The sequence below is a fragment of the Microcoleus sp. S36b_A4 genome, assembly GCF_036700645.1.
In the GTDB taxonomy this organism is placed as follows: Bacteria; Cyanobacteriota; Cyanobacteriia; order Cyanobacteriales; family Microcoleaceae; genus Microcoleus.
In genome coordinates this window covers 1-55,168 of sequence record NZ_JAUBPI010000043.1, presented here as the reverse complement: position 1 = coordinate 55,168, position 55,168 = coordinate 1, and the positions used below count along the sequence as shown (strand labels likewise).

The window sequence follows — 55,168 nt, the reverse complement described above, 5'->3', positions numbered from 1 at the left end:
ATGTCGCTCATGTTTCTGGGTCAAAAAAGCTTTATGATGTGATATTACCACGAACTGTTACTATTTTGGAGATGTCTCATGTACATTTATTGGTTAACGTTAAGCCGACTGATTCTGCTAGCTTTGTTATGCAGAGGGTCAAAGGCAGGGCATCGAGTTACTTGAGAAAAGAGTTTCCTGAATTGTTGAAATTGCCTACATTGTGGACTCCCAGTTATTTTGTCGGTAGCGTTGGCAACGTTTCAACTGAAACTGTGAGAAAATATATCGAAGGACAGCGGAATAAATAATATGGAACACTCGTAGCCTGAAGGCTACAACTGCGTTTCATCCCCGGCTTAAAAGACCGGGTTATCACGCGACGCGCTATAGGAAAAACTACCTCTTGACGACAGGAAATCAGCTTTTCCCGGTTAACGTTTCTCTGCTTCGCCAATGAGGGTAAAAGCGGCCCAATCTACAGGATTAGGATGTTTGACCAATGTCACCAGCATGGCCTTCCGCAGCGCTTGGGCAATATCAGGGGTTAGCTGCATCTGTCGATAAAATTCCGCCATCAACTCGGCTGTTGATTCGTCAGATACTGACCACAGAGAAACTACAACACTCGGAACGCCTGCTGCAATAAACGAGCGTGATAAACCAATGATGCCATCACCTGTAATACGACCGCGACCCGTATTGCAAGCACTCAAAACGACGAGTTCGGCATTCAACCTCAAATTGAAAATTTCGCTAGCAGTGAGTAAACCACTGTCACCCTTGCTTGGCGCAAGTGCGATGACTCCAGGTACCCCCAATTCCTCTACGTCATCCAGGATGCCGTGAGTTGCTAAATGCACGATGCGCGATCGCTCTATTTGCTGTAAAACTGCTACTTTTGTCGCTTTGTCGCCTGTAAGCGGTTCAGCATTTAAAAGCTGAGCGATCGCGATCGCTTCGGCTTCAGAGTGTGGGAGTGATGACAGTTGTTGAGGAGGTTGGTTCGTCGTAAAGGCAACACTTGGCATGGTAGGATTCCCAACGACTAGCGCACCTTTTCCTGAAGCAAGCTGTTGCTGTTTCTTGGTTAAAGACAGCACTTGAATTGAAGGCGCTGTTAAAATAGTATGTTGTTCTATCAAGTAATTTCCCGAAGTATCTTGCAACGCGGCAAAGGGAACTAAGAACAAAGATTCATGAGGAATAAAAGTAATTCGCGACGCTGGATCTTGAGGTAGAAGGTCAGCAATTGGTTCTATCAGTAGTTGATAAAGCTCTTGCAATGACGAATCTAAAAATCGTTGCTCAATAATAGGTAGGGTTCGGGTTGGATTTGTAGCTGGTTTGGAGCGCTGCTTGTTTCGCAGGCAACTGGGAATGAAGCAACGACCTTCAGTAATCAAGGCTTTTAATGAAGTTTTTTCCTCAACCAAACCTTTCAAACTGATGCGACGAAAGTCAATTTTTCCGGTCGGCTGTATCACCCAGATATAAAGTTCTGAATCTTGCAGCTTTCTTTGACCATCAGCTTCTACATCTTCTTTGATAAGCGAGTAAGAAACTAAAGTCGAATTGTGTTCTTTAGCAATTTGTTTGATTTCCTGGATGTCGAGCGGTTTTATTTGATTTTCCGATGACTTTAGGGTAGCCTGTGCTGACTGGGAAGAAAAACGGCTGGTCAATAATCTAACAAAAGCTTGCGCCCGTCCACGCTCTGCTATTTCTAGCGCTTCGTTATGCTGATTTTGATGGGCAAGCACTTCTTGTAACATACTATAACTTGTTTCTTGGGTTTCAAAAATTGAAATTAAATGGAGGTCGTTATTTTTTAAATTTGACCGCAGAGATTCCCAAATTTCAATGGTTGAAAATAAAGCTTTGATAGCTTCTGCTGGTTGCTTTGCTTTGTATAAAGCGTCACCTAAATTGCTGAGTACTCGACCTTGGGCGTGGCGATCGCTCAGTTCTCTGGCAATGGCTAAACTCTGTTGGTAAGACTCAATCGCTTGAGGATAATTTTTGACAGCATAGTAAGCAATTCCTAAATTTTCTAAAGCGCGACCTTGAACGAAACGATCGCGCAGTTCTAAGGCGATCGCTAAACTTTGTTTCTGCTCATCAATTGCTTGGGCATAATTAGTCAGGGAATAGTGTACTAATCCTAAATTACTCAAAGCAAGGGCTTCGCCTCGGCGATCGCGCTGCTGTTTAGCGATCGCTAAACTTTGCTCTTGATATTCTACTGCCCTTGTATACTCTTTTTGGGCATAGTAAACTAATCCCAAATTTCTTAGGATACTCGCTTCTAAATCAAGGGATTTTAGGGAGTGCGCTACTTCCAAACTTTGCTCGTAGTATTCAATTGCTTTTTTATAATTGCCAATCGCGCCGTAAGCAGCTCCCAAACCAATAAAAGCTTGTCCCTTTCCCAATAAATCGGCCCTGGATTCAGCTTGTGCTAAGCGCTGCTGCTGATAAGAAATTGCTTTTTCATAATCTCCGATTGCGTAGTAAGTTGCGCCTAGATTGTTGAGCGCATAGCCTTCCCTAGCGTCATCGCGGGAGAGTCTCGCCAGCTCTAAATTCTGCTGGTAGCAGGCGATCGCTTTGCTGTAGTCTTTCGGCGCAGTTTGGAGGGTCACTCCTGCCTGCTGCTCCAATAATTGTTCCTCAGTTAAGCACTGAATGGCACTCGGTGTCAGGCTTACTAAGCCATTGTTTAGAGGTGCGAGTTCAGGGAGCTGAATGGCAGATGGTGCTGGTGATTTTGGTGGCACCGGGGAAGCTATGACCCCTGGTGGTTCTGGTGGCAGCGATGGTGCTGCTGCTGGTGCTGCTGGTGACGGTAGGGGAGATACGATCGCTGGTGGTTCTGGTGACGGCGGGACGATGAGCGGTGGTGGTTCTGGTGGCTGCGGGACAGGTGATGGTGCTGGCACCGGGGAAGGTATGACCGCTGGTGGTTCTGGTGGCAGCGCGGGAGCCACCTCCACCGGAAAATTTGGTGGATTGCTAAGGAAGCTGATCTCACCTGCCTTGATTCCGCTAGTGTTGATGTTGCCCGTACTGATTTTGCCTTCTGAATAAAGGGTGACGCTGCCTCCGTTTCCAAGGAAGCTAGAGGTTGTAATTCCACCGGCGGCGATCGCGTTTGTCCCATATAGGAAAATTGACCCACCGTTACCGATTATCGAGGAAGCGTTCAAGGTGCTGGCGCTCGTATTGATGCTTCCCCCCGTGCTGTAGAGGGTAATATTGCCGGCATTGCCCATTAAAGTTGAAGTATCCAGGTGTTCTGCTGCGATGTCCCCGGACGCTACCAGCGCCAGATCTCCGCCATTTGAAGTAATGGATGCTGCTTGAATGCTGTTTGCAGCGCCTAAAAAAACTGAACCTGCGATCGCGATATTGCCAACTTGAATGCTGGCAGGTGAAGAACTGGCGGGTGCTAGAGTGCTGTTTGCAGTGAGGCCAGTGGGTACGTTGCCAGCCGTAAACACCAACTGCGGTCGATCGCTAGATGCGGAACTGATAGCGAGATCACCGGATGCGATCGTGCCTTTTGCTTGCACTTCCAGAGAACCGCCTGCGTAATTACCAAAAAAGACGTTTCCGCCTGAGACGATCGTAGAACCGCCTGAACTTGCGAAGTTGCCGGGGCTACCTTGAAGCGTGCCAATTGAGAAATCGCTGCCAGCTTTGAAGAGGGCATCACCGGATACAGTACCGTTACTGGTAAGTGTGATGCGGCCGCCAGCACTCAGTAAGCTTTGGGAGTGATTGCGCGTCTGGATGTCTATTTGGCGATCGCCCTGCACGGTTAGGTTTCCACCCACATCAGTAACAAAAGAGTTAGCCACGCTGTCGCGAATGCGGACAGCTTCCCCCGCTTGCAATTTCAAGTCACCTGCTGTCTGTAATTGCCTGTTTACTAGGGTTAGGTTACGCGCGGCTGACACAGTAGCCGTTTGAGCAGACACTGCTAAATTTTGGTTCGCACCTGTTGCCTGAGTGTCGGCAATTGCCACATCGCCCGCTTCTACCCGCAAGTCTGAATTCGTTAGCTGTACGCTGCCGTCGCTGTTAACTGTAACGCCTGTAGCGTTGCTGCTACCTCCTGTCAGCAGTTGGGACAGGGTGAGGGGATTCAACGGCACAGAAGGAGAACCTAGATTAGAAGAGGGGGAAATTTCTAAACTCAGCAGATGCCCTGCTTGAGAAATGCGGACTAAGTTTTCTCCGGGCACCGATGCGATCGCAATTTGTCCAGACGGTGCTGACAAAGTACCGGGGCTGAAAACTGTTCCGCCTATTAAAGCTAGGGTTTGCCCGTTAGGTACGCTCAGTTGACCGAAATTTGCGATCGCCCCTGGCTGAGCTGTACCAAAATTTAAAGTGCTTGGCGTTCCTATCAGCATAGCGTATTCATTAACGCCAACTGCCTGAAACCAATTGTTGCCAAATCCGATTCCGGTTGCTGTCGTTGCCAAGAATGAACCAGGCACGTTCAGTTGAGCGTTGGAACCAAAAACAATCCCCGCTGGATTCATCAAAAATAAGTTAGAATTACCGCCTATTACTTGAATTAAACCGTTAATATAAGAAGCATCGCCACCCACAACTCGCCCTAAAATATTGCGGATGTTCGGATCAGAAATAAAATTAACAATTTGACCGTCTTTGAGTCCAAACTGCTGAAAGCTATGAAAGAGATTAGTGCCGTCTTTTGAGAGCTGTCCCCCGTTGATGTTAAATTGATTGCCGGAGGCATTAACAGCAGTTCCGGTGCCATCGGGAGACGGAGTAATTTGCTGTCCTGTAGCAGCAGGTGAGAACAGTAAAAAGCCTAAAGATACCACCCAAGTATAAGTCAACAGTTGCTGTTGATATCTTTGAGTTATTCTTGTTATCATCATTAGACTTCTCCCTAAAATCTTTTTTTGCTGGGCGCGCTTAAATTATAATAAAACTTTTTTCTCAAAAAACATGAGTGGAGTTTAAGCTAAGCACGTTAAAAAGTGCGATCGTAGCTCAACTGGCGAACGTTTATAGAACCCATTTGAGATTTAAGCTGCTGCAAGCCTTATCCGCATCAGTCTCATAACAATAGTCCGGAGAGTTTTTAGTTTATAGTCTGAAACCCTTGATTTTTCCTTGGTAGTTCGATTGCCGAATCGTTTTGAAAGCCATATTTTACGTTTTTATCAAAAACTGTCCAAAGTCTTGTAATAAAACAAAGATTAACCTTGGCACTCGCATCAACCAGAGTTCTCTCAAAATTACTGACGAGGATTTTGCACGTCTCTATCCAAGCATTTGCCCGTTCTCTTCCCCTACCTTGTCACAACCAAAAAAAACAAGCATTTGAAGATGATCCACTCTTCGTCTGTGAGAATGGTAGAGTATGGCATCACTGCTGGATACGAATTTTGCAGTCACTTTACTTCAATACAGTAAAAAATGTCAAATGGGTTCTATAAAAGCGATCGCCCTTCCCACTCCCCCATCTCCTAAAGTCGGTGAAGCGTAGCTATCCCGTAGGGAATCCCCCTGTTATCAAAAATCAAAATAAGTAGACAGACAAAAAAATAGTCCGCCTACTTAATCGCTAACTACAAATCACTCCCACTCGATCGTTCCCGGTGGCTTAGAAGTAATATCGTAAACCACCCGGTTCACCCCCTTAACCTCATTCACAATCCGGTTCGAGATCAGTTCCAACAAATCATAAGGAACCCGCGCCCAGTCAGCCGTCATCCCGTCTTCACTCTTAATAAATCGCAGAACGATCGGGTAAGCATAAGTGCGCTGATCGCCCATCACGCCTACACTGCGAATCGGCAGCAAAACTGCAAAAGCTTGCCAAAGTTCACCGTACAATCCGTGCCGGTTAATTTCTTGGCGAACAATGAAGTCAGCATCCCGCAAAATATTGAGTCTCTCTGCGGTAACTTCTCCTATAATCCGAATCGCCAATCCCGGGCCGGGGAAAGGTTGTCGGTTCACGATTTCTTCGGGAAGCCCGATCGACCGGCCGACTTTTCGCACCTCATCCTTAAACAGTTTTCGCAGCGGTTCAATCAGCTTAAATCGCAAATCTTTCGGCAAACCGCCGACGTTGTGGTGGCTTTTAATTTTAACAGCAACTCGTTCGCCGCTTTTCGGGTCTGCATTAGTGTCAGCCGACTCAATCACATCAGGATAAAGAGTACCTTGTGCGAGGTAGTCAAAGGGGCCTAGACGCTTCGATTCTTCTTCAAATACGTTGATAAATTCGTGACCGATCCGCTTGCGTTTTACTTCAGGATCGGTAATCCCTTCAAGTTGAGCTAAAAAGCGTTCGCGAGCATTAACATATTCAACGTCAATGTGGAATTGCTCTTTAAATAATTTTACCAACCGTTCTGGTTCATACTTCCGCATAAACCCTTGGTCGATAAACATACAGGTAAGTTGGTCGCCGATCGCCTTGTGCAGCAAGAAAGCCAAAGTAGAAGAATCTACACCGCCGGATAGAGCCAGCAAAACTCGTTTGTCTCCCACTTGCGCGCGAATTTCGCGAATCGATTCCTCCACAAAAGTAGCGGTCGTCCAAGTCGGTTCGCACTCGCAAATGTGGTAAACAAAATTGCGAATTAAAGCTATTCCCCCGATCGAGTGAACTACTTCTGGGTGAAACTGAACCCCGTACAAATTTTTCTCGTGGTGAGCAACAGCAGCACACGGAGTATTGTCCGTGTGAGCGAGGATCTCAAAACCCGTCGGCAGTTGAGTACACGAGTCTCCGTGGCTCATCCACATCGTGCTGCCCTCTTCGACATTTGTCAGCAAATCCGTAGGATCGTCAATAAATAGCGATGCCTTGCCGTATTCCGCTAATTTCGATCGCTCAACCGTGCCTCCGAGCTGCTTTACCATCAACTGCATCCCGTAACACACTCCCAACACCGGTATTCCCAAATTCCAAATTTCTGGGTCGCAGTGGGGTGCTTTTTCATCGTATACAGAACTTGGGCCTCCTGAAAGAATAATTCCTTTAGGATTGATAGCTTTTAACTGTTCTGCCGTAGTGCGGTAAGAAATAACTTCTGAATATACTTGAGTTTCGCGAATTCTACGAGCAATCAGTTCGGAATATTGCGAACCGAAGTCGAGAATCACGATAATCTGGCGCTCTATCTGCTGCAGAAAAGAGTTTGTGAGAACGGATTCAGTTTCTATTTGAGTAGTCACGGTTATTGCGTAATTGCTAAGTGCTAATTGGGTCGAAAGTAGCGGAGATATCTATCGCGGTCTCAGTGCAAGACTAAGGAAGGCGAGCAACCATTTGTCGCTAGGAATAAATCTTATTTATACTAGATTGCAGTCAGCGATGTTAGTCGATTAATCGGGCACAGGGCAAGCATAGATTTACTTCATCCTTACCCTAATTAATTGAATTCTTGCTTCAGAAATTGCTTCCAGAAGCAACCTAGTATAATTAAGGTCTAGGGACAGAGAATTATTACTTGTTAAATATTATCCCTGACCGATGTTTTAAACAGAATTCAGGGATATTCACACTACATTAACAAATTTGGGTCAAAAATGTATCTCCTATGTCACTTTTAACAATAATTTTGCGATCGCGCCCGAACATCACCGAGCCCACGGGGATGTGCAAGTTAGTGTGAGTAAAAATGCAATCCGATGAGCGCAAGTCTATTTGTCCGGCGATGTCGCCGTAAATTCGATCGACCCAATTGCTCCCAAACTCGGCGTCTAAAGCCCGCAGTTGCCCAAGAGCCTCTTCGGCTGTCGCTGCAGCAAAAATTGCGGAACACGCATCGGCAGGCATTCCAGCTTTAGCACAGTAAGCTGTGAGAATTTCCCTGCGCCCGTCAGCCAAGTGGTGGTGAGTGTGAAAAATCCCCGCCGCCAATTTCATCAGTTTCCCGTGATAGCCAAACAGCAAAATTGACTGCACGCCCTGATATCCGGCTTCTACCAGCAGCGGGCCGAGCCAGTTAGCGGTTTTGACGAGCCTATCAGGATTAATCCCCAGTTGTCGCGCCAAATCCAAACCGTTTTCGCCGATGCAGAAAACCAAACAGTCAAACAGTTCGGCTTTTTGTTGCAGTTGTTCGCGGTAAAGTTCCAACTGTCCAGGGGCACTCAGTGGTTGAGAAATGCCCGTTGTACCCAGCAGCGAAAGTCCTTCTACCACGCCGAAAGCTTCGTTAGAAGTGCGGGTGGCTAGTTGTCGCCCAGACGGCAGAATCAGAGTGACAGTAATTTTTTCTCCCCGTGCGAGTTTTAGGCTCAGATTCGATCGCAGCAGCCGCATTGCGTAATCATAGATCGCCGCCCCTCCACCGACTGTGTGACGCCCTATACCTTCACCGCCGAGAATCACAATCTGCTCTTCCTCTCCCTGATTCTCTCCCTCTCTCTCCCTCTCTCCCTCTCTCCCTCTTCCCAATTCCACCATTGCCCAAACGGGGGTATTGCGAGTCAGATCGAGATTGTCCCCCGGATCGGAGCGAGTTACTCCTAAAGCGGTATTAGTTTTGAGTACAGACGCCTGTTCGATCGGAATTTCTGCCGTTATTTGCGGTTCCAGTAAATTTACTGATACGCTATCTAGAGACTGAATACCCTCACGCAAGCACCGCAAAGCTGCAAGTGCGGCCGCACAGGCAAATACTGGCAGTGTATACCCGGATAAAGGTTGAATTTTGGTCACAATCTAATGCAGAAATCCGTAAAATTGCTGAGAATCGACATCACACCTTAGCAGTGATATCTCTCAAACGTTTAAGTTTAATTCTAGGGTTTGCTATTATCTGCAGTTAGCGTAATTTTTGTCAAGTAATAATTTTGTCCTAGCAGTTCCCGATCTCAGCCACAATTTTTTTGAGGTGCGGTAGCGGAACCCGCCCCTACGGGGGCTACGCCAACGTAGAGGATCGCCAATAACCCACTCCGAAGCTTTACCGGCACCTGGGGGCGATTTTCACAAAAAACTCGGAATCGCGAGCGCTGGCACTGAACAAACGGATTCCAGGAATTAGATACAAATCCTTAGCAGCTAGCTATACTCGGCAAGTCGATCGTCTTTCATTCTATAGATTTAGGTAGCCGTAAAGGCGCCAGAGGTGAGTCGAGGATCGGGTGCTAAATTTGCTTGGGCCTTTGAGGAACTTGTTTGAGGCGGAATTTGAGCAATTTTTGGCAGGCAAAATGCTGGGCTCGCTTCTTTGTTAAGCCCTACAACCTACTTTTTTACAATTAGCAAATTTATATCTCCCAAGCGGTTGATGTCCTAGCGATTGCAAGTCATTTATATTGATATGAATTACCCGGACGTGCCAGTCCTACTTTCGAGCTAGCCTCTTGAAGGTGGGGCTGGTTTTATCTAACCCTATTACTTCAATTCTCCAATCTAAAATCTAAAATCTACAATCTAAAATCGATTGACTATGGTTGAACCAGTTGCAGAGTTAAATGAACCTCTATCTCTTCAGACTCCCGAAATAGTAGACCCGAAAATATTTCAGCTCGTTCTCTCTGCAAAAACAGCTCTCAAAATTTCTAAAAAAGACGTTCGATCGACCCTGAAAGCCTCAACTCTAGATGGCATTTTTGCCGCTGTCTTCGAGTCGGCGACCGGCGGCGTCCTGCTGAGCAACTTCTTGCTGCAACTAGGGGCGAGCAGCGTGGAAATAGGTATATTCTCGGCTATTCCGATGGTGGTAAATCTCCTGCAACCATTAGGAGCTTACATCGCAGATCAGACAACCAGTCGCCACTGGTACAACCTATTTGTATTCGGCGTGTCGCGGCTGCTGTGGCTGGTGCTCGCGGTGGCAATTGTTTGGGGTTCCCAGCACGCAGACCTCGACCAACTGCTGCAATGGACACTGGTAACAGTCGTAGCAGCTAGCGTGCTGGCAGCTTTTGCCAATTCTAGCTGGTTCAGTTGGATGGCTGCTGTGGTTCCTCAGCGCTTGCGGGGACGCTATTTTGGCTTTCGCAACAGTGCTGTCAGCCTCATCACTTTGCTGGGAGTGCCGTTGATGGGATTGGGAGTGTCAACTTGGGACGGCGGTCCAATTTTGGGCTACGGTATTGTTTTATTGGTGGGTGTTTTGGCGGGAATGATTAGTTTGGGGTGTCAATGCTTCATGGTTGATGTGAATCCCCAGGTATACAAAAAAAATGCACAGAGCGATCGACTTACAGAGAAAAAAGCAAAGCAAATAACAGATTTTGTGCCTTCTGTGCTGAAAGATTCTAATTTTTTAATGTTTATTCTTTACTTCAGTGTGTGGACATTTGCTATTAATCTCAGCGCGCCTTTTTTTAATATTTACTTGCTAAAAGATTTAAGCTTGGATGTGAGTTTGGTAACGATTTACACCAGCTTAAGTTCCGGGGCAAATCTACTGCTGCTGATGTTTTGGGGTAAGTTGGCCGATCGCTGGGGAAATCGCCCCCTGCTAATTGCGGTTGGGCTGGTGGTGGCCCTAACGCCTTTGCTGTGGTTGGGTACGGGCAATTACCCGTTTGCCCTCTGGGTGTGGCTGCCGCTGCTGCACTTGCTGGGGGGAACGACTTTAGGGGCGATCGGGCTGTGTAGTAACAATATTCAAATGGAGCTCGCGTCGATCGAGCAACCTTCGACTTATTTTGCGATCGCCGCAGCGGTTTCGGGATTAGCTGGGGCTTTGGGAACTACCGCCGGCGGCTTTATTGCCGAACTTCCGGGCATGAGTTTGGGAGCACTGTTTGCCCTCTCGGCTGCTGTGCGGCTGGTAGGCTTGCTGCCTTTGGTTTTGGTGCGAGAACCTCGTAGCCAGTCGCTGCGGTCGATCGTCCCCACTTTGGGACGTTTTAAATTTAACCGGAGCTAGAAAATATTTTCACAAATTTACCGATCGAGAAACCAGCAAAACCCACAGATTGTTAAAAACTTCAAGCACATTGCAGAAAAGCTGAGAGTAACTGAAACAAAAATTAACCTAAAACATCGCCTAAATCTGATGTGCGGCAAATATCTCACTATTATCTTGCAGCCAACCGACAAATCGATAATATATAGCTGTTCTAAAAACTCACCGGGCAGACCGTAAATGTGTTTAAAGGTTTGTTAGCTAGGGCGTCGTATCACTACTTCTGTTACGATAATCCAGCATTTTCCCTGAAGCAAACCTACGATTTCACGCTCTGAATTTTTTACGTTTTAGGATAATCGAGCATTTTCTCAGAACCAAACCTACGATCTCACGCTCAGCCATTTTTGTATTAAGAAATATAAATATTATTCACATTTTAATACAATAAACTCAACTAGGTGGTGGTTTGAGACTACTATCCTGACAATCGAAATAACTAAAGATTGCCCACCCACATAACAATTTCGAGCCAAAAACTAGCAGGGCTCGCCTGACGCCATACAAAAAGGGGAATTGGCAATCTCAAGTAACCGATGACCAATGACAGATCGCTCTCAAATTTCCGATTCAAAGAGAGACAAGTAAAAATGAAACGTCTAATCGTTTGCTGTGATGGCACTTGGCAACAACTCAATAGTAGTTACCCAAGTAATGTGATTAAACTTGCCCAGGCAGTGAAATCGACCGCCAGTGACGGGGTTCCGCAAATCGTGTTTTATGACGAAGGAGTTGGAGCGGATAGTAACAAGATTTTGGGCGGAGCCACTGGACTGGGAATCGATAAAAATATACAAGATGTCTATCGTTTTCTATCTCTCAACTATGAGAAGGGTGACGAAATATATCTATTCGGGTTCAGTCGCGGTGCTTACACAGTCAGGAGTCTAACCGGAATGATTTATTGCTCCGGTCTCCTATCCCGCCCTCATATTACCAGGGCATCAGAAGCTTACGAGCTTTACCGTCAACGAGACATTAAACCAAAGGATCGGGTAGCAGCCAATTACCGCGAAGATTACGGCGATCGCGTCCCGATTACCTTGCTTGGTTGTTTCGACACCGTTGGAGCCCTTGGTATTCCTACTCTACCCGCCTTCAAGAAGTATGACGAACAGCTCAAGAAAAGGTACCGATTCCACGACACCACTTTAAATAAGTTAATTCAAAATGCGTTGCACGCCGTGGCGATCGACGAAGTTCGCGAAATCTTTGATGTTACGCCTATGAAAAAAAATCCTGATGTTGAGAACCAGCGGGTTATTCAAGTTTGGTTTCCCGGCTCGCATATCTGCATCGGCGGTGGAACGAAAGAATACAGCGGTTTATCAGATGCCGCCTTACAATGGATGATCGATTCAACCCGTAACCTTGGATTGGGGCTTGAATTCGATATAAGTGCCATTCCCACAGGTATCAATCCTAATTATGAGATTGATTTTAAAAACAATCCTGGGTTCTTCCAATTGGCAGGAATCAAGTTCCGCGAGGTGGGCGATGCTATTGAGGATATTCACGAAAGCACGATCAATCGATGGAGAAAACGCCAAGACTATCGACCTAAGAATCTGCAAAAAATTCTCTCCAAAGTAATTGAGAATATAGAAAAATAATCAAACTTTATCAATCTCTCAGAACCGAACATAAGAAGACGATCTAATCTACAACAATCGAAAGGCAAAGCAATTATGAAAAGAGATACATCTAAAGATGGATTTAGCAACAAAGCTTTAGCATATACGTTGACTCATTTCAAACCAATTTGGAATTTAGTTCAAAGTTACGAGCCTCTGAAACGGAAACTAAACAAATTTTTTCTCAATAGCATCATTTACAAACTTCCGACTCGCCCGCTTCCCTATAGCTTAATGGGCTTAGATCCCAAAATTCCAGGGACAGATATTCCCAAGAAAACTGATACCTATATCTCTTGGGATTCACTTACAGACAAGACTTATACTGGGCGACATTTACCTCCCGATCCAGAATTTAACAAAGAAGGGAATTTACCACCACTGGACAAAGTAAAGACCTTATTCCAAAAAAGAGATGGAAAAACCATTTATTCGGAAAAATCCACTCTGCTCTTTCCCTATTGGGTGCAGTGGTTTACAGATAGTTTTCTCCGGATCGATCAGCAAAACCGCTTCAAAAATACCTCCAACCATCAGATTGATATGTGTAATGTTTACGGGTTGACCCGCAAACAAACAAATATGCTCAGAGCTTTCAAAGACGGTAAATTTAAAACCCAAAAACTCAAGCGCAAAGATGGCGTAGAAGAAGAATATCCACTCTTTTATTATGCCGATCCTGAGCAGGGTATTATCGATCCTCAATTTGAAGGTCTTCATGCACCCCTTAATGATGAGAAAAGACAACCCCCCGAAAAGAAAAGCAAGCTATTTGCAATGGGAGTTGAACGGGCAAACGTCCAAGTTGGCTATGTCATGCTCAACACTTTATGTATCAGGGAGCATAATCGAATTTGTGATGTTTTGTCCAAAAGCTATCCGGAATGGGACGATGAGAGGCTCTTCCAAACCGCGAGAAATATTCTCATGGTGATTGTTCTCAATATCATTATGGAAGAGTACATTTTCCACATTACGCCCTATAATTTTAGGTTCTTTGCCGATCCTGAAGCTTTTACCAAGGAAAGTTGGTATCGAGAAAATTGGATGGCGATTGAGTTTAGTTTTGTCTATCGCTGGCATAGTGCGGTTCCTGAAACCTTTATCTATGACGGTCAAGAAAAATCCATGTACGATTCCCTCTGGAATAATCAGATGTTAATCGATAAAGGGTTGGGTGCATTGATGGAAGAAACTTGTTCCCAACCAGGCACTAGAATTGGTTTGTTTAACACACCTGATTTTAAGATCGCAGGAACACCCTATACATTTATTGATGCTACCGAACTAGCATCTGTTAAACTCGGACGGCAGGCGCAGTTAGCCAGTTATAACGATTACCGCGAAATGTGTGGTTATCCCAGGGTGACTGATTTCAATCAAATTACGGGTGACGAATACGCTCAACAGAAATTAAAAGAGTTGTACGGTCATGTTGATAAGATTGAATTATTTGTGGGATTGTACGCTGAAGATGTCCGCCAAAATTCAGCAATTCCGCCTTTAGTAGCACGGATAATTGGCATTGATGCTTTCTCCCAAGCTTTAACTAATCCTTTGTTATCGCCTAAAGTCTTCAATAAGGAAACTTTTTCTGAGGTTGGTTGGGAAATTATCCAAAATACCAAAACAGTCTCTGATTTAGTGAATCGTAATGTTCCTCCAAGCGATCCCAAGTACAAAGTCTCCTTCGATCTTTAAGTTGTAGCTGACAAGTAAGACTCAAGGTAATGGGGGGCGCAAACACACCTGCGCCCTCAAAAATGAGGAATAAAAAGGCGATCTTTTCGCAAGCGATCAGCTACGGCAATTCGGAAGCAATTGCACCAGCATTTATACTGTTTAACAGATGCAACGGTTTGTGTAGAGCTTTTTTTAGCGATTAACCAAAGGTTATGTTATGAACAAGAAGTTATTTACCGAATATCCCGAACAAGACGAACGCAAATATTACGATCTTTTGGTTGAGCAGGCCAAGCTTCGGATGGATAATCTTTACGGCAATAAGGAGCGGGCGCTGCGAGATACTCATGCCAAAACTCATGCGTGCGTTAAAGGAACTCTGGAAATTTTTGACTTTGATGAGGAAGAAATTAAACGGGAATTGGGCAAACGCGCTTCGTTAAGTTCTTCGCGACTCAATGCTATTTCCCTTAAGCAAGGTTTGCTAGCAAAACCCAAAGAATATCCTGTTTGGTTGCGATTTGCTAACGGGGCTACCAAAGTATACCCTGATTACCAAAAAGATTCGCGCTCAATATCACTGAAAGTGATGGGGGTGGAAGGGGAACGACTCACGCAAAGCCACGAGTCAAAAACCCAGGACATCATTGTTCACAATTCAGAGATATTTGTGAGCCAAACCATCAAAGACTACTACGGCTTTTTTTCTGCTCTGGTTGAATCACCAGAGACATTGAAAAAGTGGCTAATCCGACATCCCAGACACTTTTTAGCTGTGTCAACGCTTACGGGTAGCCGGACTCCGAAGAGTTTGCTAACAGCCAAATATTGGAGCGGTTCACCCTCTGCTTTGGGCCTCTATCCCGATTTCGATCCCTCCCAGCCTGGTCTAGTTCCTGTCGAATATCCTGCTGTAATTAAGTATGGGTTTACTCCGGTTTCATGCAAACCTCCGCACGAGATAATTCCCGAACAATCTCGACCGGGAATTCCTAAATTTCCCTTTGTCGATCGCGCTAAAGCCTTGGGTTTAGATCCCAATAAACCAGACAATTATTACCGCGATGATCTAATTCAAGCCTTGGCGAAACCTGATGCCCAATACTGGTGGGATTTTGGCATTCAGTTCCAAACCAGCTTAAAAATGCCGATCGACGATGGCATCAATGTCTGGAAGGAAAAAGAATCACCCTTCTTGAGAGTAGGTCGTCTCACCGTCAAGCATCAGATTATTGATTATGAAAAACAATCTGATTTCAACGAAAACCTGAGATATTCTCCCTGGAACGGCTTAGCAGTTCATCGTCCAGTAGGTGCTATCAATCGGATACGCGGTGTTGTTTACCCCGTTGTAGCGAATTATCGCCTTCAAAAGCGAGGTCTTGTCCATCAAGAACCAACCGGAGAAGAAACATTTTAAGGGAATAATTTTTGTCGGGGACATCCCACCGAAAACGATATTAACAAGCGAAACCTTCAAAAAATCCCATCCCTTTTTAGGGGGTGGGAATGTTGAAAATTATTAATTTTTAGTTATCAGTCATTAGTCCTCATTATTCAGTAGCAATTAATCAATAACTGGGTTCATACCCAATTATTAATTATTCTGCTAGCAACCAACTGATGACTAATGACCAACGACTGATGACTAATAAATTAAGCTTGCCGTGAGTAGTATTCCACCACTAGCAGTTCGTTAATCTGTAGAGCAATCCACTCGCGTTCGATAACGCCGTTAACTTTGCCAACCAGTTTTTGCTTATCAAATTCCAAGTGATTCGGCAAGTGAGCCAAGCCTGGGTCTTTGAGATTAGCTTCTACCATTGTGCGAGAGCGCTCTCTATTTTTCACAGCAACCACATCACCAGGCTTGCACTGATAGCTGGCGATATTGACTTCACGGTCATTGACAGTTATGTGACCGTGATTTACCAATTGTCTAGCGGACGGAATGGTTGGAGCCATTCCCATCCGAAACACAGTATTGTCCAAGCGCATTTCCAAAAATTGCAGTAACACTTGACCTGTGGAGCCCGTGACACGGCGGGCTTTGCGGACGTAACGGAGCAGTTGGCGTTCCGTCACACCGTAATTGAAACGGAGTTTTTGCTTTTCTTGCAAACGAACCGCATACTCAGAGAGCTTTTTGCGGTTTTGACCGTGCTGTCCAGGCGGATAATCTCGTCTGGGGGTTTTGCGGGTTAGACCCGGCAACTCTTTCAGGCGACGGACGATTCTCAATCGGGGGCCTCGATATCGAGACATTTATTTTCCTCTCTAATATCTGTATGCAATTTTATGCAGACTCTATATTATATGTTGGTAACGGTCAAAATTCAAATAAAGATCGATAAAAAAACGATCGACCGCAGCGCGAGCCATAATGTGAGGTAAATTCTGAAGGAAAAGCCGATCGATCGATCGCCCCAATCAGCCAAAAAAACTCACTACTCGATCTGCCATGCACAACCGCAATTTTTCCCGCACTTCTTCCCCAAAGCCAGCACCGACAGGCTCAAACCCTACCGCGCGCTGGATATTAGCTCTCGGCACGCAGCTAGCAGCACTCGGTTTGTTGGCAACAGCACTGCCAATCTCACCAGCATCAGCCATCACTATTAGAATCCCTCGCTCTAGGAATCCCTATCGCGTCTGCGCCCTGGAACTAATCGAAGCCGGAGTGGGGGCAGAGGCAGCCGCCGCCGCTTGTGCTGACGCGCTCCACCCCCGGGACATATCTAAATGCGCCCTCCAAATCAACCGCAAAACCAATATTTCGGGTGTCGAAGCGCTCTCTAGCTGTCGGCGGGTGAGGCGTCCCAAAGAATTGGCTACTTGCGTAGTGAATATTAACGGCAAAAGTCGAACTCAACCTGCAGATCCCCTGGTAGTGCTCGATGGATGCCGCCGTAGTTTATTGCCACAACAGTTTTCTGAATGCGTAGTCGGTTTGAGCGGCAGGCTCGACTTTCCCACTGACCGGTTAATCGCCACTTGTCTTGACCCCAGGGACAACGTGAGCCAGTTGGACGGGCGCCCTGCACCTACCCCTCCTGTGGAGCTAATTTCACCGCCTTCGCCCCCCAATTAATTTGTCAGTTGTTAGTTGTCAGTTGTCAGTTGTTAGTTGTTATTTGTTAGTTGTTATTTGTTATTCCACAGCTATTAGCTACTGCCAATCGCCAACTGCCAACTGCCAACTGCCAACTGCCAACTGCCAACTGACTACTTTTTTATAATCAAATGTCAGAAATTTTTGCTCAAATTACAGTCGAAGAATTAGCTCGTCAATTAGCAGAAACCAATGCTGAGAAATTGCAGCTTGTAGACGTGCGAGAACCTCACGAAATTGAACTCGCGGCGCTGCCGGGATTTGTAGCTTTTCCGTTGAGTGAGTTTGCCGAATGGTCTGGTGAAATTGACGCTAGACTCGATCGCGACAAAGAAACCCTAGTTCTGTGCCATCACGGAGTGCGATCGGCTCAAATGTGCCACTGGTTAGCGGCTCAAGGATTTACTAACGTTAAAAATATCGTTGGCGGTATCGATGCTTACTCAATGGTGGTCGATCGCAGCGTCCCCCGCTATTAACCTCAAATCCAGTTCTTAAGTATCGTTTTTTTCAGAGTCCGCGCGGGCGGACTTTGTATGTGTAAAAACGAATTATATTTTCTCCGAATTACCTAATTAACACCAGCAAATCGAAAATTTAAAAGCTTACTCATAGTGAGCCGATCGCGCCCCTGCCTTTTCGACTCATAAAGAGCCTCATCAGCCGCCAGTAGCAGCGTTATCGCATCATTTTCCTCACTTGTTTCCTCACTTGGAATAACGCTGGCAATTCCCAAACTAATCGTTACTACAGAATTAGGTAGACCGTCAACACAATCGGGGTTAAAAACAATATTCAAAGCTTTCACTTTCGCTCTAATTTGTTCGGCAACAACCACAGCCACCGACGCATCAGTTTCAGGTAAAATCACAGCAAATTCCTCGCCCCCGTAGCGAGCAGCTACATCAGCAGGACGCTGGAGCGATCGGCGAATTGTCTGAGCTACCGATCGCAAACACTCATCTCCTGCTTGATGTCCGTAGGTATCATTATATATTTTGAAATGATCGAGGTCGCACAAAATTAAAGATATTGGAGACCCCTCGCGAGCCATGTGTTTCCATTCCATTCGCAAGCAACTATCAAAATGCCGTCTGTTGCCAATTTGAGTAAGTTGGTCCACATTCACCAAAGCTTGCAGCCTTTGATTTTCTTGCTGCAACTCCTCAAAACGAACCACAGACAACTTGTCCTCACACAACTTTTGCCCTTGAAAATACAAGCGATATAATTCGCAAGACAAACTACAGTTATTTCCCTCTAATTTGACAAGTCCCATGCTGTCTAACTGATAAGCCATCAAAGGTTCGAGGTTAACACTATTTTTAGCATCGACAACCTGTTGGAAGGCGGAGGCGAGTTCTGGCTGCTGTTGAATGGCGATCGACTGATTTTGCAAGTAGTCGCTATAAATCCCGCTGTGAGTATGAGCTGCTGTTAACAATTCTGCCAACTCGGCTAGCCCGAGTTCATTCCCTGGTTCATCCCGATCGACGGAGAGGCGATTTTGTTGCAAAATTGCCAGGTGATACAGCGCTAAATGCACTAAATAAGGATGCCCGCCTACCATGTTCATTAATTGCTCGATCGGATGGCTATTGCTCCAGTTCAGTCCGTGTCTGCACGCCAAATCTTGAACTTGTTCAGCAGTAAATTCTGAGAGTTTAATCGGCATTCCTACATTAAATGGAGATTGATTAAGCCTCAAAGCAATATAAATCTCTGTCGAATGAATGACAACAATGCGGAGTTTTTGCCAAGTTGTGCTAGCGCGAGCTTGTTCATACCAAAAACGGATTATCGAAAGAAAATCTTGAGCAATGTTAGTGCGTTCAAATATGCGATTTATTTCGTTAATCACCAAGACAATGGGACTATCAATTAGTTCGAGCAAATAGTTTTCAAAATAAATGGTGCAGCTTACCTTGCTGCCCATATCTTCATCCCAGAATTCATCAATATTTGGTTCGAGTTTGAGTTGCCGAGTGACATTGACACAAAGCCAGCGTAAAAATTTATCTAAACTAGCAAAAACCACTGCGTCGGCTTGCTGAAAGTCTACAATTACTGTGCGGTATCCACGATCGACTGCCGCGTGAATTATCCGCAGCATCAGCGAACTTTTGCCCATTTTTTTGGGAGCTTTAATGCGAACAAGGCCTCCGGGTTTGCTAATTTCTGCACAGGCCAGGGCTTCGGCCCCTGAGCGCTCAATATAAAATCGAGAGTCAAGCGGTATGGGGCCGCCGGGAAATTCTAGGTCGGCAACTGTTTGGATCAAGTTTGGTGATTTTTGGAGTCTAGCCATAGTCATTGTGCAAGGCGATACCCTGACTGTATCTTACCTTTGTCTGGTTAGGGGGTAGACGAGCGGTGTCCAAGATCGATCGACAATCCTACAAAATCTAAGTTTTTAGGGACTTCCCGGAACTGACTTTGCTATAGTAGTGTCACTTTACCCAGTCTCAAACCCTGCTTCAACACGGCTCTGCAGACCGACAAAAATTCGACGGTAGCCCAGACGCGCTCATTCTTGGCATTTACCGGAAAAATAACTCGTCGGTCGTCAATGTCGCGCAGGAAGAGCCCCCATCAAAGGAGAAATAATCATTGTCACGTCGCTACCTGTTTACCTCTGAATCGGTCACTGAAGGCCATCCCGATAAAATCTGCGATCAAATTTCAGATACGATTTTAGATGCCTTACTGACTGAAGACCCTAAAAGCCGCGTCGCAGCGGAAGTTGTCGTCAACACCGGCTTAATGCTGCTGACTGGCGAAATTACCACTAAAGCTCAGGTAAATTACATAGAATTAGCCCGGAAAAAAATAGCCGATATTGGCTACATCCACGCTGACAACGGCTTTTCGGCCAATAGTTGCTCTGTGTTGGTGGCTCTTGATTCTCAGTCTCCCGATATTGCTCAAGGGGTGAATACAGCCCACGAAAGCCGGGAACAATCGAGTGAAGAGGAATTAGACGCCATCGGCGCTGGCGACCAAGGTTTGATGTTCGGTTTTGCTTGCAACGAAACGCCGGAAATGATGCCTCTGCCGATTAGTTTAGCGCACCGGATTTGCCGTCAACTGGCCGCAGTCCGCAAAACCGGTCAGTTATCTTACCTGCGTCCCGACGGCAAAAGCCAAGTTACGGTGATTTACGAGGACGGAAAACCCGTTGGCATAGATACGATTTTAATTTCTACGCAGCACACGGAAACGATCGGCGACATCACAGAAACGGCCGCAGTTCAAGCCAAAATCAAAGAAGACCTTTGGACTGCTATCGTCCAACCTGTGTTTGCCGATATTAGCGTGAAGCCGGATTCAGAAACTCGCTTCCTTGTCAACCCTACCGGCAAATTTGTGGTCGGCGGGCCTCAAGGAGATTCGGGTTTGACGGGCCGCAAAATTATTGTGGATACCTACGGCGGCTATTCCCGCCACGGCGGCGGCGCTTTTTCTGGGAAAGACCCCACCAAGGTAGACCGCAGCGCGGCTTATGCTTGTCGCTACGTTGCTAAAAATATCGTAGCGGCTGGTTTGGCCGAAAAGTGCGAAGTGCAGTTGAGTTATGCGATCGGCGTTGCGCGGCCTGTTAGCATGATGATCGAAACTTTTGGCACTGGGAAAGTTGATGACGATCGCCTTTTGGAAGTTGTGAAGCAGCATTTTGAACTGCGTCCTGCGGGAATCATTCAGGCATTTAACTTGCAGAATTTGCCTGCTGAAAGAGGCGGCCGTTTCTATCAAGATGTGGCGGCTTACGGTCACTTCGGACGCACTGATTTAGATTTGCCTTGGGAGGAAACTGATAAGGCGGAACTTTTGAAAGAAGCTTTGAGCCAGAAGTTGTCTGGAGTAGCTGGATAGTACAATTTTGGGGTGCGCGTAGCGCACCTTATCCATAAATAATATCGGGTGCTACCAAGGAATGTAGGGTGCGTACTCCGCACCTAATCAATAAATAATAATAGGCGCTTCTTCGGCGCATCTTATCCATAAATAATACCGGGTGCTACCAATCAATAATAACGTAGCGGGTTCAGTGCCCATCTTACACAAAAAAAGATTAAATAAATAAATGGGATTTTTCACACCTTTCCAATCAGCAATTCGCAGTTTTGCCTCTTCCCTCCAACAGCGGTTGGCGACGACTGGATTTTCTGCACCAAATCCAGCAACGCTGCCCAGTTCGTTTGCGACTAACAATCCTGGTGGAATTCGCGGCGTTTGGATAACCAGCACAGACTCCAAAGTTCTCACATCAAAAGAGCGAATTGCTGAGGCAATGGACTTTCTCGCCGATACGGGATTTAATACCGTTTTTCCTATAATTTGGAGCCAGGGTTATACGGCTTATCCTTCTCAAATTATGCGAGAAAAATTTGGGGTGGAAATTGACTCGCGCTATCAAGGTCGCGACCCCTTAGCAGAAATATGTGTTGAGGCCAAGAGAGTTGGTTTAAAAGTGATTCCTTGTTTTGAATACGGATTTGTGAGTTCTTACAATCGCAAGGGCGGTCATTTGCTGGCGAAAAAACCTGAGTGGATCGCCCGTGATTTCAGCGGCAATTTACTGAAGAAAAATAACTTTGACTGGATGAATTCTCTTGACCCGGAAGTGCAAGAATTTGTGCTGGGGTTGATGCTGGAAGTTGCTAAGAATTATCCGGTAAACGGCGTTCAAGGAGACGATCGCATTGCGTTTCCGGTAGAAGGCGGTTACGACGAAAAAACGGTTAAACGCTATCTAGAAGAGTGCGGTAAAGCAGCGCCGTCGGATTGTAAAGAACAACATTGGCTACAGTGGCGTGCTAATATTATTACTGAGTTTGTAGCTCGTTTACACCGAGAAGTGAAAGCTATTAATCCTGATTTGTTGCTATCGATGTCGCCGAGTCCTTATGACTGGGGGCTGGTGGAATATTTGCAAGATTCTAAAGCTTGGGTTGACAAAAATTTGGTGGATCTGCTTCACCCGCAGTTTTATCGTCGCGATTTTAATGCTTACAAACAATTGGTCGATAAAATGATGTCGGGACAACTTAGCGGGCAGCAAGTAAAGTGCGTGTCGCCCGGTATTTTGTTGACGAATCGAGGCAGCAAATATAGCATAACTCCCGAACTGTTGTTGCAAGTAATTGCTTACAACCGCTCTTGCGGCATTCAAGGAGAAGTGATGTTTTTTTACGAAGGTTTGCGAGATAACGATAACGTTTTGGCTAAGGTTTTGAAAAAAGGGCCCTATGCTCGTTGAGAGATTGTCCCGCCATCAATCTATTTTCGGTTGGCTGGGGTCAATCGATTTTAGATTTTAGATTTTAGATTTTAGATTGAAGTATTGACCCCACGGATAAATTCGGGGGGCAAGTTTCATCCGATACAGGTTTTTTATTTCTGGGTCCTGAGTCTGCGCGTTGGAATGAATCCGGGGGCCTGTATCCTGGATGCTTTTGGTCAACCGCGTCGATCGCTATTTCAAACCCAGTTGGTATAAAATAAGATGTTGCACCATTCTCAATAAGCTGTGATTAACAGGCAAGATGCCTGTTCCACAAAGGGTGAAATTTCTTGTGGAACAGGCATCTTGCCTGTTCCTGACAATGGTGCAAGATGTGAGTATAAAATTATATAGCAGAGCTAGGTCAGTTAAAAACCCAGCAATGCTAAGCAGCAAGCGCTACTCCTTGTCAAGCCGATCCCCCAAACAAACCCGATAATTAATAATTGGGGAGTTGCAAAAATAGTAGAAGAAGACATATTTTAGAAGTGGGTGCAAGCTTTTTTTTAGAAGTAGCGTTTTGTAAACGCCATATTTTTTAAAGACAGTTTAAAAGAGCAATCTCAACCGCTCGCCAAAATATTAGGATAAATCAGTGACCTCAGCAGCAAGCCTCATCCAACAGCTACCCGAGCTCAGCGATGCTCAATTCTATCAAAAATATTTGAAACAAAAACAAGGGATGCACACCTTGGCGACTATATTGCCGCAAGTAGAACAGCAAAGTCTAGCTTTGCGGGCAGTAAAATTAGCTCTAAAAGTAAATTTAAAACTCGGCTCTAAGCTAGCAGGAACGGTAAAGCCAGAATTTCAAACAGCCACCATAAAATTAATCGACAAAATCCCCACTTCGCCGCTGCTCAAAATTCAACTGCTTGCCCTCACAAGTTCCGATATGGCAATTCCGATGCTGGTGGCTGCATTGAACCACAAAGAAAGTGCAGTGCGCCTTGATGGGATTCGGGCGATCGGGAAAATAGGCTCCGAAGCAGCAGTAATTGAATTAGCCCGATCGCTCGAATCCAAAGATTCCCAAATCCAAGCTTGGGCCGCTTGGGCTTTAGGAGAAATTGACTCGAAACCAGCCGCTGTAGCACTGCTCAAAGCCATCAAACACCCAGAGTCTAGGGTGCGCGCCTGGGCTGTTTGGGCTTTGGGCAAAATTAACCGGAAAACAGCCGTCCCCGCGCTGCTGAAAGCCCTCAAACACCAAGACTCCGAGGTGCGCTGGCGGGCGGCCGTCAACTGTGGAAAAATAGGTGTCTCCGAGGTAGTTTCCGGCCTGCTGAATGCCCTCAGAGACGAAAATCACATCGTCCGCGCTAGGGCTGCGGCGGCTTTGGGGAAAATCGGCGATTGTGAGGCCGTACCCGGCTTAATAGAATTGCTTCACGACGATCCAGACTCCTATGCAGTTTCTTTGAGGGCCGCCGAGGCCTTGGGGCAAATTGGCACGGAAACGGCTGTGGCTGGGCTGGTGCAAGCCCTCAACCATGACGACTCAGACGTGCGCGGCAGTGCAGTTTCTGCCTTGGGAGAAATCAGCAGCGAGGTGGCTATGGTGGCCGTAATCCGATCGCTCTCGGATCGAGATATTTTCGTGCGTGGCAGGGCGGCGGTTGCCCTTGGGAACATCAATACAGAGGGAGATGCTAAATTGCCCAAAATGGTGGTCGCGGGACTGGCGAGCGCAATTGGCGACACCGAATCTTATGTGCGGTGGAGAGTTGGTGCTGCTTTGGGGGAAATTGGGACAGAGGAAGCTGTGGCAGGTTTGGTGCGGTTGCTGGGGGACGAAAATTCTGGAGTGCGCCAAAAGGCTGTTAAATCCCTCGGTCAAATTGGCTCAACGGCTGCTATTTTGGCTCTGGAAACAGCTTTAAATCGCGAATTTGCTGACGTTCGTGCGCTGGCCGCTCAATACTTGGCGGATGTCAGGACTGAGGCAGAAACAGTTGATTTTGAACCCTCTGTTTCCCCAGATTTATCGGGTGAAAAACTGCCGAAAATCCTGATTACTTCGGAAGTAGAAGCCAGTGAATACATTGTCGATCGCGCTGCGGGGCGCGAGATTAAATACCTGATCTCGATCGGCAGTCCAGGTGTTCCCGAACCCAAAACTTTTCATCAAATCCCGAACCGAATGTGCCTGGAGTTTAACGACCTCGACACCCCCGTTGACGACCCAGATCAAATCTTGCCTAGCCTTGAGGATGTACTGAAAATTATTGACTTCGCCCTCAAAATGTCGTCGCAGGGAGGCAGTTTGCTCATCTGCTGCCAAAGTGGGATCAGCCGTTCAACTGCCACAGCTTTGATTGTTTGTGCTGCGCTGTTGGGGCGTGGCAAAGAACAGGAAGCTTGGGCGGTTGTGCTTGCCGCCAGACCCCAAGCCAAGCCGAATCGCTGGATGGTACACTTGGCCGATGAAGCTTTGGGTAGAGACGGTAAGCTAGCACTGGCGATCGAATTGACCACCGCAACTCCAGAACTCGCAATCGCCAACAGTTGACCTGCAGAAAGCGGGTTTCTTTTCGCAAGCCCTACAGTTATACTCTACTAACGACACTTCGCCTCAGACTTGTCTTTGCGGGGCAACGATGCCAAAAGTCGATCGCCAGGGTGCAAAAGTTCGATCGGCTGCTGCATTTGTGACATTCTGTGCTATGAAGTTGTCGGATGCTCAACAAAAACCGTCAAGCAATCGTCGCATTGCTGGCAGCCAAAGTCCAAAGCGAAGGAATCGGGTGCATTGTCAACAGACAATATCAGCTTTGGGCTACTCACAGGCAAAACAGGTCTGAGAGAATTTTCTGCCTGTAACATTCCACGCAGGGATAATTCACTGCGGGGATAAAGTTTTATTTTTTTTGCCTGCTGCAGACTTTTACGAGTCGAAAAAGTAATTTGGCAACAGTCCTCAACAGCCTAATTATCTCTTAGACATCAACCGAATTTAAGTTTCTCCTCTGACTCGACCAGAGTTTCAGATGCTTTTTCGCAGATGTCTACCGTCAAATAGACAAGCTTTTCCGTTTGGAGAACTTAAGATCGTGATAGATTTTAACAGAATACAGGGGTTGCATATGTCAAAAATTAACTTGCTAAAAAAAACAGGACACGAAGCAAGTTTCTCGGTTGCCGTTTGGGAAGACCAGGGGGAATTGAATCCAGACTTAGAACCATTTAACCCGCCGAAAACAAACGTGAAAACGCGAAATGTTAACCCAAAAAATACCACTTTAGATAAACAGATGCCAGTTTTTATTTCCGGAGAAGTGGCTTCTATAGAAACCGTGAAGAAAAAAAAATCCAACCATGATTTTGTAGAAAAATTATCCTTAAAAGTCAGCAAAAGTTGGCCATCTAAAATTGGCGGTTTGCCTATCCATCAAAAAATTGGCTACGGGTATTTACTGGCAATAGGAATCGGCTTTCTTGGCTCGCTGAGCGGACTGGTGATTGCCGATTACTACCAAGGACAAGGATTAAAGCAATTCAATGATGCTCATCTACAAGCGCAATTGCTCGGCAATTTTAAAGATGCAGCGCTGGCGGCCCAATTGCAGGGTTCACAGCTAGATTCTTTTGTAGATAATTCGACCAAGCTCAAACAGCAAGAAGAGCAGTTGGTTAAGAGTATTGTTAAGGCGAAAAATCTGCGGTTGCGTATAGAAAAGTTTGCCGACAGCCAACCCGCTTGGCTGGCAGCAAAACCGGAACTTCTCAAGTTTTTGCTGCAAGATTGCACAAAAAAATTAGAAACATACGCCGATACTCTCCAGTCAACCTTGCAGACAATCCAGCAATCGCAACTATCGCCTCCGGAGATAGAGTCTGCCAGAAAATTGCTCGCCATCGAAAGCGGAGAAGGTGTAAAACAGCTCAACAGCAGCCTTGAGGAATTGAGCAAAATCCTCGATATTGCCCAGCAGCAAGAAGGCCAAGGCGGTGAAGTGATGGAAGACGCTCAAGGAATGGAAAAAGCCATAATTATTATTAGTATGCTGCTGTCGGTAGTGGTGGCTGGAATGGTGGCTTACCGGACGAGTCGGGCGATCGCCAAACCTGTGATCAGCGTCACTCAGGTGGCCCAACAAGTAGCCGCTGAGTCTAATTTTGACTTGCGAGTACCCGTCACCGGACAAGGCGAAATCGGATCTCTGGCTGCCTCTCTCAATCACCTAATCGAGCGCGTTTCGGGACATACAAAAGAATTAGAACAAGCTAAGGAAGTCGCCGTCGCGGCTAACACAGCTAAAAGCCAGTTTTTAGCAAATATGAGCCACGAATTGCGGACGCCTTTAAATGCGATTATTGGCTACAGTCAACTACTTTCAGAAGATGCCCAGGATGCGGGATTTGATGAGTTTGTACCCGACTTGCACAAGATTCAGAAAGCCGGCACGCACCTACTATCTTTGATTAACGATATCCTTGATTTGTCAAAAATTGAAGCGGGGGGTATGAAACTCGAAATCCAGGAGTTTGGCATCGAATCCCTGGTTGACAATGTTGCGAGTGCCGCGAAACCGTTAGTAGAGAAAAATGGCAATGTTTTGGAGATTGAGTGCGATCAAACTGTGGGCATAATGCACGCAGATTTCAAAAAAGTCCGGCAGATTTTGATGCACCTGCTGAGTAATGCTGCGAAGTTCACCAAAAACGGCAGAGTGAAACTGAGTGTCAGGCGCATTGAAGGCAGTGGCAAATTGAATACAGCAGGGCGATCGGCGATTGACTATTCAATGGCTGCCGATGAAACTCATTCTGCGGCGATCGCTTGTCCCCTGCTGAATGTTCAAGAGTCGGATTGGATTTGTTTATCTGTTAAAGATAGCGGAATTGGAATGTCGCAAGAACAACAGCACAAATTGTTTGAAGCTTTTGTGCAAGCTGACTGTTCATCAACGCGACCTTACGACGGCGCCGGATTGGGGCTGACACTTAGCCGCCACTACTGTCAGATGATGGGCGGAGAGATTTTGGTAGAAAGCGAAGAGGGAAAAGGGTCTATTTTCACTGTGCGAATACCGGCGGGAAACGGGTGATGTAATGTTTGGGCGAGAGATGTAGGGGGTACGCCGAGGGGCGAAAATGTATGTTTCAAACCTCTGGCTTTATGTCGAAATGCTTTAGTCTTGTCAGTGGGGGCGATCGCACTCTGTTAATTCTAATTGGTTATTTTGCCAATTTAAACAGCACAAACCGCTTGCTGCTGAGCTCCAACCTAAGTCTATGCCGATAAATTTCATATATTTCTGGACGCAGGGGTGGTCAGAAACCGGTTTTTTTTTGCCAAATACTTCGTTACAGCCGGCAAAAACCGCAAAAAACCCGGTTTCTTTGGCTTTGATGCGTCCACTCAACTTTTCTCCTGCTTCTCATCGGATGGTGGGGACTGTTTTTGCATTTGTTTTTGGCGTTCCCTCACCGCTTGTTCCAAAATGAATGCTGACAAGCCGCTGATTGAACGGCGTTCCTCATTTGCCCACTCTTGAAGTAGGTCATAGATTCCTTCTCCGATGGAGGTTGATATGCGTTTAGACATTAGAGGTTAATTGTTTCTTATTTAAGCCGATCGTCATTGTCGAGTATTTTAGACAATTTGGTAAAATATGCGGCAATATGTTGCAATGTGCTGCATTATGCGCTATATTCTTAGAGAGTCAAAAGCCAGCGCTGAACTTTTGCAGGGTCCGCGCTGGCTAATGGTTCCCCAAATACAAGGAGACAATCCACATAAAAGGAGACAACTACTATGGTAAAGCCTGTGAGCGACGGCAGCGAATATAACCGCGGCTATCAACAAGCTTTGAATGATTTTGGCATTACGCAACTGCTGTCGGGTATCCGCAGCTACTCTGATGAGGATTTTGAGGCCGATCGCGCGCGCATGACTGGGCCAGAGATCGAAAGCTTTGCGGTGTTTCTGATTCTGCGCGTCGGGGCGAATCTCAAAGGTAGTACGATCGCCCGCTACCTCAACACTCTCAGAAAAGCAAATTCTCCGACGATCGCCGATCGCCCCGCGATCGAACTCAACTCAAATTCGCGAGGGAAAACACCTGAAAAGTTAAAGGGGGGCGATCGCAATTCTTGGGCGGTCGTCCGAATTTTACCGAATGCGGAGCACTGTACGATCGCGCGTTTTGTCAATCGGCAAGATGCGGACGATCGGCGGAGGGCTTTGTGTCGGTTTATTCCAGGGGGTGTGTTTGAAGTTGTTATGTGCGATCGCACCTAATCAATAAACACTTGTGGACGGTGACAATTGTAGTCCCTCAGCAATTGAAATCGCTTTTGACTTCTTACTCGTATGTGGCGAAGCGCTCCTGGAATGCCAGTAAGAAATCAAACTACAAAAACTCTCGTCCCAGCAGAGTGGGACCCAAGAGTGCAGAGAATATTTAAGCAGGATATTGAAGGCTCGCTGCTATCATAATACCTAGATACTGTAAAAAAGCGATGGCTGCCAAAGACCGATTCCATGATGCTGTTAAACAAGCTCTCTTGAAGGAGAAGTGGGTAATTACGGCAGATCCGCTGATCCTCAAGATAGATCAGGTGAAGTTTGAGGTCGATTTAGCAGCAGAGAAAGTCTTTGCCGCTGAAAAGGCTGGACAAAAGATTGCTGTTGAAATCAAAAGTTTTTTGAATCCATCAGCGGTGACAGACTTTCATTCAGCGTTAGGACAGTTTTTGAACTACCGCTTAGGATTGCAAATGACCGAACCAGACAGAACTCTATATCTGGCAATTCCTCTCGATATATTTGAATCCTTTTTTCAAGAACGATTCACTCAGGAAGCTGTCAGACAGTATCAAGTGAAGTTAATCGTCTACGAACCGATGCAGGAGGTAATCATCGAATGGAAAGAATAGAAGAGTACCGCCAATTTATCCGCCAGTTGCTAACCACTCATGCCACACCAGAGCAAAATTCAGAATTGGATGTTGAATGTCAGCTTGTGTTCGATACCGAACAAGATCATTACCAAATTTTAGACGTTGGTTGGGAGGGATACAAGCGGATTTATAACTGTTTCATTCACGTAGATATCAAGGATGGTAAAATTTGGATTCAACGCAATATGACAGAAGCCGATCTTGGGCAAGAATTAGTCGAGATGGGAGTACCCAAAGAGGATATTATTTTAGGGTTGCATCCACCTTACAAGCGTCCATATACTGGCTATGGAGTTGCTTAGGAAATGCGTAAGGTTCCCCGCCGGAGTGGAAAAACCTGTTGAAATCGAAATAATCAATGGCTGACGCACGCTATAAGTTAATTTAACTGTCTAACGATTAGCATCGAGACTATTTTGGCATCGAATCAACCAGCCCCGACTTTATTTAGAAGGTTGAGAAGGTTGGGGACTTACAATTAATAATTGATCGCCGGATTGACTTTGTTGAATGGCAATCACGGGCGGGCGAGCGTTAGGGTCTTTTTGCTGTTCATTTGTTAAAGCCGGAAACAGATAAATCCAGTTCCCTCTCTCCAAAAGCAACCGCCAAACTCTAGGGTCTTTGGGATTATTGATATCAGTATAATCTCTTTTGCTCAAATCTGCAAATAGACCTGCATCGCCGATCGCCTTAAATCCTTTGGGGTCTAGTCGGAGTGTTGGATCGTCGAGTTTTCTGCCCAAAGAAATGTTGTCTTGCTTGGCGATTAAGGCAACTGCGGGTAAAGACGAATTTTCCCCGGCATCGCGTCGGGCATCGGCAATACCTTGGTGGTATGCTGACCAAAACAACACTAGCAATACCCAACCGACGATGATAATTTCGTCAACGAGCGATCGCAATAATTTGATCGAGTTATATCTATTGACATTAAATTGTTGCCAAGAGTTCAGGATGCGGTAAATCCACTTGAATCTTCTGCCGTAAGGATAGGAAAGCGACCCTGTAATTATGCCATTGATTTTAGCAGGAACTGTCTTGTTTATACTATTAACCAGCCACAAGCTGAGGTAAATCGCCAGGGCTGTCAGCAGAAGGGCGATCACACTTTTGAATATGCTTTTTCCGCCCGCGAAAAACACCTGAAGCGGCACCATAAAAAAAGATTCGACGGGTAAATCGAGAGTCGTTACCTCTAGCTGAAAGAAGGAAAAATAAGACCAGCGATAAATCCAGCCCGTGAAAAACAGGGCAGCACCAAGCAAGCCAAAAACACTGGCCAAGTTGCCTAAAATATTCGATTCGGGGGTAGATTCTGGAGTTGGGAGCACGGATTTACCCTCAAGGGACTGAAGTATGCGTTTATAATGGTAGCGGGTTAACGCTTACCCTTGAAAGGAGTTTAGGGAAGTATGAAACACAGAACAGTTTCTTTTCTAGTTGTAGCACTTTTTACAGTAACGGCGAGTATGGCTGCACGAGTTAATGCCACCAGTCAGGAAGTCCAGAAACGCAATTTGCCATCCGTACAAGCACAGGCTAACGCCAGCGGGCCCATACCCGTAGCGTTGCCGACGCAAGCGGAAATTGTGATGAAAGGGGGCGAAAAAAGAGATGGTAGAGTTGTAGAGATTGATGAGAAAGGGCAAAAATTATGGATACAGGGATCGAGGGAAAAGCGATCGCTCCCCTTGAGTCAAATTGATAAAATAGTATTTCCCAATAATGCGGTGGTTTATCGAACTAATGGGGTGCAGTTTATTCGGGGCGAAAACTCAGTAGATACAAATACTCAAGCGAAATGGAACGGTATTCCGATCGGCGATTTTCGTCTGATAGATGCTGTCAAAGGTCAAGCTGAGGTAAAATTGAGGTCGCCTGTTGTGAATCGGGGGCAATTGCGGGCAATTTTGGCAGTTGCAAAAGATCGGCAATTTGTAGTTGATGAAATGAAATTCGAGCCGCAGAAAAAGACGGTGACTATTTTAGTAACTCCTTATTGATTGTGTTAGGGGTTTAAGACAGCACCGTCCACCGTTGTTTGGGAGCGACTGCAAGGTGATTACCATATCTGATGACTTTGATGAACCATTAGAAGATTTTCAGGATTATATGTAATGAGACTTCTGATGCCTCTCCTATTTAATCGCATTCGGTGAATCAAAAAAAATGAAACGAATTATTAGCAATATTTTGGTTTTGGGTATCTGTTTAACTCCTCTGACTGTACCACCGATGCTGCAACCTAGTAGGGCGCAAAGTCCAAATGCACAGAGTCAAGAAGTAGAGAAACTGATACGGCAAGCAATGGAACAGCAACAGCAAGGAAAATCGCAACCGGCAATAGAAACATGGCAGCAGATTTTAAGCATTGTACGACAATTGAACGATCTAAAAACGGAAGTATCAGTCCTCAATAGGATTGGTATGGTCTACAACAACATTGGACAACCAAAAGAAGCATTAAAATACTTTAACCAAGCTTTGCCAATTTCGCGAGAAGTGCGGGATCGCTATGGGGAAGTTTTGACTTTGACTAATATTGGTTTAGCCTACGACAAACTTGGAAAATTAACAGAGGCATGGGAATACCTTAAGCAAGCTTTGCCAATTTGGCAGGAAGTGCGCGATCGCTCTGGGGAAGCTAGAACTTTGACTAATATTGGTTCATATTACCAGAACACAGGACAACCACAAGAAGCATTGAAATACTATAACCAAACTTTGCCAATTTGGCAGGAAGTGGGCGATCGCTCTGCGGAAGCTTTTACTTTGACTCAGATTGGTTGGGTCTATGACAGCATTGGAAAACCAGAAGAGGCATTGAAATACTATAACCAAGCTTTGTCAATTTCACAGGAAGTACACGCTCGATTTGTAGAAGCTGTTGCTTTGAATGGTATTGGTTGGGTCCACTACAGAATTGGAAAATCAGAAAAGGCATTGGACAACTTTAAGCAAGCTTTAGCAATTTGGCAGGAAGGGGGCGATCGCTCTGGGGAAGCTACTACTTTGAATAATATGGGTTTAGCCTACGACAAACTTGAACAATCAAAAGAGGCATTGGAATATCTTAAGCAAGCTTTAAAAATTAGGCAGGAAGTGAGCGATCGCCCAGGGCAAGCTGCTACTTTAACTAATATGGGTTTAGCCTATAATAACATTGGCAAACCAGAAGAGGCATTGGAATACCTTAACGAAGCTTTGCCAATTATGCAGGAAGGGGGCGATCGCTCTGGGGAAGCTACTACTTTGAATAATATCGGTTTAGCCTACCAAAACATGAAACAACCAAACAAGGCATTGAAATCCTATAACCAAGCTTTGGAAATTAGGCGGCAAGTTGGCGATCGCCCTGGCGAAGCTGTTACTTTAACTAATATTGGTTTAGCCTACCGAGATATAAATAAACCTACTGATGCCATCAAAAACTTGGAGGACTCTATCAAGATTACTTTAGAAATGCGGAGTGGTTTACAGCGAGAAAATCGCCAAAAGTTTTTACAAGCTAATAACTTAACTCCGATCGCCCTCACATCCCTCCTCATCGACCAAAACCAAGCCGATCGCGCTTTTCAATGGGTCAACATCGCCACCACAGCCGATCTCGCCGACTACACCCGCTTAATTGACGCCAAAGTTGCCAACCCCCAAGCACAAAAAGCCATTGACGAGTGGAATCAAAAAAATCAACAACTGCAATTCCTCCGCGGCCAACTCAAAGACAAATTCTCAGAAAATCTCTCCCGACAAATGCGGGAATTAGAAGCAGAAGTCAACCGTCAAGCAGAAGAAATCTCCCGCAGTTTCCCAGAAGTCGCCGAACTATTTGAAACCAAACTCAAAGACATCGCCCAACTAAAAGCAAGTATCTCACCCGGAACCGTTGTCATTCAACCAGTTTTGCTCACAAATATCGGGAATGTCCCCAATACCATCGCCCTATTTGTCTTGACAAAAGACAGTTTAAGTGTAAAAAAAATTACTATTAATCCCGCAGAATTTGACAAACTCCTCACTCAATACCGCGAACAACTGCAAAATACTGGCGACACTAACTTCACCGTAACTGGCAGCAAACTCTACGAAATCCTGATTCGTCCCGTAGAAGACCAAATTAAGGCATTCTTACCCAAACAATTGAGCATCATCGCTACGGGAAAACTGCGATACATCCCCTTTGAAACGCTCTATGACGAACAAACCGATGAATTCCTCATCCAGAAATATCCCGTCAACTATCTCACCCGCATTTCTACCAGGTCAATTCCCGATTCGACATTACAAGGCGGCATCTTAGCATTAGGAAATCCCGTCACCCAAAATCCGCAAAATCTACCCGGTTCCGAAGCAGAAGTTAGAAATATCGCTCAATTATTACCGGGAAGTTCCAGCTATATCGGCAATACCGCCACCCTCGATCAATTCAAAACTCAAGCACCCCGCTTTCCCTTTTTACACCTAGCAACTCACGGCTGTTTCCAACAGGGAGGCTGTCAAAAACTGGGGATGGAGGAAAATACACTGCTATTTGCTGACAGCCAATTCAATATTCGCGATGCGGCGTTATTAGGATTGCAAAACACCAGACTCCTCACCTTAAGTGCGTGTCAAACTGCTATGCAAGCAAATTCTAACGGTGAAGAAATATCGGGAGTTGCATATATATTTGAGCGTGCGGGCGCACAAGCGGTGATGGCGAGTTTGTGGAATGTTGATGATTCAGCTACTCAAGAATTGATGGTTGCATTTTATCAAAATATCAATAAAGGCATGAGTAAAAATGAAGCTTTGCGGCAAGCTAAGTTGAGTCAAATCCAGCGGCATCCGTTTTATTGGTCGCCGTTTATTTTAATTGGGGATGCGCGGTAGTTACTAACAGGCGGAACAGTTAACCCGATCGCATTTTCAGATGTATCTGTATCCGTAAATGCGATCGTCAGCAATTAGGAGTAGCAAGTGTTCACAAAATTCAACCTAATTACCTTTATGGCTCTGCTTCGGAGTCAATTTCCCAGGAAACACGACTTTTCGTAGTTCTTCTGCTCCTAAAACGATCGGTGGACACACCAGCAATAGCAGCCATTGCCAGGGTGCTAAAGGTGCTGTCGAAAAGATGCGGCTCAACAATTCGTTATTGATGACTAGCACTACTAAAATCCATTCAATGAGAATTCCGAGCCAGATTTGTGGATTAGAAAAGAATCCAAGTCGCAAAATTGATCCACGTTCCGATCGGCAAGCAAAGACATTGCCCGTTTGACAAGCCACAACCGATGCCAGAGTCATAGTAATGGCTTGAGTATAGATGGCGATCGTAGCGGCATCTGCTGAACGAGACAGAATGCTTGGCGTTGCTGCTTGTAATTCTGCCAAGTCATAACCGTAACTCCACCACACCACAAAAAATGCTGCCATCGCTAGGGCAGCTTCCAGCAATCCCAAGAAGCCATAGGCGCGCAACAGCAGAGACCGATCGAGAAGCGGTTGCGATTTTTTCCGGGGGGGCTGCTGCATGGTTCCGGCTTCTGCCCGTTCTGCGCCCAATGCCAATGCAGGCACTATGTCAGTTCCTAAATCAATAGCAAGAATCTGCATGATCACCAGTGCAGGAGGAATCTTCAACGCCACCATGAACAGAAATGGTACTAATTCCGGCAGGTTGGATGCCAGGATGTAGGTCATAAATTTGCGGATGTTTTGATGCACGGCTCGCCCCTCCTCGATCGCGACGACGATCGTCGCAAAGTTGTCGTCGGTAAGGACAATATCGGCGGCTTCTCGTGCCACATCGGTGCCATTCATCCCCATCGCGATGCCAATATGGGCAGCCCTTAATGCTGGTGCATCATTGACTCCATCCCCCGTCACCGCAACTACATCCCCGATCGTTTTATACGCTTCCACCAGTCGCAGCTTATGCTCAGGAGACATCCGAGCAAACACTAGCCCCGATCGATATTTAAGAATTTGTTGCAATTGAGCATCCGACAGATGCCCCATGCCTTCACCCGTTACCACCCGTACAGAATCGGTAACTAATCCAATTTTGCGGGCGATCGCCTCAGCAGTCAGTCCATAGTCACCCGTCACCATCGTCACCTTAATTCCTGCCTGATGGCACTGAGCAAGAGCGTCTCTTACCTCTGGACGGGGCGGGTCAAACATCGCCACCAGACCAATAAAAATCAAGTTTTGCTCTAAATCTTGCGATCGCAAATCCAACATTTCACTCCCCCCACGGCGCGCCGCCACCCCCAAAACCCGAAAGCCCTGCTGGGCTAAATCATCGTTAGCCGCAACTATTTCATTCGAGTCGGATTGAGTGAGTTCGGAGAGAGTTCCATTCCGCAAAATAGATGTGCAGTGTCGCAACACTTCCAGCGGTGCCCCCTTGGTAAAAGCCAGGTTCGGCAGCTCGCTATTCCATAGCGCGGACGATCGCCAGTCCAACACCACCGTCATCATCCGGCGACGAGAATCAAAAGGCACCTCCCGCAAGCGGGGAAGCTGTTTTTGCAAAGTTTCCAGATTCAATCCGGCTTTTGCCGCAGCCACCAGCAGAGCCGCTTCCGTTGGATCGCCAATTTCTTGCCAACGGCTAGGCGCTGTCAGGTGAATCAGCCGTGCATTCGAGCAAAGTGCCGCCCCCGTAAGCAGCAAATTGACTTTCCAGGATGCTGCAAAATTCGCGGGAATCTGAACCTCACCAGCCGTAGGATCGTATCCAGCGCCAGTCACTTCAATCAGAGTCGCCGTCATTGATGGATGGGATTTCTGCTTGCCGTTAAGAGGTGGTAAGACAGCAGACTCTTGGCTGGCAGGATTTGGGCTGTTCTCCGAAGATTCCCAGGGAAGCCAGAGATAATGCACCGTCATTTCGTTTTTAGTCAACGTTCCGGTTTTGTCGGTGCAGATCACCGTTGTAGCGCTCAGGGTTTCCACAGCCGAAAGACGACGCACCAAAGCATTACGGCGCACCATTCGTCGCACCCCGATCGCCAATGACAAAGTAACCGTCGGCAGTAAGCCTTCTGGCACCAGCGCCACAATGATCCCGATCCCAAAAATAAAGCTCTCTTTGAGCTCCATGCCCACCAGCAGGTATGTCAGCAGAAATACCAGAACTCCCATACCAAGGGCGATCGCAGTGATGATCCGCACAATTTCAGCAACCTGCACTTCCAACGTGCTCGGTTCCCGTTTCACAACGGCGGTGAGATGGGCTACGTGACCAAACTCAGTTTGTGCTCCCGTGGCATACACCACCGCAACGCCCCTTCCTGACGAAACCGTCGAGCCTGCGAGCACCAAATTGGGGATTTCCGCCAGATTGACCTTTTCTTGTAAGGGATGTTCGCCCGCTGGTATCGTTTTGCCACCCCGGATTGATGCAGCTTCGCGCACCCGCACCGGATGAGCGTTACGGGCAACAGGAAGCGATTCGCCAGTCATTACAGAAATATCCAGATACAGGCTTTCGGCAGTAACTAACCGAGCATCCGCAGAGATGCGATCGCCCTCTTCCAATTGCATCACATCTCCACGCACCAGTTCCTTTGCCGGAATCTGCTTTAGTTCCCCATTCCGATACACTTTCACCTGCATCGGTAACACGTTCTTTAAGGCCGCTAATGCTTGCTCTGCTTGAAATTCTTGCCAAAAACTGAATACAGCATTAATTCCGATCACCGCCCAGATTGCCCAACCTAATTGAGGGGTTCCCGAAATGAATGCCAAAATCCCTGCCACCCATAGCAACAGGGCCATAAAGTGCCTTAACTGATCGGTAAATCTCAGCCACAGAGGGCGATGTGCGGGTTCGGGCAACTCATTCGTGCCAAATTTTACGAGTCGATCGAAAGCTTGCTCATCAGATAACCCCTTGTCGCTGATTTCAAAGGATTGATATACATCTTCTGGTGATAGGGTCCAAATTGGTTGATGCGATACTGCCATACATCCCCACCCTAGAAATAGTTAATGCAATCATTCTTGGCATATTTTCCGACGAATTTGCGTAAACTTAATTTTTCTTACAATATCTTTCCGATTGAACTGCCACTGTGCAGATAATTTTTCTACTTTTAATACTGATAATATTGCATCAATAAGCTTCACAATATCGTCACTACACTATACTTGAAGTTTGTCGAGTAAATGCACTGATATAGCTGGGATATTTAGTTGCAATTCCAAAATCTTTTAGACTTTTCATCACTATGTAACTCATCTAATATCTCTTTAATTTCAAGCCAGCCATCTGAAAATTTATAAAAATCTTTTTCTAGTGGACGGACAGGCAAAATATCATACGATTGAGAATCATCTGCTTTAGAAATCATCTTCATAATTGCAAATAAAATTTCTGCTCCCAACTTTTTAGCTATCTCTTCAGCTTGAAAAATTACTGTATCATCTGAGATAAAGCTTCCGTGCAAAAGGTCATTTCTAACTTGGATAAACAGAGGACTACCTTCAGTTTCCATGTATTTTTTCCAGTCAATACTTAAGTCATTCACGAAGAATCGGATGACCCTTGAAAGGTATGGTGTTCTGCGATTCTTTCGATCCTTAATATTTTCTTTCTTAATCTTGTCAAGATCTTTATCAAAATTTTGATATGAAGATAGAAGCTGATTTTTTTGTAACCATCCATCTATTAGCTTTGAAAGTCCGTCCATTTCCCAAAACCAGTAGGAATAAAAGTATTCGATTGCAGAACATGCTGCCATAAGTTTTAATTCGACAGTAGATTCGTAAACAGTTATTTTTAAATGTCCTATTCCCCTGCTAAGTTGCTTACTTAAAGGACAACATTCTAGGAATGAAGTGACATTACCTAGAAAATGAATACCTTGAGTAGGCCAAGATTTGCTAATTTTTGGTATTCTGCGTCTCTCCCAAATAGGAATTATCTGACCGGAAATATATTTATTTTGATACCAGATTGAATAATCATAATAGATTGGTAAGATTTCACGCTCGCAGACAATACTGAGAAAAGCACAAACATCATTAATAACATTTTCTAAATGCCTAGCTAAAGAAACTTCAATTGCTTGGGCTTCACGGATTATCAGATTATTTATACGATGATTTTTTAAGGGGATTCTAATATCTATAAAACTAAGGTGGTATAGAGTATCTATATTTTTTGTGTAGAACACATTGTGGTCTTTATGAATAACATACTTCTTCCCGCACTTGACTTCATAACCTGAGTTTAAGGCACAATAAAAACTTCGCTTCTCTGCTATGGTATCGGCATCTATGTTTCGTGGTCTGGGCGTATTTTCAAACTCTGTAATAAAAGAATGGTCTCTTGATGAGAATTCATCATTTAAATAAGCTCTCAATTGAAAAAAATAGTCAGACTTTTCTTCAAAATGACAATTCTGAGGTAATCCAGAATAAGTTATAAACTTGACTACATTAAAGTTTGTTACCCCATCATTTTCATTAATATTAAACAGGGGCATAGAATAACCAATTAGTAATATTCTTCCTTTAATAACAAGAATTTGCTGTCCCTCATCGTGCATTTGCCTAGCTATTTGCAAACGCTCATCGTCAGTAATACTTTTCCAAATCAGCTTGACATCTATCTCAACTTCTTCTATGAATATAAGACGCAAGCTAATCGTTATCAATTGAACAGTATTTTTTACTAACAGTTGGGCATAACCTTGATATGTCCAATTTCCCGGAAAACCACCTATCCATCCTGGATCAGTCATAGAAGTATTTTAACTTTTGTTAATCATCAGTGATACCACATATTTGCTTTTTTGTCAAAGGAATCAAAAAATAATTAGGATTTTCCAGTATCTATGATTTGCGGTATAGTGTCTTTTATCGTTCTAACTTACCTCATTTGTCTCCATTCCATGACTAAAGATACTGGGTCTTATAAACTGTCCGGGTCGCCTCTCCCTAATCAAGTCCGACAAACACTTCGTCTTAAACACATGAGCCGAAGCTTAGTTAATATGTTCTGGTAAGTATGAAGTTCAATACCGTAAAAGAAGTTACATCCTGGAAAAACTTCATACTTAATGATGATATCTACGACCTATCACATCTTAATGCTCAGTGGGTTGAGTATCTAGACCAAACAGACGAACAAAAGCCGATCGCATACAAGTTTATAGTAACTTATGGCTTACATTGCTTCACTAAAGATTCAGATGATGTTTCTAGCGAAGAATCACAGTTATTGATGTACAGTGCGCCGAAAGAGTCTAGACAATTTAATTTTGAGAGATATCAACTCTCAAAGCACTTACCGAGTATTATTAAGTCATTGGGCGAGAAAGAAACGTTAGTTTGTCACGCTGGATATGGAAAATTTGCTACCGTTAAAATTTTGGATTCAAATGGTAGAGAGGTTGATTATTACGTTGCTTTTGCAGTATTCAAAGAAGTTAAAAAGCTGAGATTACACGTACAAAGTGCTTACCCTAAATACGAAGGCATAGGCAAAGTGAAAAAAGTCGGCTTCTTCGTTATAGCCAAAAACTTATTGAATAATAAGAAATTACCGAAGCCATAAAATAACAAAGGCTCCTTAAGGAGCCTTCGCCAAAAAATCAGTTTTGGTATTCAGAACGTCTTTACCGGAATTTCCTCGACCCTAGTGGGTAACGGGATGTCATCCTTAGAGGATGTCTGCTGCATCCATATCTAATATAGTCTACTACTTTGATATATGTCAAGTAGCGTTATCCTACGGCACCAAGATACCAGGAATTGCCTGGTTGAGTGCCACATAGCCTTCTGGGTTCATATGCAGACAATCTCGACTGTATTTCGGGTCAAAAATCCCCTGGGAATTCGCCAATACCTGGCTGCTATCAAAACCAGTTACTCGATCGCCTCCTCAATTGCTCTAAACTCTCCCCCACAAAGCCAATCCGCCGCCCCTTCCCCTAGCGGCAATTATCCCATCTTCTACTAGAAAATATGCAAAAAATGCCTGCTTCCCCACACTTAAACTAAAAAATTCCGCCTCCCGCGCTTCTCCACCGCGAATAAATCCTTGATACACAGTTTTACCCAACAATTTCACGGTAATTCTGGTAAAATCAAAAGCTAAAATATTTTTATTAACCAAAAACTTAGTCGGCCCGGAAAGAGTTAGTCTGATCGCCCCAACTTGCACCGAATTCTCCACCCTGCCGGTTTCGCTATTCTCTTCCCCTTCAGCAACAGGTTCTGCCGAATAAGCAATTTGAATTTTTGCAACCCACTCAGGAATATAACGTCCCGCACCCAACACAATCCCCGCTTTTTGTCGAGTCTTTTTGGTGCCGGTGATAAAGCAGAGTTGCCAGTTGCCGATTAATTGCTCGAAAGAATAGCGAATTTTATTGTTTTTCGCGTTTTTCTCAGCTTCTATGAGGGCGGCGACTACAGCATCGGGAGATGGTTGAGAATTAGATGTGGCAGCTTGTTCTAGAATAGATATATTTTCCATTTAATAATATACAGATTTGTATTTTAAGGGTGGTAGCTGAGTTGAGAAACCCCTAAATACCCCAAAAAATCGGGGATTAGGGGTTGACTTTTACAGTTTCTTCGCCCTGATTAAGGGGGGCTTTGAGTGCTTCTTGTCCCACCCCCTACTCGCCTTGTGTTTTGGAGGGCTAGGGACGATCGCATCTGTTAAAGGCGTAAGTCCTAAAGCTGCAAGACATTGATAATATTAGCTGAAGTAGCGGAGAAAAACATGGTTGCGATCGCCCCCACAGACACAGAAATCATCGTCATCGGCAGCGGGATTGGCGGCTTGACGTGCGCTGCAATGCTGGCCCGCTATGGCTTTGAGGTTGTGGTTTGCGAAAGCCATTCGATCGCGGGCGGCGCCGCACACGGTTTTGAACGCGACGGATTTAGCTTCGACTCCGGGCCCTCCCTGTACTCAGGATTATCCTACAGCCCGTCTGCCAATCCCCTGCGGCAAGTTTTGGATGCGATCGGCGAAAAACTCCCCTGCATCACCTACGATACCTGGGGTTGCTGTTTGCCAGAAGGCGATTTCGACACATCCGTTGGTGCGAGTCAATTTGGCGAAGTGCTCGCACAACTGCGCGGCGCGGAAGCAGTCGCCGAATGGCGGCAACTCCAGGGCATCATGGAACCCTACGCCAAAGCTGCCACAGCCTTGCCCTCCCTGGCTTTGCGCTTCGATTTGGGCGCTGTTTTTACCCTCGGCAAATTTGCGCCGGCTTTCCTGAAAAGTGCTGGCGACGCGATCGCACTTGCAGGCCCTTTCAGCAAAATTATGGACAAAAACGTCAAAGATCCGTTTGTCCGAAATTGGCTGAATTTGTTGTGTTTCCTGCTGTCTGGACTTCCCGCCGACGGAACGATAGCAGCCGAAGTCGCATTCATGTTCGCCGACTGGTATCGCCCCAATGCAGTTTTGGACTATCCGATCGGCGGTAGTGGAGCTTTGGTAAATGCCCTGGTACGCGGTTTAGAGCGCCACGGAGGGCGGTTGCTGCTAAATTCCCACGTTGCAGAAGTTTTGGTGGAAAACAACCGGGCTGCAGGCGTGCGGCTGCGATCGGGCAAAATTATTCGATCGCACAAAGCCGTCGTCTCCAACGCATCCGTTTGGGATACCCTGAAACTGTTGCCTGAAACCTCTGTCCCGCAAAGGTTTCGGCAAGAGAGGCAGGCGACGCCCGAGTGCGACAGCTTCATGCACCTGCATCTGGGAATTGATGCTGCCGGAGTGCGATCGGACTTGGCTTGTCACTACATCTTCGTCAAAGACTGGGAAATGGGCGTTTCTGCCCCTCAGAACGTCGTTCTCGTCTCGATTCCCTCCCTCCTCGACCCCCACCTCGCGCCTCCCGGAAAGCACGTCATTCACGCATATACCCCCGGAAACGAGCCTTACGATTTGTGGCAAAAGCTCAATCGCAGCAGCGGAGAGTACAAGCGGCAAAAACAAGCGCGCGCCGAGGTAATGTGGGAAGCCTTAGAGAGAATTATCCCCAATATTCGATCGCGCGCAGAAGTCACCTTAGTTGGGACACCCCTCACCCACGAACGGTTTTTGCGCCGCCATCGCGGTTCCTACGGGCCCGGAATTCGGGCTGGTAACGGCTTGTTTCCCGGGCCGACAACGCCTTTAGCGGGGCTGTTTTGCTGCGGAGATTCGACATTTCCGGGAATTGGTTTGCCCGCTGTTGCTGCTAGCGGGGCGATCGCCGCCAATACGATCGCACCTTTGGACAAACATTTGCAATTGATTCGGGAAGTTATTAGTTAGTTGTTATTAGATATCTCCCATAATTATTGTGGAACAGGCAGGATGCCTGTTCAAAACCTGATTTTTAGGAGATGTCTATTAGTTATTTGTTATTTGTTATTTGTTAACGGGATTATTGAAGGGCTTTCATAGCGAAGGATGCGAACCCAAGAGTAAACAATAATTTGATATTAGTTAGTAAAATGTGACCGATATCTGTCAGCATAGAAATAGATAGTTCGATCGCAAAGAGGCCACCGTGCAACCCGTAGACTTTACAACTTTAACCGCAGCTTGCAGCGAACTGCGAGCCCAATGGCTGCCAGCGCGCTTAGAACAAGTCTACCAGCGCGATCGATTTACCGTGTCCCTGGCGCTGCGTACCATGAAAGGGCGCGGCTGGATTGACCTTTCCTGGCATCCTGTGGCCGCCCGCATCTGCGTCGGCGACCCCCCGCCCCGCATTCCCGATACCTTCACCTTCAGCGAACAACTGCGGCACCAACTCAGCGGTTTAGCCTTAGTTTCCATCGCCCCTGTTTCATCCTGGGAAAGAGTCATCGACTTGCAATTCGCCAAACGTCCCGGAGAACCAGCCCTCTGGCACCTGTACGCCGAAATCATGGGCAAGTACAGCAACGTCATCCTCACCGCCCAAGACAACCTCGTTGTCACCTGCGCCCACCAAGTCAGCGCCAAACAGTCCACCGTCCGTCCCATCCAAACCGGGCAACCCTACGAAATGCCCCCGTCGTTGACCGATGCAGTGCCGAGTTTGAGCGAATCTCAAAACCGCTGGCAATCACGAATTAGCCTGGTTCCTGGGCAATTAAAGGGCAATCTGTTGAAGAATTACCGAGGGATGAGTAAAGCCTTAGTTTTGGCAATGATTCGATCGGCTTCTTTAGACCCCGAACAATCCACCGACAGCCTCAATCCCGACGACTGGCAGCAACTATTCCAGAGCTGGCTATACTGGCTGCAATGCCTAGAAAACTCGAAATTTCACCCGAGTTTTACCCCCGAAGGCTACACAGTCATCGATTGGCCGACACCAGAAAATCAAAATGTACGGGCGATGCCCCCGTACTCGGCGCCCTCTAATTCTTCCTTCCTGACATCCGTTAAATCCGTTACAGAATCCGTTGCCGAACTTCCTTCTTCGGTTCAAGAAATACTTAACAGCTACTACACAGGCCAAATCAATCAAGAAGTATTCGCCCAACTGCGGCATCAGCTTACCCAAAAACTCAACAACGTCCTAGCCAAACTGCGCCTCAAAGCCAACACATTTAAAGAACGATTGCAGCAATCTGCAGACGCCGACACCCACAAATCCCAAGCCGACTTGCTGATGGCAAATTTGCAGCATTGGGAACCGGGAATGAAATCAATTTCTCTCCCCGACTTTGAAACCGAAAAACCAGTTGTCATTTCCCTAAACCCGGAAAAAAACGCCGTTCAAAACGCTCAAGCCCTCTACAAAAAACACCAAAAACTTAAAAGAGCCCGCATTGCAGTAGAACCTTTGTTAGCCGCCGTACAGGAAGAAATCGACTATTTAGAACAAGTTGAAGTCGCACTTTCAGTATTGGAAACCTACCGCAACACCCAAGATTTGCAAACCCTCGCCGAAATCCGCGAAGAACTGATCCAACAAAAATATCTAGATGTACCAGATTACCGCAGTACCGACAAAAATGCTGCGATCGAATTTCACCGCTACCAAAGCCCCAGCGGCTTTGAATTATTAATCGGGCGCAACAACCGCCAAAACGACCAACTCACTTTTCGCACCGCCAACGACTACGACTTGTGGTTCCACACCCTAGAGATTCCCGGAAGTCACGCTTTGCTGCGTCTGGAACCCGGTACTGTGGCTGAAGAAACCGATTTGCAATTTGCCGCCGACATGACTGCTTACTACAGTCGCGCCCGCCACAGCGAACAAGTCCCGGTGGTTTATACAGAACCGAAATATGTATACAAGCCCAAAGGCGCAAAACCGGGTATGGTTGTATACAAGCAGGAGCGGATTGTCTGGGGTAGACCGCAGCAAGCTCCGGCATAATTTATATAAAGTGAGTAAAAGGGTCGATCGGCAATCGAAACTTCGTTTTTACCTCAAATAACCTGTTTGGAACCGATAAACCTACGCAGAAACCGGATTTTTGAACCTAGGGTTGATTATACAAAGTGACTGGGAGTGCGATCGCCCCCTAATATCAAATCCGGTAGCATCGGAATTATTCATCTCTGTATTCTCTCCCTCTGCGTTCTCTGCGCCCTCTGCTGTTAAATCATTCCGATGCAACCGGAAACGATATCACAATTTATATTCGCCTGTAATGTAAAGTTTTATTACAAAACTTTACATTTTGTTGATAAAGTACCCCTTAAGAGAGATGATATTTCTTTTAGAACCCTTTGCAAAGAAACGTGCAACTTGGGTTTCCTCACTGTGAGAAAAACACTGTGGGAACACAACGGATTTAACTATTTGTGCAGACCAGCTTTAGCTAAAGCTGGTCGTTTCTGTTTAAACCTTAAACCCAAGCCCCCACCGATTGTAGATTGGCGATTTTAGATTTTAGATTAAAACCGCCAATCTAAAATCTAAAATCTAAAATCTAAAATCTAAAATCCCCAAGGCCCGCTCTTAGAAAGTAAACGTGGTTCTGACAACCCCAATCACCAAATCAGAATTATTCTTATTGTGGTCGGGAGCAGTCAGCCAAATCAAACCAGGAGTGATAGCAATATTATCGCTCAACTTAAACTGATAAAAACCTTCAACGTGCAGCGAAGTATCCTTATCTTCCGGCAAAGTCCGATTAGTAGAACTCGTCACCCGCGGCTCCATACCTACCACAATCCCCGCCACATTTCCTTCTTTCAACAAATCAGGAAAAGCCAAAGTAACTGCCCAGTTCCAGATTTTTTGATCGCCCCGCTGCACAGAACCCGTAGGAGTAGCCAAGTTGGATAAAATGCGCTGGTTGGTGTAACCCGCCCAACCGCCAATTGCAAATCTCCGGTTCAACTGCCACGAAGCTTGCGCGCCGTAGGAATTGCTAGAAACTGGGAGAGTGCTATCGCTGTCGAACCCGAAGGAACCGAGACGCGCCGGGAAATTAGAAGCATTGCTGCCTGTACCGGTAACAAAGTTGTAGGAGTTAACGTAAGTTAAACCTAAAGCCATGCTCTCGCTCGGTTTGAAAGTCAACTGAGCCAAACCGCCGTAAGAGCCGTTAAACAAACCATTTCCCCGCGTCGGGTCCGCAGCATTGCCGGCCAAATATCCCAAACTCAGTTCCAGTTTTTCCCCAAACTGATGCCGCAGAGCGATGCCAGAACCACCAGTCAAATAGTAAATTGGGTTGCGAGTACCGAAGTTAGAAAGAGCGCCGTAGCTGCCGTCTCCGTCAAAGTAAGGGTTGACAGTGTTAGCAAAATCATCAGCCGCGCCGGCGTTGGCTTCTAGAATTACAGTAGTGCTTTTGCCGATAGGGAATTGGTAAAGCAGCGCATCTAAACCTACCGTATTGCTAGCCTCGGCAAAAGGCCCAGCATTAAACCGCAATTCCCCTTCAGCGGTTTTCGTATTATTAGTAGAAAACGAACCCAGATTCAAAACTTGCAGTCGAGTTCTCAGCAAATCTTCTCCAGAGAAACTCGTGTCGAAATTGATACGAACCCTGCTGCCAAAAGCCGTCGCTTTATCGGCATCGTTACCTTCAGCATCCTCTCCCCTGGCGATACCAGCCAAACCAAATATCACTTCGCCGTTGAGTTTAGTCGTAGTCGAAAACTGATTTGCTTCTAATTCAGAGGCGCGCGCTTCCAAAGCATCGACGCGGCCACGTAAAGTTGCCAATTCCGCCGCAAATTCTTCTTGCAACCTTTGCACAGAAGCCAAATCTTCTCGCGTCGCCAGATTTCTGGAACCGCCTTGAATCAGCTCACTAACTTTATCCAAACACGCATTTAAACCTGCGGCAAACTCGTAGCGAGTCATCGCCCGGTTACCGCGAAAAGTGCCGTCAGGATAACCAGCTATGCACCCGTAGCGCTCTACTAGAGACTGCAAAGCTTGGAACGCCCAATCTGTGGGCCGAACGTCGGAAAGTTGCGAAACAGAGGTTACTTGGCCGGCCGCATCTTCGCTGCTACTGCCTTCTGTGCTGTATTCGTTGATTTGTTCTAAAACATTTGACTGTGCTGGAGGTTGGGCATTTGGATTTGGCGATTGGGAAATCTGCTCTTGGGCGCTTAAATTAGTCGGTGTAGCGGCGGGTTGGGTTTCGCTTAAGTTTGCGGGCTCGACTGCGGGAATTTGCTCCGCGACAGGTTCTTCGGCACTGAAATTTGCGGGCGCGACTGCGGGTTTGGTTTCGCTTAAATCCCCTGCAACTGCGTTTTCCGGTGCTTTTGCTTGTTCGGCAACTGGGGCAATCGGCTCGTTAGCGTTAGCCAAGCGATCCGAAGGAAAGCCCTCGTAGAGGTTCGCACTTTCTTTCTCAATAGTTTCAACAGTCAAGTTGCTAGCTAGCGACGCTGCTTCGCCTGTCTCAGCCTTTGCTGTTTCAGCCTTTGCCACCTCGGTTGCAGCACCTGCTAATTGCAATTGATCAGCTTGAGCTATGGTGGCAATTTCTACCTGTTTCTCTGCTGCTAGCGCCGTCGAAGATACGACTAAACTTGCTGCCAATACAGCGGGACTAACTAAAAGTCCCTTCCACAAAAATTTGGACATTTTTTCCTTACACCACATTGAGCCGATCGCCCGTTCCGAAGATTTAGGCACCAGCAAATCACCTTCAATATTCTGCCTAATAGTAATTCTTGTCAACAATCGGGGAAATCACTGTCGGAGAGTGCAGTTTGGCTGTGGCTGATTTGACAAAAACTCCGTTTATTCCCAAAATCCTTGGTTTGAGCTAAATAGTTACATAGAAACCTGGTTGATGGCCCGATATTGCGTAAGTGATCCCTCACTAAGACTAATATTGACAGCACTGGCGCTAACAAATCGTTTGATCGGCTACAAATACAAGTGAAAAAACTCAAATACGCCCTAGTTCACGAATGGTTGACGCCCTTAGCTACTGGCGGTTCAGAACTCGTAGTACAGGAAATCCTCAAACACGTAGACGAGGCAGATGTCTATGCCCTCATCGACTTTGAATCGGCCAATCCCGAAAGCTATCTTTTCGGCCGACAGATTGGCACAACATTTTTACAGCACTTTCCCAAGGCCCGCAGCGGTGTCCAAAAATATCTGCCCTTTCTGCCGATCGCGATCGAACAACTAGATCTGCGAGAATACGACATCATCCTCTCCTCATCCCATGCCGTTGCCAAAGGCATCCTCAGCAGTCCCCAGCAAATGCACGTCTGCTACTGCCATACGCCCATGCGCTACGCTTGGGACTTAACTTTTGACTATTTGCGTAGCAGCAAAGCCGGACGGGGCATCCAGGGTCTGCTGACGCGATATTTGTTGCATCGACTCCGGCAGTGGGACGTAATTTCCGCCAATCGCGTTGATTATTTCATCGCTAACTCTCAACACACTGCGCGCCGAATTTGGCGGTGCTATCGGCGGCGGGCCCAGGTGATTTATCCGCCGGTAAATATCGAGCGATTTTCCTTGATGCGGCAAAAACAAGACTTTTACGTCACCGTTTGTCGGTTGGTAAGTTACAAAAACGTAAGTGCGATCGTCCAAGCATTCAATCAACTCGGGCATACTCTAATTGTCATCGGCACCGGGCCAGAATTAGAAATGATTCGGCAAATCGCCAAACCCAACGTGCAAGTGCTCGGCTGGCAACCCGCCTCCATAGTTGAAAAGTATATGGCAGAGGCGAAAGCCTTTGTCTATGCAGCTTGCGAAGATTTTGGCATAGCTTTGGTAGAGGCTCAAGCTTGCGGAACACCAGTAATTTCCTATGCAGCAGGGGGCGCTTTGGAGACAGTGCTCGACATTCGCCAACACCCAGAGACAGGAACTGGTTTATTTTTTTCCTCCCAAACCGCATCAGCATTAGTCGAAGCTGTCAAGGAATTTGAGCAGTTGCAAGGCAAATTTCGCCCAGAAATCTGCAGGTTGCGCGCTGAACAGTTTGCCCCCAAAGTTTTTGGGCAGCGCTATCTAGCTTTTGTGGAACGCTGCTATCAGGAATTTCACTCCCGTGATTTTACCGAGTCTGGGGCTTGAGAGTGCCAGAACCCGATAGCGTGACAATCTTCCTTCTGCCTTTGTATAAGTGCCTTGAGAAGACCTCTGCATCAGTGCCTTGTGCCTTTTTCCTTCGGCCGCCAGAAGCCCTCTTCCTTCTTCCTTCTGCCTTTTGAAGCCTTCTGAAGGCAGAAAATTGAGTATTGGAAACATAATTGAGAGAACAAAGCGTCTTGAGGCTTTATGATCAGGACTGTGTGTGGTGTGAAGTGAAGGAGTAAGATGACTGCCGACAGCCAACTAATCTCCGGCAAGGTAATTCGAGCGATCGCAAGACGCGGTTTTGGGTCTGTCCTGCAAGGAGATAGACGCATAAGCCGTTCTCTACAGAGCTTCGACGGAGAACTTTTCAAGCGGTTATTTGACATCCTGTTTTCCTTATCGGTTCTGATCCTGTTTGCTCCGGTTTACCTGCTTTTGGCTTTCTTAATCGCCTTAAGCTCGCCCGGTCCTATTTTTTACGTACAGGAACGAGTAGGCAAAAACCGTAAAAGGTTTTATTGTCTTAAATTCAGAACGATGGTGGAAAATGCGGACGATATATTGCTAGAAATCATGGAAAATTCTCCGCATTTGCGTCAAGAGTTTGAGGACAATTTCAAGCTGAAACAAGACCCTCGAATTACCTGGATTGGAAGATTTTTACGAATGACCAGTTTAGACGAGTTTCCCCAGTTTTGGAATGTTTTAAAAGGAGATATGAGTGTCGTCGGACCGAGACCTTTAGTTGAAGAAGAACTGCCGAGATACGGCAGTCACATCAACAAAATTCTCACCATAAGACCTGGAATTACAGGCTTGTGGCAAGTGTCTGGTCGCAACGATATTCCCTATCCCCGCCGAGTCCAAATCGACCTCTATTACGCAAATGACAAAAACCTTTGGATGGATATGTGGATTGTTTTCAAAACAATTGGAGTTGTGATTTTTCCCAAAAATAACGGCGCATACTAATTTTTGTCCGCAGTCAGCAATCGGTAGTTAGTTTTATTTGTTACTGACCACTGATGCTGACTACTGACAATCAGCGACAAACTCTTTGTCAAAACTAAACAGTTCCGGGATGCCGATCGAAGAATTGTGAGCTTAACTACAGGGGCAAATACTTAAATAAACCTACCTCTTATTCATCTAGAAAGATCAGTTCTTCTAGATAGACTACTTTAGGTTTAGGTGTTAAACTTAACTCTATAACCTTTGGCTTAAGGGGGATAGCCTACTTATCTTGGGATAGCCCACTACCCAACAGCGTAGGAAGTAAACTTCAACTGGCTTTAGGTAACTAAAGTGAAGTTTGAGTAAGTTTTATAAAGCAGTTTGAGAATACGGCAGAGAGCAACAGCCTCTGCCAAAAAATTTATTGTGAATTAACACAGCCTGTCAAAGGAAAATCAGATGACGCAACGTAAGCGAGCGCTAATAACAGGTATTACAGGTCAAGACGGCTCCTACTTGAGCGAATTACTGTTAGAAAAAGGATATGAAGTTCACGGCATTATCCGGCGCAGTTCTAGTTTCAATACCGATCGAATTGACCACATTTATGTCGATCCTCACAGCGAGGGTGCGCGCCTGTTTCTACACTACGGCGACTTGACGGATGGCACTACTCTCCGCCGGATATTGGAAGAAGTTCAGCCGGTAGAAATTTATAACTTAGGCGCTCAATCTCACGTTCGAGTCAGTTTTGACTCGCCGGAATATACGGTTGACACAGTAGGGATGGGAGTATTGCGGCTGCTAGAAGCAATTCGGGACTATCAGCACCGCACCGGCATAGAAGTGCGGTTCTATCAAGCAGGTTCTTCGGAAATGTTTGGTTTGGTACAGGAAGTTCCGCAAAAGGAAACAACTCCTTTTTATCCCAGAAGTCCTTACGCCTGCGCCAAAGTTTACGGGCACTGGCAAACAATAAATTATCGCGAATCTTACGGACTTTTTGCCTGCAACGGCATTCTGTTCAATCACGAATCTCCCCGCCGTGGCGAAACTTTTGTAACTCGCAAAATTACTCGCGCCGTGGCCAGAATAGTCGCCGGCAAGCAGAAAAAGATTTACTTGGGCAATCTCGATTCTAAGCGGGACTGGGGCTATGCTAAAGACTACGTGCGGGCGATGTGGCTGATGCTGCAACAAGACAAACCTGACGATTATGTCATTGCTACCAACGAGACTCATTCTATTAAGGAATTTCTCGATTTGGCTTTTACTTACGTCAATTTAGATTGGCAAAAATATGTGGAGTTTGACGAACGCTACTTGCGGCCGGCAGAAGTCGAACTGTTGATAGGCGATTCGACTAAGGCGCGCCAGCAATTAAATTGGGAACCTTCTGTAACTTTTCAGGAGTTAGTACATTTAATGGTAGATGCTGACATGAAAGCTTTAGACGAGCAAGGTCGAGGTTCGGGCAACGGATTTGATTAACTCGCGAAACCAAGCCGTCAGTGCGAACAATTTGTAGGGGTAGGGCCCCGTGTCTACCCCTTTGGCGAAAGGCGCGCACCGAGGGATAGCCCCTGCACACACTTCACAACTGATCAGAGGATGGTTACAGCTATTAGCGAGATCGGCATTCAAAGAACCCCCTTAATTGCTCGCAAAATTTTAGGCTGTGCGGGCTAATAAAAACATTAAAATGATAGTTGAGGACTCGCTACTAATAAATCTAACTTTCGGGTGTGCACGGACCAGTCCCTATCAGCAGCAGCTAAAACAGATTTGTGGGCAACCGCGTCCTGTAGCTGGAGGCTTCTTTTGCTAAAGCAACAATTTTAGAATTGAAATTGTCGATCGACTTTTATTCAAAATCCCGAGGCTAAAATTATGACCAGCTTGGATTTAAGCAACAAACGCATTCTAGTCACGGGCGGCGCCGGTTTCTTGGGCCGTCAGGTAATCGACCAGCTAGTGAAAGCAGGGGCCGATGCTGATAAAATTTCGGTAACTCGATCGCGCGACTGCGACCTCCGCGTCATGGAAAACTGCAAGCGCGCCGCCGACCAACAAGATATGATCGTTCACCTCGCCGCCCACGTCGGCGGCATCGGCTTAAACCAACTCAAACCCGCTGAATTATTTTATGACAATTTGATGATGGGCGTGCAACTAATCCACGCCGCCTACGAAGCAGGAGTCGAAAAATTTGTCTGCGTCGGCACGATTTGCGCTTATCCCAACTTCACCCCAGTTCCTTTCAAAGAAGATGACCTGTGGAACGGCTATCCAGAGGTAACTAACGCACCTTACGGAGTAGCGAAAAAAGCCTTATTAGTGCAACTGCAATCCTACCGCCAGCAGTACGGATTCAACGGTATCTACTTGCTACCAGTAAATCTGTACGGCCCGGAAGATAACTTTGATCCGAAAAGTTCCCACGTCATCCCCGCATTAATTCGCAAAGTCCACGAAGCGCAAGAAAGGGGAGACAAAACACTGCCAGTTTGGGGCGACGGCAGCCCTAGCCGCGAGTTTTTGTATTCCACAGATGCCGCGCGGGGAATTGTGATGGCGGCTCAATCTTACAGTGAATCTGACCCGGTTAATTTGGGAACGAATAGCGAAGTTAAAATTCGCGATTTAGTGGAAACGATTTGCGAATTGATGGGATTTGAGGGAGAAATTGTCTGGGAAACAGACAAACCGAACGGTCAGCCACGCCGCTGTTTGGATACGCAAAGGGCTAAGGAAAAGTTTGGTTTTGTTGCGGAGGTGAAGTTTAAGGAAGGGTTGAAAAATACGATTGAGTGGTATCGACAACACGCAGTTTGAGTGTGAAAAACCCGGTTTATTCAAGAAACCGGGTTTTTTTAGGAATAATATTTTAGGAATAATAGTAAATGGGTTAGAAACCTCATTTACAATAGTCGCCGGTTGCCACCTATCCTACACAAACGAGTCCGTCTTCTGGCACTAAGAAATTATACAAATTTGGGTGATAATTCACTGACAATACTCGACAGCAGTGCCGTGTCCCTACTGCTGTGTCCTGTATTTCATCCGAGTGAAAACTGCTATAATATAAATACCTCTACTGAAATCATCGAAAACTGAAATTCACAGAAAGCCCATGATTGCCGATCGCACCCACAATTATATCTCGCCGGAAGAGTATCTGAAGTTAGAAGAACTCAGTCCGCTCAAACACGAGTATATTCAGGGCGAAGTCTATGGAAGGGCTGATGCAAATGATGCTCATGTGACGGTCGCGGGCAACTTATGTACACTTTTGAGAAATCATGTTCGGGGTAGTGGCTGTCGTGTTTATATGTCTGACATGAAAGCTAGGATTGAATCGAAGAATATTTACTACTATCCTGACGTGATGGTAACGTGCGATGAACGGGACAAGGCATTTCAATCTTTTAAAAGATATCCTTGTTTAATTGTCGAGGTTTTGTCAAATGGTACTGAAGGATTCGATCGGGGCGATAAGTTTGCTGACTATCAAGAATTAGAAACGCTTCAAGAGTATGTATTAATTAGCCAAAAACGTGAGCGGGTAGAGTGTTTTCGCCGTAATGCTGAAGGGTTGTGGGTTTTGTATTCCTATAATCAAGGAAGCGAAATTCACTTGGCTAGCGTAGATTTTCGCACAGGTATTGATGCTATTTATGAGGATGTAATTTTTACGAAGGAAGATTCAGAAGCAGAAATTCACGAAGTGCGATCGAGGGGATAAATGGAAAGTGCGATCGCCCTTCAGTCAAAAAAGGGCGATCGCTTTTGATATATTTAAAATGCCAGCAAGAAAGCGCCGATTATTTGTAATATCTGGATGACAAACTCAATAGACAGTCCCAGTGAGCCGGCCAAGGAGCCGATCGCTGTCGCTATTTCCGTAACACCGGCACCTGAACTGATTAAAGCTATCACCTGGCTAAGAAATTCAATAACAGCGGGTCCGTTAGCAACCAAGCCAAACAGAGCCGCAACAGAAACAGCTCCCACTTTGAGAGCTTCGAGTAGTCCCGTTAGCTGCGCGATCGCGTCTGGTCCTTGGGTGTGAATGTAATCTAAAATTTGTGCGATTGCTGTTACCAGTGCATCCATGCTTCTTTCCTTTTAGGGTCAAATACCTACAATAAATCAATACTGTTAGTCAACTAGCTGAAAAAGCAGTTCAAAAAATAGTCTTATCATTTCAAACAAGCTCAAATCATTTCTCATCTTAATTTCTACATTATTCAGCTTTTTAATTCAATATGTTAGATAAAATCAAGATTTTAAATAACCACCCACTCAAAAGTAACATGACTGAAACTGCAAAAGCAGCAGCATTTTCAGGAATTCCAGAAATCTTGTGGCAGCCAGTGTAAATCATTAAAATTGTGTAGGTTATAGCCACAACCATAACTATAACAATAATTTCAAGATTCGTTATTCCTAAAAGACTACTCATTAATAGCAATAATGACGCAGGAACTAAAGCGACACCAGCAATGAATATATCCCCTTCAAAGCTGCCATATCCCCGAAATAGTTTGCGCGTCAAAAAACTAGCCCCTGCTATACTTAAAAAATTAGCAACGCTGGCAAGTATCAAATTAAATAATGAGCTATTGGTCGAAAATTGTGTTAAATATTTTTGGCACGCGAATACAAAGCAAACTACATAGGCTATTCCAAAAGCAATTCCAACTCCTAAAGCACGTTCCTTGCCTAACCCTTGAAAAAAAACTGGAAGACCGCCAACAGGATTAATTAGAAAAATTTTTAATCCTTGGATAGCGTCATTAAGAGTGGATTTAACTTTGCTTGCGACTTCACTAGCCACTTCATTTGGATTTTCTTTTTCGTTCATGATTAATTAGTGCTAGAAGTATTTTTTTGTTGTATTTTGTTGCAAAAAAGCAATAAAATATTTTTTTGACTCTTACAGCATTATGCAAAGCCAGTTGATTTATTAACTTTTTCCAGTAATTTTTCTCACAATTTTTCTATGCTTATCAATGACATCAGCAACCTCTTTTACCGTCTCTTTTTGTTCGGGCGACAGCGGACATTTTAGCTTAGGTTCTCTTTTGGGTTGCTCAGCCATGAGCTTAGGAATGAAAAATAAATAACTTAATGAATTACTCAGGTTGGGGTACGGCTCGATAATTCCATTTGGGCAAATA

General features: G+C 45.8%; 40 protein-coding genes. 25 read left to right on the top strand and 15 right to left on the bottom strand.

All coding sequences use genetic code 11. The annotated features are described in order from the left end of the window. Positions 1-290, top strand: a 290-nt coding sequence (gene tnpA / locus QUA03_RS15730; protein ID WP_333213204.1) for an IS200/IS605 family transposase, incomplete at its 5' end; no start/stop codon positions are given. A 123-nt stretch (positions 291-413) separates the two neighbouring features. On the opposite strand, the gene QUA03_RS15725 is transcribed toward tnpA, so the two are convergent. Next, a complete protein-coding gene (locus tag QUA03_RS15725) occupies positions 414-4,898 on the bottom strand; it encodes a CHAT domain-containing protein (protein WP_333213203.1) in 4,485 nt (1,494 codons plus the stop codon). A gap of 488 nt (positions 4,899-5,386) precedes the next feature. On the opposite strand from QUA03_RS15725, the gene QUA03_RS15720 reads away from it, so the two are divergent. Next, on the top strand, positions 5,387-5,512 hold the full coding sequence (locus QUA03_RS15720; protein ID WP_333213202.1) for a hypothetical protein: 126 nt from the start codon (positions 5,387-5,389) through the stop codon (positions 5,510-5,512). Between the two features lie 89 nt (positions 5,513-5,601). Here QUA03_RS15720 and guaA read toward each other — a convergent pair whose 3' ends face one another. Both guaA and cbiD read right to left on the bottom strand, forming a co-directional pair. Continuing rightward, entirely contained in the window at positions 5,602-7,203 is a 1,602-nt protein-coding gene (gene guaA, locus QUA03_RS15715) for a glutamine-hydrolyzing GMP synthase (RefSeq protein ID WP_445304855.1), read from the bottom strand. A gap of 346 nt (positions 7,204-7,549) precedes the next feature. Continuing rightward, positions 7,550-8,707 carry a cobalt-precorrin-5B (C(1))-methyltransferase CbiD gene (gene cbiD / locus QUA03_RS15710; RefSeq protein ID WP_333213200.1) on the bottom strand — a complete coding sequence of 386 codons (1,158 nt, stop codon included), beginning with the start codon at positions 8,705-8,707 and terminating at the stop codon, positions 7,550-7,552. A 736-nt stretch (positions 8,708-9,443) separates the two neighbouring features. Between cbiD and QUA03_RS15705 the strand changes: the two genes are divergently transcribed. The 4 genes from QUA03_RS15705 (at position 9,444) to QUA03_RS15690 (ending at position 15,653) form a co-directional block, all read left to right on the top strand. Further along, on the top strand, positions 9,444-10,877 hold the full coding sequence (locus tag QUA03_RS15705; protein WP_333213207.1) for an MFS transporter: 1,434 nt from the start codon (positions 9,444-9,446) through the stop codon (positions 10,875-10,877). A gap of 629 nt (positions 10,878-11,506) precedes the next feature. Beyond that, the gene (locus QUA03_RS15700; protein ID WP_333213199.1) at positions 11,507-12,529 is read left to right on the top strand and encodes a DUF2235 domain-containing protein; all 1,023 of its coding nucleotides are present in this window, start codon (positions 11,507-11,509) and stop codon (positions 12,527-12,529) included. A gap of 75 nt (positions 12,530-12,604) precedes the next feature. Further along, positions 12,605-14,251 carry a peroxidase family protein gene (locus QUA03_RS15695; protein WP_333213198.1) on the top strand — a complete coding sequence of 549 codons (1,647 nt, stop codon included), beginning with the start codon at positions 12,605-12,607 and terminating at the stop codon, positions 14,249-14,251. 199 nt (positions 14,252-14,450) lie between these two features. Next, a complete protein-coding gene (locus QUA03_RS15690) occupies positions 14,451-15,653 on the top strand; it encodes a catalase (protein ID WP_333213197.1) in 1,203 nt (400 codons plus the stop codon). 236 nt (positions 15,654-15,889) lie between these two features. Here QUA03_RS15690 and rpsD read toward each other — a convergent pair whose 3' ends face one another. Beyond that, on the bottom strand, positions 15,890-16,498 hold the full coding sequence (gene rpsD, locus QUA03_RS15685; protein ID WP_172190738.1) for a 30S ribosomal protein S4: 609 nt from the start codon (positions 16,496-16,498) through the stop codon (positions 15,890-15,892). 196 nt (positions 16,499-16,694) lie between these two features. On the opposite strand from rpsD, the gene QUA03_RS15680 reads away from it, so the two are divergent. Together QUA03_RS15680 and QUA03_RS15675 are read left to right on the top strand one after the other, a co-directional pair. After that, entirely contained in the window at positions 16,695-17,324 is a 630-nt protein-coding gene (locus tag QUA03_RS15680; RefSeq protein ID WP_333213196.1) for a hypothetical protein, read from the top strand. A 152-nt stretch (positions 17,325-17,476) separates the two neighbouring features. Then, the gene (locus QUA03_RS15675) at positions 17,477-17,824 is read left to right on the top strand and encodes a rhodanese-like domain-containing protein (protein ID WP_333213195.1); all 348 of its coding nucleotides are present in this window, start codon (positions 17,477-17,479) and stop codon (positions 17,822-17,824) included. A 92-nt stretch (positions 17,825-17,916) separates the two neighbouring features. On the opposite strand, the gene QUA03_RS15670 is transcribed toward QUA03_RS15675, so the two are convergent. Then, positions 17,917-19,653 carry an AAA-like domain-containing protein gene (locus QUA03_RS15670; protein ID WP_333213194.1) on the bottom strand — a complete coding sequence of 579 codons (1,737 nt, stop codon included), beginning with the start codon at positions 19,651-19,653 and terminating at the stop codon, positions 17,917-17,919. Between the two features lie 302 nt (positions 19,654-19,955). Between QUA03_RS15670 and metK the strand changes: the two genes are divergently transcribed. The 4 genes from metK (at position 19,956) to QUA03_RS15650 (ending at position 27,680) form a co-directional block, all read left to right on the top strand. After that, the gene (gene metK, locus QUA03_RS15665; protein WP_333213193.1) at positions 19,956-21,218 is read left to right on the top strand and encodes a methionine adenosyltransferase; all 1,263 of its coding nucleotides are present in this window, start codon (positions 19,956-19,958) and stop codon (positions 21,216-21,218) included. Between the two features lie 211 nt (positions 21,219-21,429). After that, positions 21,430-22,605: a family 10 glycosylhydrolase gene (locus tag QUA03_RS15660; RefSeq protein WP_333213192.1), complete on the top strand. Its 1,176-nt coding sequence runs from the start codon at positions 21,430-21,432 to the stop codon at positions 22,603-22,605. 619 nt (positions 22,606-23,224) lie between these two features. Continuing rightward, on the top strand, positions 23,225-25,141 hold the full coding sequence (locus tag QUA03_RS15655) for a HEAT repeat domain-containing protein (RefSeq protein WP_333213191.1): 1,917 nt from the start codon (positions 23,225-23,227) through the stop codon (positions 25,139-25,141). 574 nt (positions 25,142-25,715) lie between these two features. Next, the gene (locus QUA03_RS15650) at positions 25,716-27,680 is read left to right on the top strand and encodes an ATP-binding protein (RefSeq protein ID WP_333213190.1); all 1,965 of its coding nucleotides are present in this window, start codon (positions 25,716-25,718) and stop codon (positions 27,678-27,680) included. Between the two features lie 93 nt (positions 27,681-27,773). Here the strand turns inward: QUA03_RS15650 and QUA03_RS15645 are convergent, their stop codons facing one another. Together QUA03_RS15645 and QUA03_RS15640 are read right to left on the bottom strand one after the other, a co-directional pair. Beyond that, entirely contained in the window at positions 27,774-27,998 is a 225-nt protein-coding gene (locus QUA03_RS15645; RefSeq protein WP_333213189.1) for a hypothetical protein, read from the bottom strand. Next, on the bottom strand, positions 27,995-28,180 hold the full coding sequence (locus tag QUA03_RS15640; protein ID WP_333108585.1) for a ribbon-helix-helix domain-containing protein: 186 nt from the start codon (positions 28,178-28,180) through the stop codon (positions 27,995-27,997). Before QUA03_RS15640 ends, QUA03_RS15645 begins: the two co-directional genes overlap by 4 nt. A 210-nt stretch (positions 28,181-28,390) precedes the next feature. Between QUA03_RS15640 and QUA03_RS15635 the strand changes: the two genes are divergently transcribed. The 3 genes from QUA03_RS15635 to QUA03_RS15625 all read left to right on the top strand — a co-directional run bounded on the left by QUA03_RS15635 (position 28,391) and on the right by QUA03_RS15625 (position 29,840). Then, positions 28,391-28,876 (top strand): hypothetical protein, encoded by a 486-nt coding sequence (locus tag QUA03_RS15635; protein ID WP_333213188.1) that lies wholly within the window; start codon positions 28,391-28,393, stop codon positions 28,874-28,876. Between the two features lie 221 nt (positions 28,877-29,097). Next, the gene (locus tag QUA03_RS15630; RefSeq protein ID WP_333213187.1) at positions 29,098-29,514 is read left to right on the top strand and encodes a XisH family protein; all 417 of its coding nucleotides are present in this window, start codon (positions 29,098-29,100) and stop codon (positions 29,512-29,514) included. After that, complete coding sequence (locus QUA03_RS15625) at positions 29,502-29,840, top strand: XisI protein (RefSeq protein WP_333213186.1); 339 nt, start codon at positions 29,502-29,504, stop codon at positions 29,838-29,840. Before QUA03_RS15630 ends, QUA03_RS15625 begins: the two co-directional genes overlap by 13 nt. A 141-nt stretch (positions 29,841-29,981) precedes the next feature. Here QUA03_RS15625 and QUA03_RS15620 read toward each other — a convergent pair whose 3' ends face one another. Beyond that, positions 29,982-30,872 carry a hypothetical protein gene (locus QUA03_RS15620; protein ID WP_333213185.1) on the bottom strand — a complete coding sequence of 297 codons (891 nt, stop codon included), beginning with the start codon at positions 30,870-30,872 and terminating at the stop codon, positions 29,982-29,984. Positions 30,873-30,953: 81 nt separating this feature from the next. Here QUA03_RS15620 and QUA03_RS15615 point away from each other — a divergent pair, with 81 nt between their 5' ends. Then, positions 30,954-31,544: a hypothetical protein gene (locus QUA03_RS15615; protein WP_333213184.1), complete on the top strand. Its 591-nt coding sequence runs from the start codon at positions 30,954-30,956 to the stop codon at positions 31,542-31,544. Positions 31,545-31,710: 166 nt separating this feature from the next. Then, on the top strand, positions 31,711-34,413 hold the full coding sequence (locus tag QUA03_RS15610) for a CHAT domain-containing tetratricopeptide repeat protein (protein ID WP_333213183.1): 2,703 nt from the start codon (positions 31,711-31,713) through the stop codon (positions 34,411-34,413). A 105-nt stretch (positions 34,414-34,518) separates the two neighbouring features. On the opposite strand, the gene QUA03_RS15605 is transcribed toward QUA03_RS15610, so the two are convergent. Both QUA03_RS15605 and QUA03_RS15600 read right to left on the bottom strand, forming a co-directional pair. After that, the gene (locus QUA03_RS15605; protein WP_333213182.1) at positions 34,519-37,500 is read right to left on the bottom strand and encodes a cation-transporting P-type ATPase; all 2,982 of its coding nucleotides are present in this window, start codon (positions 37,498-37,500) and stop codon (positions 34,519-34,521) included. 224 nt (positions 37,501-37,724) lie between these two features. Continuing rightward, positions 37,725-39,281 (bottom strand): hypothetical protein, encoded by a 1,557-nt coding sequence (locus QUA03_RS15600; RefSeq protein WP_333213181.1) that lies wholly within the window; start codon positions 39,279-39,281, stop codon positions 37,725-37,727. 266 nt (positions 39,282-39,547) lie between these two features. Here QUA03_RS15600 and QUA03_RS15595 point away from each other — a divergent pair, with 266 nt between their 5' ends. Beyond that, complete coding sequence (locus QUA03_RS15595; protein WP_333213180.1) at positions 39,548-40,096, top strand: hypothetical protein; 549 nt, start codon at positions 39,548-39,550, stop codon at positions 40,094-40,096. Positions 40,097-40,432: 336 nt separating this feature from the next. Here QUA03_RS15595 and QUA03_RS15590 read toward each other — a convergent pair whose 3' ends face one another. After that, complete coding sequence (locus QUA03_RS15590; protein ID WP_333213179.1) at positions 40,433-41,020, bottom strand: hypothetical protein; 588 nt, start codon at positions 41,018-41,020, stop codon at positions 40,433-40,435. Between the two features lie 252 nt (positions 41,021-41,272). Between QUA03_RS15590 and QUA03_RS15585 the strand changes: the two genes are divergently transcribed. Then, positions 41,273-42,826: an NAD(P)/FAD-dependent oxidoreductase gene (locus tag QUA03_RS15585; RefSeq protein WP_333213206.1), complete on the top strand. Its 1,554-nt coding sequence runs from the start codon at positions 41,273-41,275 to the stop codon at positions 42,824-42,826. Between the two features lie 238 nt (positions 42,827-43,064). Continuing rightward, positions 43,065-44,876, top strand: a complete 1,812-nt coding sequence (locus QUA03_RS15580) for an NFACT RNA binding domain-containing protein (protein ID WP_333213178.1) — start codon at positions 43,065-43,067, stop codon at positions 44,874-44,876. 588 nt (positions 44,877-45,464) lie between these two features. On the opposite strand, the gene QUA03_RS15575 is transcribed toward QUA03_RS15580, so the two are convergent. Next, a complete protein-coding gene (locus QUA03_RS15575; RefSeq protein WP_333213205.1) occupies positions 45,465-47,561 on the bottom strand; it encodes an iron uptake porin in 2,097 nt (698 codons plus the stop codon). Between the two features lie 300 nt (positions 47,562-47,861). Between QUA03_RS15575 and QUA03_RS15570 the strand changes: the two genes are divergently transcribed. The 5 genes from QUA03_RS15570 to QUA03_RS15550 all read left to right on the top strand — a co-directional run bounded on the left by QUA03_RS15570 (position 47,862) and on the right by QUA03_RS15550 (position 53,730). Next, entirely contained in the window at positions 47,862-49,028 is a 1,167-nt protein-coding gene (locus QUA03_RS15570; RefSeq protein WP_333213177.1) for a glycosyltransferase, read from the top strand. A 243-nt stretch (positions 49,029-49,271) separates the two neighbouring features. Beyond that, positions 49,272-50,003 (top strand): sugar transferase, encoded by a 732-nt coding sequence (locus QUA03_RS15565; protein ID WP_333213176.1) that lies wholly within the window; start codon positions 49,272-49,274, stop codon positions 50,001-50,003. 441 nt (positions 50,004-50,444) lie between these two features. Further along, positions 50,445-51,476: a GDP-mannose 4,6-dehydratase gene (gmd, locus tag QUA03_RS15560; protein ID WP_333213175.1), complete on the top strand. Its 1,032-nt coding sequence runs from the start codon at positions 50,445-50,447 to the stop codon at positions 51,474-51,476. Between the two features lie 399 nt (positions 51,477-51,875). After that, positions 51,876-52,820, top strand: a complete 945-nt coding sequence (locus QUA03_RS15555; RefSeq protein WP_333213174.1) for a GDP-L-fucose synthase — start codon at positions 51,876-51,878, stop codon at positions 52,818-52,820. Between the two features lie 298 nt (positions 52,821-53,118). Continuing rightward, positions 53,119-53,730, top strand: a complete 612-nt coding sequence (locus QUA03_RS15550; protein ID WP_333213173.1) for a Uma2 family endonuclease — start codon at positions 53,119-53,121, stop codon at positions 53,728-53,730. 53 nt (positions 53,731-53,783) lie between these two features. Here the strand turns inward: QUA03_RS15550 and QUA03_RS15545 are convergent, their stop codons facing one another. The 3 genes from QUA03_RS15545 to QUA03_RS15535 form a co-directional block, all read right to left on the bottom strand. Further along, on the bottom strand, positions 53,784-54,101 hold the full coding sequence (locus tag QUA03_RS15545; RefSeq protein ID WP_333213172.1) for a hypothetical protein: 318 nt from the start codon (positions 54,099-54,101) through the stop codon (positions 53,784-53,786). Positions 54,102-54,243: 142 nt separating this feature from the next. Continuing rightward, positions 54,244-54,852: a hypothetical protein gene (locus tag QUA03_RS15540; RefSeq protein ID WP_333213171.1), complete on the bottom strand. Its 609-nt coding sequence runs from the start codon at positions 54,850-54,852 to the stop codon at positions 54,244-54,246. A 102-nt stretch (positions 54,853-54,954) separates the two neighbouring features. Continuing rightward, a partial coding sequence (locus tag QUA03_RS15535) for a hypothetical protein (RefSeq protein ID WP_333213170.1) occupies positions 54,955-55,168 on the bottom strand: 214 nt, incomplete at its 5' end.

What these genes read in the sequence shown, in the direction of transcription:
- rpsD (WP_172190738.1), bottom strand. Translation starts at nt 16,498, where the DNA reads ATGTCTCGATATCGAGGCCCCCGATTGAGAATCGTCCGTCGCCTGAAA.
- QUA03_RS15595 (WP_333213180.1), top strand. Translation starts at nt 39,548, where the DNA reads ATGAAGTTCAATACCGTAAAAGAAGTTACATCCTGGAAAAACTTCATA.
- QUA03_RS15545 (WP_333213172.1), bottom strand. Translation starts at nt 54,101, where the DNA reads ATGGATGCACTGGTAACAGCAATCGCACAAATTTTAGATTACATTCAC.
- QUA03_RS15705 (WP_333213207.1), top strand. Translation starts at nt 9,444, where the DNA reads ATGGTTGAACCAGTTGCAGAGTTAAATGAACCTCTATCTCTTCAGACT.
- QUA03_RS15670 (WP_333213194.1), bottom strand. Translation starts at nt 19,653, where the DNA reads ATGGCTAGACTCCAAAAATCACCAAACTTGATCCAAACAGTTGCCGAC.
- QUA03_RS15585 (WP_333213206.1), top strand. Translation starts at nt 41,273, where the DNA reads ATGGTTGCGATCGCCCCCACAGACACAGAAATCATCGTCATCGGCAGC.
- QUA03_RS15590 (WP_333213179.1), bottom strand. Translation starts at nt 41,020, where the DNA reads ATGGAAAATATATCTATTCTAGAACAAGCTGCCACATCTAATTCTCAA.
- QUA03_RS15605 (WP_333213182.1), bottom strand. Translation starts at nt 37,500, where the DNA reads ATGGCAGTATCGCATCAACCAATTTGGACCCTATCACCAGAAGATGTA.
- QUA03_RS15565 (WP_333213176.1), top strand. Translation starts at nt 49,272, where the DNA reads ATGACTGCCGACAGCCAACTAATCTCCGGCAAGGTAATTCGAGCGATC.
- QUA03_RS15575 (WP_333213205.1), bottom strand. Translation starts at nt 47,561, where the DNA reads ATGTCCAAATTTTTGTGGAAGGGACTTTTAGTTAGTCCCGCTGTATTG.
- QUA03_RS15650 (WP_333213190.1), top strand. Translation starts at nt 25,716, where the DNA reads ATGTCAAAAATTAACTTGCTAAAAAAAACAGGACACGAAGCAAGTTTC.
- QUA03_RS15615 (WP_333213184.1), top strand. Translation starts at nt 30,954, where the DNA reads ATGAAACACAGAACAGTTTCTTTTCTAGTTGTAGCACTTTTTACAGTA.
- QUA03_RS15600 (WP_333213181.1), bottom strand. Translation starts at nt 39,281, where the DNA reads ATGACTGATCCAGGATGGATAGGTGGTTTTCCGGGAAATTGGACATAT.
- QUA03_RS15630 (WP_333213187.1), top strand. Translation starts at nt 29,098, where the DNA reads ATGGCTGCCAAAGACCGATTCCATGATGCTGTTAAACAAGCTCTCTTG.
- QUA03_RS15625 (WP_333213186.1), top strand. Translation starts at nt 29,502, where the DNA reads ATGGAAAGAATAGAAGAGTACCGCCAATTTATCCGCCAGTTGCTAACC.
- QUA03_RS15635 (WP_333213188.1), top strand. Translation starts at nt 28,391, where the DNA reads ATGGTAAAGCCTGTGAGCGACGGCAGCGAATATAACCGCGGCTATCAA.
- QUA03_RS15555 (WP_333213174.1), top strand. Translation starts at nt 51,876, where the DNA reads ATGACCAGCTTGGATTTAAGCAACAAACGCATTCTAGTCACGGGCGGC.
- QUA03_RS15550 (WP_333213173.1), top strand. Translation starts at nt 53,119, where the DNA reads ATGATTGCCGATCGCACCCACAATTATATCTCGCCGGAAGAGTATCTG.
- QUA03_RS15660 (WP_333213192.1), top strand. Translation starts at nt 21,430, where the DNA reads ATGGGATTTTTCACACCTTTCCAATCAGCAATTCGCAGTTTTGCCTCT.
- QUA03_RS15725 (WP_333213203.1), bottom strand. Translation starts at nt 4,898, where the DNA reads ATGATGATAACAAGAATAACTCAAAGATATCAACAGCAACTGTTGACT.
- QUA03_RS15675 (WP_333213195.1), top strand. Translation starts at nt 17,477, where the DNA reads ATGTCAGAAATTTTTGCTCAAATTACAGTCGAAGAATTAGCTCGTCAA.
- QUA03_RS15610 (WP_333213183.1), top strand. Translation starts at nt 31,711, where the DNA reads ATGAAACGAATTATTAGCAATATTTTGGTTTTGGGTATCTGTTTAACT.
- QUA03_RS15640 (WP_333108585.1), bottom strand. Translation starts at nt 28,180, where the DNA reads ATGTCTAAACGCATATCAACCTCCATCGGAGAAGGAATCTATGACCTA.
- gmd (WP_333213175.1), top strand. Translation starts at nt 50,445, where the DNA reads ATGACGCAACGTAAGCGAGCGCTAATAACAGGTATTACAGGTCAAGAC.
- QUA03_RS15540 (WP_333213171.1), bottom strand. Translation starts at nt 54,852, where the DNA reads ATGAACGAAAAAGAAAATCCAAATGAAGTGGCTAGTGAAGTCGCAAGC.
- QUA03_RS15680 (WP_333213196.1), top strand. Translation starts at nt 16,695, where the DNA reads ATGCACAACCGCAATTTTTCCCGCACTTCTTCCCCAAAGCCAGCACCG.
- QUA03_RS15720 (WP_333213202.1), top strand. Translation starts at nt 5,387, where the DNA reads ATGGCATCACTGCTGGATACGAATTTTGCAGTCACTTTACTTCAATAC.
- QUA03_RS15700 (WP_333213199.1), top strand. Translation starts at nt 11,507, where the DNA reads ATGAAACGTCTAATCGTTTGCTGTGATGGCACTTGGCAACAACTCAAT.
- QUA03_RS15695 (WP_333213198.1), top strand. Translation starts at nt 12,605, where the DNA reads ATGAAAAGAGATACATCTAAAGATGGATTTAGCAACAAAGCTTTAGCA.
- QUA03_RS15690 (WP_333213197.1), top strand. Translation starts at nt 14,451, where the DNA reads ATGAACAAGAAGTTATTTACCGAATATCCCGAACAAGACGAACGCAAA.